Genomic DNA, 57,115 nt, shown 5'->3' with positions numbered 1-57,115 from the left:
CTCTTCGACGAGCACCACCAGCTGGTGCACGGCCGGCCGGACGCCGACCTGTTCCGGGTGCGCGGCTTCATCGAACAGGGCACCACCACGACCCCGTTCGACAGGACCGTGCGCAACAGGGCGTCGCGGTACCACCTGGTGATGGACGCGATCAACGCGCGGGGCCACCGAGCTCAAGGCCGGGTGCGCAGCCCAGCTCGCCCGGCACGCGGACTACGTGGTGGAGCCGGGATTGGTCGCTCACTTCTCGATGAGGCGCCCGTCCGTCTCGTGATACTCGGCTCCGGTCTCCGGGCACACCCAGAGGCCGGCGCCCGCGGCGCGTAATGGATGACCGGCGCGGCCGACCCAGCCGACGCGGCGGGCCGGGACGCCGACGACAAGGGCGAAATCGGGTACGTCCTTGGTGACCACCGCGCCGGCGGCGACCAGCGCCCACCGGCCGATCGTCACCGGGGCGACGCAGACCGCGCGGGCGCCGACCGACGCGCCCTCGTGCACGACCACCGCGACCGCGGTCCAGTCGGCGCCGGACTTGAGCCGCCCGTCCGCGGTGACCGCGCGCGGGAACTCGTCGTTGGTCAGCACCGCGGCCGGGCCGATGAAGACACCGTCGCCGAGCCGGGCCGGTTCGTAGACCAGCGCGTGGTTCTGCAGCTTGACGCGGTCACCGATGACGACACCGGGACCGACGTACGCACCGCGGCCCACGGTGCAGTCACGGCCGAGCGTGGCGTCCTCGCGGATCTGGGCGAGGTGCCAGACCCGGGAGCCCGCGCCGATCGTGGCACGCTCGTCGACATCCGCCGTCGCGGCGATGCCGACGGCCTCCTGAGGGGTTACGGCCTGGGGCATACCGGTCCTTCCGGGCGGGTGCGAAGACCCGGCAAGCGTAGTGCCATCGGGCGCCGATCTATGTCGGACAGCCGACCCAACGGTCCAATGTGACTGAAGGTCGGCGTGCGCGCTGACCGTGCGTCGGGACGGCGGCAACCGAACGTACTGGCTTGCCCTCCCGGCTCCGCCGGAATTCCGTCAGTCCCCTTCCGGTGAGCGCGACAGCATGGGTAGCTTGCCGTCGGGCCCAAGTCCACGGTCCTTCCTCCCGCCCGTTCTGTCCTCCGGCGGCGCTCTCCGATTTCTCCGACGAAACGGATACCTGTGACTACACCGTCCCCCGAACCGATCGGCGTCGCCGTTGTCGGCGCCGGTTACTGGGGCCCCAACCTGGTCCGTAACTTCCAGGCCTCGCCCGCGTTCCACCTCCGCCGGCTCTGCGACCTCGACGTCGACCGGGCGCGGAAGGTCCTCGGTGGATACTCGACCGTCCAGGTGTCGGCCGACCTCGACGAGGTGCTCGCCGACCCCGGGGTCACCGCGATCGCGATCGCCACCCCGGCCGGCACCCACCTGCCGGTCGCCATGGCCGCGCTGCGCGCCGGCAAGCACGTGCTCGTCGAGAAGCCGCTCGCCGCCACCTACGAAGAGGGCCTGCGCCTCGTCGAGGAGGCCGACGCGCGCGGCCTGACGCTGATGTGCGACCACACCTACTGCTACACCCCGGCCGTGCTGCGCATCCGTGAGCTGCTGCGCGACGGCGAGCTGGGCGAGCTGCACTTCCTCGACTCGGTACGGATCAACCTCGGCCTGGTGCAGCGCGACATCGACGTGCTCTGGGACCTGGCGCCGCACGATCTGTCGATCCTGGACTTCGTTCTCCCGCCCGGCGTCCGCCCGGTCGCGGTCGCCGCCTACGGTGCGGACGGGATCGGGGCCGGCCGGGCCTGCGTGGCATACCTGACATTGCGGCTCAACACCGGCGCGATCGCGCACATCCACGTGAACTGGCTGTCGCCGGTCAAGATCCGCACCACGATCTTCGGCGGCTCCAAGCGGACGCTGGTGTGGGACGACCTCAACCCCAGCCAGCGGGTCGCCATCTACGACCGCGGCGTCGACGTGGCCTCGCCGGACGAGCTCGGCGACGAGCAGCGCCGCGACATGCTGGTGTCGTACCGCTCCGGCGACATGGTCGCGCCCGCGCTGACCGAGCGGGAGGCGCTGCGCACCATGGTGGACGAATACGCGCGGGCCATCACCACGGGCACCCCCGCGCTCACCGACGGCCGTTCCGGCCTGCGCGTGCTCGGCATCCTGCAGGCCGCCTCACGCAGCCTCGCCGAGGGCGGCACCATGATCTCCATCGATGAAGGGCACACGGCGTGACGGGCGTACAGATCGAGGGCGCACGCGCCCTCGTCACCGGCGGGGCGGGCACCATCGGCTCGCACGTGGTCGACGAGCTCATCCGGGGCGGGGCCGCGGAGATCGTGGTCCTCGACAACTTCGTGCGGGGGCGCCGGGAGAACCTGGCCTGGGCCACCGCGAACGGGCCGGTGCGGCTGGTCGAGGGCGACATCCGCGACCGGGAGCTGGTCGGGGACGTGACCGCCGGCAAGGACCTGGTCTTCCACCTCGCCGCGATCCGCATCACCCAGTGCGCGGAGGAGCCCCGGCTGGCCAACGAGGTGCTGGTCGACGGCACGTTCAACGTCGTGGAGGCGGCCGCCGCACAGGGCGTCAAGAAGCTCGTCGCGTCGTCGTCGGCGTCGGTGTACGGGCTCGCCGAGGAGTTCCCCACCACGGAACGCCATCACCCGTACAACAACGACACGTTCTACGGCGCGGCGAAGGCGTTCAACGAGGCCACGCTACGCAGCTTCCACAGCATGTCCGGGCTGGACTACGTCGCCCTGCGCTACTTCAACGTGTACGGCCCCCGGATGGACATCTTCGGCCTGTACACCGAGGTGCTGATCCGCTGGATGGAACGCATCGAGAAGGGCGACCCGCCGCTGATCCTCGGCGACGGGCTGCAGACCATGGACTTCGTGCACGTCGCCGACATCGCCCGGGCCAACATCCTCGCGGCCCGCGCGGACGTCACCGACGACGTGTTCAACATCGCCAGCGGCACCGAGACCAGCCTCAAGGAACTCGCGCAGGCGCTGACCCACGTCATGAAGGCCGACCTCGCCCCGGAGCACGGCCCGGCCCGCGCGGTCAATGGCGTCACCCGGCGCCTGGCGAGCACCGGCGCCGCCGCGGACAAGCTCGGCTTCCGGGCCGAGATCGGGCTGCACGAGGGCCTGCAGGGCCTCGTCGAGTGGTGGAGGTCGTCGCGATGAGGAAGATCCCGGTGATGATCCCGATGCTGGGCGAGGAGGAGGCACAGGCCGCGGCCGAGGCGGTCCGCTCCGGCTGGGTCGCCCAGGGCCCCCGCGTGGCCCGGTTCGAGCAGGAGTTCGCGGCGACGGTCGGCGCCGGGCACGGGGTCGCGGTCAGCTCCTGCACCACCGCGCTGCACCTGGCGCTGGTGGTGCTGGGCGCCGGCCCCGGCGACGAGGTGATCGTGCCGTCGCTGTCGTTCATCGCGACCGCCAACGCCGTACGGTACGTCGGGGCGACCCCGGTCTTCGCCGACGTCGACCTCGCCACCGGCAACCTGACCGTCGAGACCGTCGACCAGGTCCGCACCGCCCGCACCCGGGCGGTCATCGCCGTGCACCAGGGTGGCGTGCCGTTCGACACCGCCGCGCTGCGCAAGGCGGCCGAGGGCTGGGACATCGCTCTCGTCGAGGACGCGGCCTGTGCGGCCGGGTCCACCGCGTACGGCCGGCCGGCCGGCGCCGGGGCCTCGATCGCCGCCTGGTCGTTCCACCCCCGGAAGGTCATCACGACCGGTGAGGGCGGCATGATCACCCTCGACGACGCGGACCGGGCCGCCCGCCTGCGCCGGCTGCGCGAGCACGGCATGAACGTCTCCGCCGCCGACCGGCACGCCAGCGCGCAGCCGGTGCTGGAGGCCTACCTGGAGACCGCCTACAACTACCGGATGACCGACATCCAGGCGGCGGTCGGTCTCGTGCAGCTCGGCCGGCTCGCCGGCCTGGTCGCGCAGCGCCGGGAGCTGGCCGCCCGCTACCAGGAGCTGCTCGCCGACATCGACGGCCTGGTCCCGGTCCGCGACCCGGCGTACGGCCAGAGCAACTTCCAGTCGTTCTGGGTGCTGCTGAACCCGGAGTTCGGCACCGGGCGCGACGACGCCCTGACCGAGCTGGCCGCCCAGGGGGTGTCCGCCCGGCGCGGCATCATGGCCTCGCACCTGGAACCCGCCTACGCCGGCGTCACCCACGGCCCGCTCCCGGTGACCGAGCGGCTGACCCACGACTCGCTGATCCTGCCGTTGCACCACGCCCTGACCCGGGACGACCAGGACCACATCGCGGACGTGCTGCGCGGTCTGGGCCGCCGGTGAACGACCTGATCATCGTCGGCGCCGGCGGTTTCGCCCGGGAGACGGCCGCCGCCGCGGTGGCGGCCGGCCGGCGGGTCCTGGGCTTCGCCGACGACGACCCGGCCCTGCACGGCACCGTCCGGTCCGGCCTGCCGATCCTGGGCGGCGTGGCCGAGGTGGTCGGCACGTACGACGCCGCCGTCGTGGTGTGCGTCGGCAACCCCCGTGACTACACCGCCCGCAAGAGGATCGTGGACCGGCTGGGCCTCACCCCGGACCGGTATGCCACGGTCATCCACCCGGCCGCCTCCCTCGGGTCCGGCAGCGTCGTGGGCCCGGGCAGCGTGCTGCTCGCGGGCACGGTGCTCACCGCCGACGTCGTCGTGGGCTCGCACGTCGCGGTCATGCCCCAGGCCGTGCTCACCCACGACGACCGGGTGCTGGACTACGCCACCATCGCCTCCGGGGTCCGCCTCGGCGGCGGTGCCGTCCTCGATACCGGCGCGTACGTCGGGTCCGGTGCCCTCATCCGTGAGGGCGTCACCGTCGGCGCCTGGTCGCTGGTCGGCATGGGCTCGGTGGTGCTGCGCGACATCCCGTCCGGTGAAGTCTGGGCCGGCAACCCGGCCCGTCTGTTGAGGAGTTCGAGCTCATGAACACCATCCCGCTCGTCGACCTGGCCGCCGCGCACGCGGAGGTGGCCGAGGAGGTCGAGACCGGTTTCAAGCGGATCATCGCCGGGACGGCCTTCATCGGCGGGGCCGAGGTGGCCGCGTTCGAGCAGGAGTACGCCGCGTTCTCCGGGCTGCCGCACTGCGTCGGCGTGGCCAACGGCACCGACGCCCTGGAGCTCGCGTTGCGGGCCGTCGGCGTGGGCCCCGGCACCGAGGTGATCCTGCCGGCCAACACGTTCATCGCCACGGCCGAGGCGGTCGCGCGTACCGGCGCCCGGGTGGTGCTGGTCGACTGCGATCCGCGTACCTATCTCATCGATGTCGACGCCGCGCTCGCCGCGATCACCCCCGCCACCCGGGCGATCGCGCCGGTGCACCTGTACGGCCAGATGGCGCCGGTCGAGCTGCTGCGCGCCGGCGCCGGACCCGGTGTGGCCATCGTCGAGGACGCCGCCCAGTGCCAGGGCGCCACCCGGCACGGTCACGGGGCCGGCGCCGGCGGGATCGCCGCCACCAGCTTCTATCCGGGCAAGAACCTGGGTGCCTACGGTGACGCCGGGGCGGTGGTCACCGCCTCGGCGGAGCTGGCCACCACGGTACGGACTCTGGGCAGCCACGGTGGCCTGCGGAAGTACACCCACGACCTGGTCGGCATGAACAGCCGCCTCGACGGGTTGCAGGCCGCGGTGCTCCGGGCGAAGCTGGCCCGCCTGGCCGACGGCAACGAGCGCCGGCGGGCCGCCGCCGCCCGTTACGACGAGCTGCTGGCCGGGCTCGACGTGGTCCGCCCGGTGACCCTCGACGGCAACGTGCACGTGTGGCACATCTACTGCGTCCGGGTGGACCGCCGCGACGAGGTGCTCGCCGAGCTGAACGCCGCGGGCATCGGCGCGGCCATCCACTATCCGGTGCCGGTGCACCGTACGGGGGCGTTCGCCGCTCTGGGCGGGTCGTTCCCGAACGCCGAGGCCGTCGCACCGCGGATCCTGTCCCTGCCGATCTATCCGCAGATCACCCCGGAGCAGCAGGCCCGGGTGGTGTCGACCCTGGCCGCGGCGCTGCGATGACCACGGACCCGGGTCAGCCGCGGACGGCGGTGACCGACTTGATCAGGCCGCCGAAGCGTTCATACCAGAGGCGCGAACCCGGGAAGTAGGCACGCATGTCGGTGATCGACAACAGCTCGACCGAGGCGGCGTTCGCGATCGCCTCGGGCAGGTTGCCGGCCCGGCCCGGGCTCAGCGGCCAGCGCCGGGTCACCTCGGCGCGGGCCCGCAGCGGCAGGAACTGCATGCCGGGGAACACCCAGTGCGGTTCCACCGGGAAGTAGCGGTACGGCGTCTGCACCCAGTGCCGGTCGGCCGAGCGGTGCACGACGTCGGCGAAGCGGCGGCGGGGCTCGTGGCCGCCGACGTGCTCGATCACCGAGTTCGACACGACCAGGTCGAACCGGCGTGACCGCAGGGCCGCCGGCGGGTCGCAGGCATCGCCGGTGAACGTCTCGAACCCCGGTTCGTCGAACGGCAGGAGGTTGAGGATCGTGACGGACGCCGGACGCACCGGGAAGCCGAGCCAGAACGGTGGCTCCCCACCGAGATCGAGCACGTGCATGGCGGCCAGGTCCGGGAACGCGGCGACGAGCTCCGCCGCCCGCCGGGACCGGAAACGGCGTGCTCCGGCCAGTCGTCCCCGCAGTTCGCGCCCGATAGCCATGATGCCTCCCGCACACGACGATAGCGCCCGGCGTTCGGATGACCAGATCGGACAGAACAGCTGTCCAGCCGGGACGGTCGCCGTCGGTAGCGTGGGATCCGCGACCGGACGATGGGGGACCACGTGTATGTGACGCTGCGCGACCGCCCGGGATCCGGCTCCCCGGGCCGGGACGTCGTCCGGCGGGTCTCCTCGACCGTCGTGCTGCTCGGCATCGTCAGCCTGCTCACCGACGTGTCGTCGGAGATGGTGGCGTCGGTGCTCCCGCTGTATCTGACCGCGGCCGTCGGGCTCAGCCCGATCGCGTACGGCTTCCTCGACGGGATCTACCAGGGGGTCAGCGCGTTCGTCCGGATCGCCGGCGGCTATGCCGGCGACCGCGGCGGGCAACCCAAATGGATCGCGGTCGTGGGGTACGCCGCGTCCGCGCTGAGCCGCGTCGCGATGCTCCCCGCCGCCGGGTTCGCCGCGATCACCGCCGTGGTGACCGCCGACCGGCTCGGCAAGGGCCTGCGCACCGCACCACGCGACGCGCTGATCGCCGAGGCGTCGGAGCCCAGCGCGCTGGGCCGCTCGTTCGGCGTGCACCGGGCGCTGGACACGTTCGGCGCCGCGATCGGCCCGCTGGTGGCGTTCGCGCTGCTGGCCTCGGTGCCGGGCAGCTACGACTCGATCTTCGTGGTGTCGTTCGCGTTCGCCCTCGTCGGCCTCGCCGTGCTGGTGCTGTTCGTGCCGAACCTGCGCACCGCCACCGGTGCCGCGCGGATCGGGCTGCGCCGGGCCATGCGCGCGGTGGCCGGCCGCCCGCTGCGCCGGCCGCTGGCCGCCGCCGGGCTGCTCGGCCTGCTGACCGTCGGCGACGGTTTCCTCTACCTGACGTTGCAGCAACGCGACGACATCGCGGCCGGTTACTTCCCGCTGCTGTACGTCGGGACCAACGTCGCGTACCTGGCCCTCGCGATCCCGCTGGGCCGCCTCGCCGACCGGGTGGGCCGCGCCCGGGTGCTGATCGCCGGGCACGGCGCGCTGTTCGCCTGCTACCTGCTCGCGGCGCTGCCGGTCGGCGGGATCGGGTTGACGATCGGTGTCCTGCTGCTGCTCGGGGTCTTCTACGCGGCCACCGACGGGGTGCTGCCCGCACTGATCAGCCGGCTCGTCCCGGCGCCGGCCCGGGGCAGCGGCATCGCGGCCGTCCAGACCGTGGTGGTGCTGGCCCGGTTCGCGTCCTCGGTGCTGTTCGGTGTGCTGTGGAGCGTGCAGGGGCCGGGACAGTCGCTGCTGCTGTTCGCGGCACTGCTGGTCGCGGCGGTGCCGGCGGCGGCCTGGCTGCTGAAGGGCGTGGGATGACGCCCCGGATCCGGCTCGCCTCGTTCGGCACGGTGGTGCTGCTCGCCGTGCTCGGCGCCGGTGGCTACGTCTGGCGGGTCCGGGCGGAACAGGCCCGGACGCTGCGCGACGCGCCGGTCGTCCCGACGCGCGACGACCTCGCCGCCGTCCGCGACGTGCCGCACCTGGTCTTCCGCAGCACCGCACTGGGTGAGGGCTACGGCAAGGTCGCGGCGGCACCGCTGAGCGACCCCGACGGCCCGCGGGCCTTCACCCCGGCGGCCTGCGAGCGGGTGTACGCGACCACGAGCGACGCGGTGTGCCTGACCGCCCAGCGCGGCCTGGTGACGACGTACCGGGCGCAGCTGCTCGACGCGTCGTGGGCGCGGGTCCGGGAGATGCCGCTGACCGGGATCCCGAGCCGCACCCGGCTGTCGCGCGACGGCGGGTACATCGCCACCACGACGTTCGTGTTCGGGGATTCGTACGCGAACCCGGGCCAGTTCTCGACGCGGACCGTCATCACCGGCACGGACGGCGCGGTCCTCGGCGACCTGGAGACGTTCCGGCTGATCGTCGACGGGCGCCCGGTGACCGCCGCCGACCGCAACTTCTGGGGCGTGACATTCGCCGGGGGAGACCGCTTCTACGCCACGGCGGCGTCCGGCGGGCGCACGTGGCTGGTCGAGGGCAGCCTCTCCCGGCGCACGGCCACCGCGCTGCACGGCGACGTCGAGTGCCCGTCGCTGTCGCCGGACGGGACCCGCGTCGCGTACAAGAAGCACGGCGACCTCCCGGCCGGGCAATGGCGCCTGGCCGTGCTCGACCTGCGGACCGGGACGCAGACCGTGCTGGCCGAGACCCGCAGCGTCGACGACCAGGCCGAATGGCTCGACGACCGGACCGTGCTCTACGGCCTCGCCCGGGACACCGCGGGCACCGCCACCAGCGACATCTGGCGGGTGCCGGCGGATGGTTCCGGCACCCCCCAGGTGCTCGTCCACGACGCGTGGTCACCCGCGGTCCTGCGCTGACGAAAGGAAGACCGATGACGCAACGACTCGACGGGTCGCGCGGCGACCTGCTCGTCTACGTCGCGAGCACCAGGTACGACGGCCCGGCCGGCACCGACCGGCACATCGCCGACGAGCTGTCCCGGATCACCCCGGTGCTGTACGTCGACCCGCCGGTGTCCGCGCTGACCCGGCTGCGCAACGCGGAACTCGCCCAGTCGTGGAACCTGCCACCGCTGGAGGTGCTGCGCCCCGGCCTGGCCCGGCTCGCCCCACGGGTCACCCCGGGCATGTACCGGCCCGGAACCCACCACCTGGTGCCGCCGCTCATGCGCCGGGCCATCCGCCGGGCCGTCGACCGCCTGCACAGCGAACCGGGTACGCCGGTGGCCGCGCTGGTCAGCACCCGGGTGGAGAACCTGCTCGGGGCGGTGCCGGCCCGGCGTACCCTCTTCTACGCCGCCGACGACCTCGTGGCCGGCGCCGACCTGCTCGGCATCCCCCGCGACCGGCTCGTCGCCCAGGAGGCGGCCGTGCTGCGCCGGGCCCAGGCGGTCGCGGCGGTGTCGTCGCCGCTGGGGGAGCGGTACACCGGGATGGGCTACCCGGCGACGGTGGTGCCCACCGGCTGCATGCCCCAGGCCTATGCCGGGGTCGAGACCGCGCCGGTCCCCGAGGACACCCCGCTGACCCGGCCGGTCGCCGGGTTCGTCGGCTACGTCAACGACCGCATCGACCTGGGCCTGCTGGAAGCGGTCGCGGACCGGGGCTGCACACTGCTGATCGTCGGCGCGGTGGCGGCCGGATACCAGTCGCAGCGGTTCACCGCGCTGGCCAGCCGGCCCAACGTGCACCACGTCGGCCCGAAGGCGTTCTCCGACCTGCCCGGATACCTGCGGGTCATCGACGTGGGGCTGACCCCGTACGCGGACACCGGGTTCAACCGGTCGAGCTTCCCGCTCAAGACCCTGGAATACCTCGCCGCCGGGCGGGACGTGGTGTCCACGCCGCTACCGGCCAACGAGTGGCTCGGCACCGATCTCATCACCGAGGCGGCCGGGCCCGTCGCGTACGCGGAAGCGGTCTGCCAGGCCCTGAACCGTCCCCGGACCGCCGAGATCGCCGCTCGCCGGCGGGCCTTCGCCGCCCGGCACAGCTGGGCGCACCGCGCCGGCGCCCTCGCCCGCCTGGCCTTCCTCCCTGGAGCGACCGCATGAGAGTCCTCGTCTTCCCGCACTCGCTGGAGATCGGCGGCAGCCAGATCAACGCCATCGAACTCGCCGGGGCGGTCCGCGACCTCGGCCACGAGGTGGCGGTGATCGGTGGCCCCGGCCCGCTGGTGGACCTGATCGCTCAGACCGGCCTCGAACACATCCCGCTGGCCCCCTACCACCGCAGGCCCGCCCCCTCGCTGGTCCGCCAGCTGCGGGCGCTCGTCCGGGAACGCTCCCTCGACGTCGTGCACGGCTACGAGTGGCCGCCGGCCATGGAAGCGGCCATGTCCGGTACGACCGCGGTCTGCACCATCATGTCGATGGCGGTGGCCCCGTTCCTGCCGGACTCCATGCCGCTGGTCGTCGGCACCGAGGCGCTGCGGCAGCACAGCGCGGCCCGCCGCCGGGGTGCCGTCCACCTCATCGAACCCCCGGTCGACGTGCACGCGAACGCCCCCGGTTTCCCGGTGGAGGAATTCCGCCGCACCCATGGCCTGGACGCTTCGATGGTGGACATCGCGGTGGTCAGCCGCCTGGTCCCGGAGCTGAAACTCGAGGGGGTCCTGGTCGCCATCGACGTGATCGGGGAGCTCGCCCGGACCCGGCCGGTCCGCCTGACCGTGGTCGGCGACGGCACCGCCCGGGCCGAGGTCGAACAGCGGGCCGCGGCGGCCAACGCCCGCGCCGGCCGTCGCGCGGTCGTGCTGACCGGCGAGCTCCGGGACCCCCGGGCCGCCTACGCGGCGGCGGACATCATGCTCGGCATGGGCAGTTCGGCGTTGCGCGCACTGTCGTTCGGGCGGCCGCTGGTGGTGCAGGGCGAGCGGGGATTCTGGGAACTGCTCACCCCGGACACCGTGGACCTGTTCCTGCAGCAGGGTTTTTACGGCCTCGGCGACGGCACGGGCGCGGCGGACCGGCTGACCGGGCACCTGGTCCGGTTGCTCGACGACGCTTCGCTGCGGGAGAAAATCGGCCGGTTCGGCCGGGACCTGGCGGTGGAACGCTTCAGCCTGGACCGGGCCGCGCGTACCCAGGTGGGCATCTACGAACAGGCCCTGGCCGGCCGGGGACTCCGCCCGGCGGAGGCGGCCCGATCGGCCGCCGGGCTGCTCGGTTACAAGGTCAACCGCAAGTGGGAAGCGGTCCGCGGCACCCAGCGCCGGGACGACTTCAATGCCGCCACCCTGGCCGGGCAGGCCCTGAAGCGCTGACACTTTGCTTCGAGTTCGAAGCGTGCTACGTTCTCCATGTGCTTCGAGATCGAAGCACATGGAGAACGGCCCGAAGCCAGGAGAAACCCGATGATTCCCGACGACGACCCGTCGCGCGCGCTGACCGTGGCGACGCCCGGCGATCCCGCGACACCGTTCGTGTCCCTGGTCGGCAACACGTACGCCATGCTGATCACCGGCGAGCAGACGAACGGGCAGTACTGCCTCATCGAGATGCGGGTGCCCGACGGTGGCGGCCCGCCCCCGCACCGGCACGACTTCGAGGAGATGTTCACCGTCCTCGAGGGAGAGCTCGAGTTCACGTTCCGCGGCGAGAAGCACCTCGTGCGGGCCGGCTCCACGGTCAACATCCCGGCCAACGCACCGCACAACTTCCGCAACGTCTCCGGGGCACCGGCCCGCATGCTGTGCATGTGCACCCCCGCCGGCCAGGACGAATACTTCCTGCGGATCGGCACCCCGGTCACCGGCTGGGACGCCCCGGCGCCCCGGTTGACGGCCGACGAGCAGGCCGCCCAGCGCGCCCGGGCCGCCGACCTGGCCGCGACGTACCGCAGCGAGTTCCTCTGACCTCAGCCGCTGTAGACCTTCTCGTAGCGCCCGCAGTACATGCCGACACCGTCCGGGTGGGCGCCGCCGAGGCCCTCGAAGGCGTGGCCGGACGGGCAGGAGTGCCGCCACAGCTCCCGCCCGAGGTGCAGGTCGACGGCGTAGATGCCGTCGGGTCCCGGGAACGCGAGGACACTGCCCCAGCGGACGGCCTTGAGCGTGCCCGCCGTGCCGTCGACCCGGTCGAGATCCTTGGTCCACAACCCGGTCCGGGGGCTGCCGACGGTGGTCGCGATCAGCCGCCATCGGCGGTCGGCGGGGATCCAGGCGGCCACGGTCAGCACGGCGGCGGTGTCCGGCGAGGTGACCCAGAACCGGCTGTCGAACGTCCATCGGGCGTCGCCCGGGAAGGTGATCTCGCCGGTGCGCCGGCCCTCGAGGTACACGGTCGCGGCGCGACAGCCGGTGCCGGTCTTCTTGACGAGTGCCAGCACCACGCGGTTGTCGTCGTTGCCGTGCCGCACCCCGCACTCCGCCGGGATGGGGCGGTCCCGATCGTCGAGCGTGACGCCGAGCGCCTCGGCATGACGAACGGCGCCGAGGTGCTGCTGCTCCCGCCATCGGTCGCGCACGACGGGGAAACCGAGCAGGGAGATCAGCGCGACGAGGACCGTGATCCCCGCAGCCCTGCGCCGCAGCCGTCCCGGGCGGCGGGGGACCGGTGACGCCGGCACCGCGATGACGGTCGCCGCCACCCGGCCGGCGCCCACCCGACCGGCGGCCGCCGGCCCGGTGGTGCGGCCCCGTTCCCGCTCGCGGAGGTGATCACGTTCGGCCCGGGCCGCGTCGTGGGTGAGGGCCGCCAGCGCCAGCCGCGCGGTCCGCGCGTGCTCGTGGTCCGGGATACCGGCCGTGACCCTGGTGGCGAGGATGAGGCGCAGCCACCAGGTCGGCATGTCACGCTGGGCACCGGCGTGCGCGTGCGGGACCTTCAGCGCGGCCGCGTCCAGAATCATCATGAGCAGCTGCGCGACGACCGCCGGCCGCCCGGGGTGCGCCCGCCTCGGCAGCTCGTCGACGGCGGCCATGGTGACCGGCACGAGGTCGTCCCAGCGCTCGGCGGCGGTGAGCAGGACCGCACACGCCTTCCCCGGACCGCAGGGGTGCGTGGCGTCCCGGCAGTTGTGCCGCGCCACCGTCCGGAGCACGTTGTGCTGGAACAGCTGCGTCACCGAGGCGAGGGCCGCGCTGTCACCCTCGGCCGCGCGCAGCGCCAGCTCGGTGAGGTGCCCGACCGAGACCTCCCGGCCCTGGAAGCACGCGGGCAGATGCGGTGCGAAGGTGGCGATGAACGTCCCCACCGCGGCCTCCGCCGAGGCGGTGTCGTCCGGGGCGCGGCGCAGGATCGTCCGCTCCAGGTTCCGGTCGTGGACGTCGTGACTGATCCACTCGTACAGGGCGGCCCGGGACTCGTCGGACCGGAACAGGGCGACCGCCTCGTCGCGGCGCCGGGCCATCGCCTCGGCCAGGTGGGTGGGCGTGGCCCGGTCCTCGCGGGCGAACTGGAACGGCGGGAACCGGGCGGCGAAGAATTTCGGGGTACGCGTCATCGCCGCCGCCGGGTGCTCCGGTACGGGACCGCCGGGCAGCGCCGCCGGCCGGTTCGCCGACCGGGCCACCAGCAGCGGCGTCTGCACCCCCGCGGCAAAATACGAGGGGGTCTGCCGGGTGGCCCGGCGGACCGCGTCGGAGGCGTACCGGTGCAGTTCGCCGGACTCGACCCAGCCGTCCCGGTCCAGGTCGGCCGCGCCGGTCCGCAGGCCCTCGATCACCACCTCGGTGAACACCGACGGGCGCGGCTCGTCGACGACCACGGATTCGCCCTCGTACGCCAGCTCGTACTCGTTGCAGGCGGTCAGGCACACGTACCCCCGGGAGATCTCACCGTCCAGCGGACGCGGTGACGTCTTCGCGAAGCCCCGGGCGAACGCGCCGCTGTAACAGCAGTCGAGCATGAGCAACCGGCCCCCGGCCGCGGTGCGCTCAAGGCATTCGGTGACGAAGGAGGCCGCGATCGCGGTGCCGGCCGGGCGCTGCGCCCACGTCGTCGTCGTGGCGAAGTACAACCGGCCGTGGATGTCCTGCAGGCCATGGCAGGAGAAGTAGACCAGCACCATGTCGTCCGGTGCGCGGTCGGCCGTCAGCTCGTCGAGCATCCGCCGCACCTCGTGATCGGCGGTGTTCTCCATCACGGTCACCTCGAACCCGCCGACCGCCGGGTCCCGGAGCACCGCGGCGAGGCCCCGGACGTCCTGCTCCGGGGAACGCAACTGCTCGAAGTACGGGTCCTCGTAGTCGCCGGCCGCCACCAGCAGGGCATAACGCCCCACCCTAGGCCTCGTCGACGGTCAGGACGGGCGCCCGGTCGTCGCGCCCGGCTCGGGCGAGGAACCCGTCGAGCGCCGCGGTGGTGTCGCGAGGTGAGGCGCCGTCGATGATCAGGGTGTCGTCGCCCAGCCGGAGCTCGATGCGGCGCCCACCCGCCCGGCGGACCGCGGCGACCAGGACCTGCGACATCGCCCGCAGGCCACCCGCGGAGACGAGCCCGGTGACCGCCACGGAGACCAGCGGCCCGGCGGCGCTCTTGGCGGACGGCTCGGTGCCGGCCCGCACCGGCACGCATGGCACCCCGGCCCGCGCCAGGTCAGCAAGGATCGAGCCGAGCAGCGCGGACTCACGGGTGGAGATAATCAGGTCACGCACAGTCATGAGGTCTCTCTGGTCAAGCGAGGTGAGGGCAGGTGCAACGATGGTCGGCTCCTACGCAGCGTCACAACGGTCTATCCAAGATCTGACAACCGACCCGCCACAATTGACACCATCGATCACCCACCGTGACCCCCACCTCTCCGTGGAGCCGAGCGAACTGACCATCGGCCGGGTCCGGCCGGCGGACGTCTTGGGCGCGGTGTGGGGAGGAACTCAGCCGACCGATCGCAGGCTGCGCAGGGAATCCCGGGAGCGGTATACCAGGGCGGCCATCACCGTGACGCCGATCAGGCCCATGACCGCGACCGCGAGCAGGTCGATGTGCAGGGCCCGGCCGGCGAGGTAGGCGAGGGCCGCCGCCAGTGCTCCGCCCAGGGCCGGGACCGCCAGGCGGCCGAGGAAGGCTGCCGCGGTGATGCCGGTACGGCGGAGTTCGTACAGGTAGATGGGCAGGACCACCAGCAGGCCGACGGCGAACTGGGCCGCCGCCGCCCCGGCCGAACCTCCCGAGTGGGCTCCCGCGTAGACCGCCGGGATCAGGACGAGCAGCCAGAGGACCTGGACGGTGAAGACCACGCGGGTGTCGGCGAGGACCACGAAATAGTCGTAGACCAGCTCGAAGACGATGCGCAGGGAGCCGAGCAGGGCCAGCCAGGGCAGGACCTGCGCGGCCGGGGCCCAGACCGTTCCGTACACGATGCGGATGAGGGGTTCGGCGGCGACCGCCAGCAGGACGCAGACCGGGACGGTGACCGACGCCAGCAGGCCCGCCGTGGACAGGAACGTGGTGCGCATGGCCGCCGGGTCGCCCTGGAGGCGGGCGAGGGCGGCCGGGGCGACCTGGCGGACCGGTTGGGAGAACATGGTGACCGGCCAGTTGGAGAGGTTGACCGCGAGGACGTAGAAGCCCAGCGGGACGGGTCCGAGCACCGCTCCGACGATGAGGCGGTCGAGGTTGGCGACCGCGAAGACCACGATGCTGGAGCCGGCCAGCGGCAGGCCGAAGCGGAGCAGGGCGCGGGCCGTGCCGTGGTCGAAGCCGGGGCGCAGGCCGGCCGGGGCGAACGCCGCGAGCAGGATGCCGCCGGCCACCGCGCCGGTGAGCTGGCCGACGGCCAGGCTCATGGCGCCGAGGCCGCCGAGGGCGCAGGTGATCGAGATGGCCGAGCCGAGCCAGGTGGTGACCTGGTCGGCGATCATTTTGCGGCCCTGCCGGAACTGCCGTTGCAACAGGGCCGCGGGGGCGGCCACGGCGCCGTTCACCAGGACACACAGGGCGAGGACGCGGACGACCGGAGTGGCCCCCGGGTCCCCCATCAGCTGGGCGAACGCGGGGGCGCCGAGGTAGCAGGCCGCGTACACGACGATGCTGGCGAGGATCGAGATGGTCGTGACCGTCGGCACGATCGCGCGGGGCTCGCCGGGCCAGCGCACGATGGCGAGGCTGACGCCGAGCTCGTTGAAGCTGAGCACGGCGAGCAGCGCGACCATCGCCACGGCGAAGGTGCCGAACTCGGCCGGCCCGAGGATCCGGGCCAGGGCGATGCCGATCGCCAGGGTCCCGAACCGGGCGAGTGCTGTGCTGGCGAAACTCCAGCCCAGCGCCCGCCCCGCGCGGGCGGCCAGCGGCTTGTCGTCGACCGTCGGTGACATCGCGTCCTGATTCTCTAGGCGGGCTGGAAGTACACGTCGACCCAGAAGTTGTGGTTGGTCGGCGATCCGGGGAAGTCGTTCGTGCCGTAGCCGTACATGCCGCCGCCCTGGGGCACCCGCAGCGGCGCCGCGACCACACCCGCGGCCGCGAAATCGTTGGTGGTGACCGCGTAGCGGCCGGCCGCCGTGTGATAGCTCACCACGTAGGTCTGCCCGGCGGTCACCGTCAGGGGTGTCGGGAAGCGGACCGTCTGCCAGCCGGACGCGGTCTCCTGGGTGAACGGCGCCGAGCCGAGCGGACTGCCGTCGGCCGTCCACAATGAACCGGTGTGGGTGCCGATGTTGCCGGAGTCCTTGTAGAAGCGCATTCCGGTGATGGTGCCGTCGACGTCCGGGATGAACTTCATGCCCACGTTGATCGGGGCGTCGTCGTCACTGCCGGCGGTGGCCGGGGTGGCGGACGGCCCGAACACGGTGGCGCCGGTCGGTGGGCCGCCCGGTGCCGGGTCCGGTGCCGGGGAGGGCAGGAACAGCGGATCCACCCAGTAGTTCGCCGCGCCGTACGAGGCGGTCGGGAACCCGCTCGAACCGTACCGGTAGACGCCGTTCTCGCCGCCCGGTGCCCGCAGCGGCCCGTTGGTCCAGGGGGCCGGGAAGAAGTTCGACGTGTACGCGTACCCGCCGTTGGGGGCGAAGTACGAGAGCACATAGCTCCCGCCGGCCTCGACGTCGACCGGGGTGTCGAACGCCGCGGTCTGCCAGCCGTTGCCGGAGCCGGGCCCGAACGTGACCTGCCGCATGACGTCGCCGCCCGCGGACCAGAGCGTGCCGGTGTGGGTGCCGGTGTTGCCGGGGCCCTGGTAGTACCGCAGGCCGATGATCTTGCCACCGGTGAGCGGGACGAACCGCACGCCCACCTCCACCGGCGAGGCGTCGTCACCGCTGGCCACCTCCGGCACCGCGTCGGTCGCGAAGAGCTTCTGCACCGACGCGTTCAGGTCGATGGTGAACGTCCACCCGATCGGTTCCTCGGTGGTGATGCCGTTGGTGTCGGTCGCGGTGACCGTGGCGTGGTACGTGGTCGCCGCGGTGAACGGCGCCGCCGGGGTGAACGTGGCGGTCTTGCCCGGCGCGCTGTATGCCACGGTCCCGGCGACCGGGTTGCCGGCCGCGTCCTCGACCTGGAACGAGATGGTCGACGCGACGATCGACTTGGTGAACACCACCGACGGGTGGACCGCCGGGGCCACCCCGCTCGCGTTGTCGAGCGGCGTGGTCACCACCGGGGACGGCGGCGCGTTCTCGCTGGAGATGAACTGCACGTCGACGTAGTAGTTGCTGCCGGCGTACGTACGGGTGGGGAAGCCGGCCCCGTACCCGAAGACGCTGTTGCCCCCGGCCGACGCGGAGCGCGGTGCCCTGAGCGGTGCCGCGTTCCAGTCGGTGAGGCTGAACGCCAGGGCGTCGGCCGCGTAGTGGCCGACCGGCGCGTAGTACGACGCGATGTACGTCGTGTCCGGCTGCACCTCGTAGGGCCGGGAGAACTTGAGCGTCTGCCAGCCCGCCGAGCTCTCGCCGGTGAACGTGCCGGTGATCAGGCGGTTGCCGTCGGCCGACCAGAGGCTGCCGGTGTGCGTGCCGGTGTTCCCGGCGCCCTTGTAGAAGCGCACCGCCGTGACGAAGCCCGGCACGTCGGGTACGAACTTGACGCCGAGTTCCAGCGCGGTGCCGTCGCTCGCCGAGGTGTTGGCCGGGATCCGCTCGCCGAACAACGTGTTCTTGCCGGTCAGCGTGAACTGCCGGGTGGCCGGGCTGCCCAGGTTGACGCTGTCGTCGATGGCCCGGGCCCGGATCACCTGCGCGCTGAGGCCGGAGGTGTGGAACGAGTAGGACCACGCGGTGGTGCCGGTTGCCGGGTGCCAGGTGGCGCCCGCGTCGGTGGAGACCTCGACGCCGGCGACCCGGCCACCGACGTCGGCCGCCGTGCCGGAGACGGTCACCTTGGCGCCGTTGGCCACGGTGGTGGTGGCGGCCGGGGACGTGATGGCGATCGTCGGGGCGGTCGTGTCGGCCGAGGGGACCGCCGCGTGCATCCCGGTCATCAGGGTGTCCGGTTGCACGTTCATGTCGGCGAACAGGTTGATGGTGGCCTGCTGCATGCGGACGTCGACGGGGGAGACCGCGCCGTCGTGGTACGTGTCCAGGCCCCACGCCCACTGGATGGTGCCGGCCGAGAACACCAGCGCGTTGCTGGGCGCCCGGTACAGCGTCATGGAGTGGGTGGTGGTGCCCGCCGCGACCTGCTTGCCGAAGTCGAGCAGGTACTCCGGGGTGGGCCCGGTGGTGGTGGACAGCCGGATCAGCCCGGCCGGCCGGAAACCGTTGTCGAGGTCCTCGTTCGACTCGTACCCGACGGTGTGCGGTGCGAGCGTCGCGATCCCGGACGTCAGGTCGGCGACCGTGGTGTCCCGCCACAGCCGGTACTTGCCCTGCGCCGCGGGCACGGTCATCGGCAGGTCGGTCGAGTTCGCCATGTACGCCGTACCGATGAGCGCGTTCTCGGGCTGCCCGCCACCGTTGGCCGGTGGGCTGAACCGGGGATCACGCCACGTCCCGGTCCACTCGTCGGTGGGGTCGAGCGTGTCGGTCTCCGCCCAGGTCTCCTTGTAACAGACCAGGGTCCGGTACGCCGTGCTGGTCCCGGCCGTGCTCGGCTCCCAGCGGGTCCGCCAGTAGACGTCGTTGCCGCTGAAGAACGCCAGGTGCACCCCGGCGTCGCGGGCGGCCTCGACGTTAGCGCGGTGCGGCGCCGACCAGTACTCGTCGTGACCGTTGGCGATGAAGACCTTGTGGTTCTTGATGAGCTGCCCGCGCCGGTCGCTGTCGACATCGGTCGTGTAACTGACGTCGTAGCCGTTGCGCTCCAGGAACCTCAGCATCGGGTACTCGGCGCTGAACAGGAAGTCGCGGCCCTCCATGGCGCCGCGGGTGGCGAACGGGCGGTTGTAGCTCAGTTTGTACGCCCGGCCGTTCTCGCCGCCCTCGTAGAAGTCGGCGCCGCCGTACAGGTTGTAGGCCTGCCAGGTGGCGTCCGAGGTCTGGAAGAACAGGTCCGAGGTGCCGGTGTCGTTGCGCACGACGAACGTGATGTGGCTGGCGCCGCCGGTGTCCGGGCGGGTCAGCTTGGCGATGTAGATGCCGGACACCTGGTTCGCCGGCACCGTCCACGATGCCGAGACGCCCCACGCGCCGCAGTCGTAGATGCTGGTGGTGGCGTTGGTGGCGCAGGGGCCCTGGTTGTTCGACACCGGCACGTTCGGGGTCAGCGTCGTGATGCTGCGCGCCCCGTCACCCCCGTACCAGCCGAGCCGGAACACCTGCACGGTGAACGCGGTGGCGTCAGTTCTGATCTTGAAGTTGATCGGCGACCCGGCGTTCACGCTGATGTCGTTCGCGAAGCCCTGGATCGTGTCGTCGCCGGCGCCCAGGATGTCCCAGTCCTCCGCCGGCGAGCCGTCCTTGCTGTTCTCGCAGACGATCGGGTTCAGCACCGGTGCGCACGGATCGGTCGTCACGGCCGCACCCGCCGCGGCCGGGATCGACGCCACGGCCGCGACCAGGCTGAGCAGGCACAGCCTGGAAAGTATTCTCCGGGTCAACAATTTCGGTATCCCCATGTCAGCTCCCCCACTCGGTCGATCCCCAAGTGAAGGTAAGCCCGGTGAACACCCGCGGTGCTCCGCCATTCGGGCCGTTCTCAGCGCGCTGCGGTCCATTGTCGGCAATTGGTCAGATCAACAGTGAGCGCCCTCGATATTTACCATTGTCATTCATTGCGAGAGGCGCGAGGACAATGTGGTACGCACCACGCGAGCCGGGTGGGTCAGCCGCCAGACCGTGCCGGTGAGACCGATCATCAGGCCCACGACCATGGTGTACGTGCTGAAACTGAGCGAATCGAAGAAGGCCGCCACCACCAGGGCGATGATCTGTGCGGCGATCAGAGCCGCGCACAAGTGACGATCTTCCGTGCTCGTGGAGCGGCGCAGTGAAATGAGCGCGAGAGAGATCGCGGTCAGGTGCAGCAGGGCGAGCACCGTCACCCCGACAATGCCGGTGCTCAGCGCCTGAGCCAGCCACTGATTGTCCAGGAATTGGTACTGCGGAGAGATCCAGGTGCCCGTGCCCCGGCCGAACCAGGGGCGTTGGGAGAAGTAGTAGCCCACCATTTCGTACCGTTTCGTGCGGGCGGTGATGCTCGAATCCTCACCGGCATTCGCGAAGAGATCGACCAGGGTGTTGGTGAGCGACGGCCGCACCACCATCAGGCCGGCCACGAGGGCCGCGCCGACCGCCGCCATGTTGTAGCGCATCCGCCAGCTCCACACCGGGACCATCACCAGCAGCGCCAGCCCGACCGCGACGAAACCGGTGCGCGAGACGGTCGCCGGGATCGCCCCCGCGATGAGCACCGCCGCCACGATGAACAGCTGCCGGGTGCGCGGGTGCGGGGCGAAGCGGGCGAAATGGATGGCGAACGGCAGGGTGATCGCCATGACGGTGCTGAACTCGATGTAGTGCGTCATGGTGCTCGCCACCCGGATCGCACCACCGCGCTGCTCGAAGCCGGGCACGACGCCGTTGGAGGACAGCCCGGGAATGGCGATGTACTGCGTGACGTCGAGCCAGAACACGAACTGTACGAGGCCGAGGAGCCCGGCGATCGCGGAGCACCAGACCAGCACCCGCAGGACGCCGCGCAGCCGGTCCCAGTTGGGGATGCCGTCAGCGGCGGTGAGGATGACGCCGGTGAACCCGATCGCGGCGAGCAGCGCCCGGTCGGCGCCGTTGGCCTCCATCGCGCTCAGGCCCCGCCAGTACCCCGCGGCGTACGAGATCAGCAGCGCGACCATGTAGAGCAGGACCATCCAGCGCATCGGCTGCGGCCCGCCCACCATGAGGCGGGGGTTGAACCGCACCAGGACCCACCAGCACCACAGCACGATACCGAGCAGCACCGCCGGGCGGCCCACCTCGCTGAGGCTCGGCAGGATCAGCCGGGCCGGGATCAGCAGCAGCAGGACGACCATGATGCTCAGCAGCCCGGCGGCGTCGATCCGGGTGAACCGGCGCCGGGTCGCGTACGTCCCGGCGTCGACGTGGGACGGCTCGAGGTCGGTCGGGTGCACGGACACGCTCAATGGCGTTTGCTGCCGTTCTTGACCTGCCAGCTCGCGGGCAGGACGACGGTGTCCTCACCGGGCTGCCGCGGGATCACCTGCGTCTCGTCGCCGGGACGTGGCTTCTCCTCGACCTTGACGGCCTTCGCCGCCGCGTCCTTGCCGGGCGGGGCGGACGGCGCGGCCGGGGCTGGGGCTTGGGCCGGGGCTGGGGCCGGTGGCCGTTTGATGGTCACGGCCGCCGCGACGGACGCCGGCGGCACCTTCTCCACGACGAAGTCCGGCTCGGGCTCCCTGCGGTTGCGGCGACGGCGGCGCAACACGGCGTCCGCCGCGACGGTCAGCGCGGTCGCCAGCAGCACGCCGACACCGGCCACCGCGATCAGCGCCCGCTTGATCTTGGAGGTGGATTCCTCGATGTTGTCGCCCATGTCGAGCCGGCGGGCCGTGATCATCTGGTCCTTGGGCGCGCCGTACTCCTTCTGCAGCGTCAGCACCGTGTCCGAGAAGTGCTTGACCAGCCGTTCGGTCGTCTGGATCGACTGGGTCTCGTCGTCGCCGATGACCTCGAACGTCACGATCGGCAGCTGCGGGTCCTGGACCGCGGTGAAGTCGTCGCTGAACCCGGCCTGCTCCAGCTGCTTGACCACCTTCTGATCCTGTACGGAGATCATGGCGGCCTTGGTCAGCGACGCGAGCCCGAGATCGAGCCACGGGTTGCGCGCGGACGCCTTCGTGTCGTCGGTGGCCTTCGGCGTGATCGCGGGTGGCACCAGCTGCACGTAGCTGGTCGCGACGTAGTCGGGCTCGACCCGCGACGCGACATAGAGAGTGGCTCCGACCGCCACGAGGAACAGGGGTACGGAGACATACCAGCGCCGGAACATCAGCTTGGTGAGGTCCCAAAAATCCACTTCAGCCCCGCTGTCGATGTCGTGTTTCGCAAGTGGACGAACGTCAAGTCTTGCCCCGTGGACCGCGGCGTGACAAGTCAGCCTGACGGGCGGATCCGGTAGACGTGATAGCTGAATTCCTCGGCGAACGTGTCGGTGAAAGCGCCCATGGTGATGGGCAGCTTCCGGTTCTCGAACAGCACCTCGGCCTCGGTCCCGGACAGTCCGAGCGGGAGGGTCAGCTTCTGCTCGCCGGTCCCGCCGGTGCGCCCCGGCATCGCGAACACGTAGTACGACCCGTCGTGCGCCTTGAGCATCGTGTCGAGGCCGTCGGCGAACCTCCACTCGTACGACGGGGAGTTGAGCACCGGGGCGAGGCTGGTGACGCGCCGGTTGAGCTCGGTCACCACCGGGCGTACCGCGTCGCCGCAGGCGTCCCTGAGCACGTGCTGGGAGACGCACGGGCCGCCGAAGTTGTGGTTGAAGTAGAGCACCCCCCGCGCCTCGTGGATCAGGGAGTTGACCACCGCCCCGGCGGTCTGTTCCGGCGTGATGGTCGGCGCGGTGCTCTGCTCGAACGGGTGCCCGACCTCGACGAACGCGTACACCGGCTGGCGTCTGCCGTCCATCGCGTCGATCTCGCGCATCCGGTCCATCGTCAGCCCGTAGTTGGCGGCCCGGCGGCAGGTGCTCGCCGTGATGCCCAGCCGCGGCCCCTCCGACGCCGAGTAGCAGACGTTCGGGTCGGTGTACCAGTAGATGTCGTTGGACACCACGGTCGTGTACCCGTTCACGAACTTGCTCGCGTCGGCGTCGGACTGCCAGAACATGACGCCCTTGCCGAAGTTGGCGTACCTCATCCGGCCGTCTCCGGACGGCAGACCGGCCGACAGTCTCGTCATCACGTCGAAGCCGCAGTCGGTCTTTCCCGAGGCGCAGACGTCGCCCTCGCCGGGATACTTGCCGGTCCACTTCCCGGCACCGGCGCCGGCCCACATGTCGACCTCGTCGTTGATGATCCAGGCGGTCGTCTCCGCGCCGCTGTCCGGGCGCCGGTCCGCGGTCATCGCGTGCATACCGGCGCGTTCGATGAGACCCATGTCGGAATCCGCGGTGAGCATCACGTACGTGTTGAGCCCGGCCGCCTTGTCCTTGTCGACGTCCTCCTGTGCCTGCACGCCCTCGTACCAGACGCCGATCGGGAAGAAGTCCGGGTCGGTCCAGCTCGCCGCCTTGCCGACGGGGAACGTGGCGTAGTACTCCGGGCCGCCCTCCCAGGGGATCGGCGGCAGGTCCAGGACATCGCGTACGGCCTGGGGCGGCACGCTCGGCGACATGAGCCCGGTGAAGACCACGTCGACCCAGTAGTTGCTCTCGCTCGCGGTCCGCGCCGGGAAGCCCCCGTCGCCGTACTCGAAGACCCCGGCACCGACGGTGCTCAGCGGGCCGGCCTCGGCGGCGCGGTCGGCGAAGTAGTTCTGCGAGACCCGGTAGCCGGTGGTGTGGTACGAGACGACGTACTCACGTCCCGGCTCCACGGCGAGCGGCTCGGTCAGCGGCACCTGCTGCCATCCGGAGCCGGCGGCCTCGGTCGCGGTGCCGGTGGCCAGTCTGTCCCCGTTGCCGCTCCACACGCTGACCGTGTGCGGGCCGCCGCCGTCGGTCAGGAACCGCACCGCGGTCAGCTGACCGGCGCTGCGCGAGGTGAACCGCAGGCCCAGCTCGACCGGGCGGGCGTCCGGGCCGGTGGTGGCGCCGGAGCCGTCCGTGGCGCCGAAGAACGAGTAGCTCGGCACCGCCGCCACCGGCGCGGGCCCCTCGCCACCCCGCCACCACGCCACGGCGACGCCGGTGACCAGCAGGAGCAGCACCGCGGCGGCGGTGAAGACGATCTTCCCCCGATGAGCGATGGTCATCCGCTCTGGTCGACCCTCGACTCGGCCGCCCGGCGCTGAGCCGGGACGACAGCGGCCGGCGGGACGACAGCGGGCGAGGCCGGGGCGGCCGGGGCGGCCGGGGCGGCGCGTCCCCAGCCGGAGCGGACGTCCCAGGACGCGGACCGGCGTTTGCGTTCGGCGAGCAGCACGACGGCGACGTACACGACCGCCGCGGGCGCGAGCCAGGGGGCCCGCAGCACCACGTTGCGCATCCAGGACGTGGTGCTCGATCCGGCGACCGGGCCGGGCAGCTCCCCGAAACCGTCCGGCGCCGACGCCACGAACCGCCAGAACTCGGCGTTGCCGTCGCGCGAGCGGGCCAGCCGGCGCACGAGCTCGCCGCCGGTGCGCGGGGCGAGCACGCTGATCGGGGCGTCGATCTCGGCCTTCTCGCCCGGGGCCACGACCGCGTCGACGAGCATGTCGTCGGCGGTGATGTCGGGGAAGCGCGGGAACCGGGCCCGGGCCGTCGCGGAGATCGCGATGACGCCGCGGCCGAACAGGCGCCCGCGGAAGATCGGCAGCCGGCTGTTGATGGCGTAGTACGCGCGCACCGGCAGCGTGCTCGACGACGTGTCGACCACCGGCCGGGGCACCGCGCCCTCGACGCCCGGCCGCTCGACCGCGTCGGCCAGCTTCCGGATGAGGGGTATGTCGGCGGGGGAGTCGGCGTCCATGTAGACGCGCACGGTGCCGGTGGCGATCCGGTCGGCGGCGTTGAGGGCCGCGGCCTTCGACGGCGTGGCGATCTCGACCACGTGGACGTCGAAGGTGCGGGCGATCTCGGCCGTCCGGTCGGTGCATCCGTTGGCGGCCACGACAATCTCCATGTCGGAGCCTTTTTCCACCGGATCGGTCAATGTGCGCAAGACGGTGCCGATCCCCGCTTCCTCATTGAAAGCGGGCACGATGACACTGATTCGCATGCCGTGAAGCATCCGTCCCGGATCAGACCGGAACAACCGGTCGAAAGGACGAGGGTGCTATCGCATAGATGACAGACTGTGCACCCATTCGTCTCTCTGTCCACATCGGCTTCGCCGGTACCTTGCACCTGTGAAGGTCTCTCAGGAAACCTCGGAAACCCTTGTCCGGCAACGGAAAACCGTACCTCTTGCAGGCATTGGATTTGATCCACTCCGCGAGGCAGATGTCATTGATCTTGTGCTGGCGGAGCAGTCCGCCGGCCGTGGCGGAACCATTATCACGCCCAATGTGGACATACTGCGGCGAATACTGCGTGATGCGGATTCACGTCATCATCTCGAAATGTCAGAGATCGTCGTCGCGGACGGCAAACCGCTCATTTGGGCCAGCCGGATCGCCGGGCACCCGCTGCCCGCCCGGGTGCCCGGCTCGGATCTGATCTGGAGCCTTTCCGCGGCGATGGCGGACGCCGGGCGCAGCGTCTACCTGCTCGGTGGTGAACCGGGCACGTCCGAACGCGCCGAGGAGGTGCTGCGGGAGCGGCTGCCGCACCTCAAGATCGCCGGCAACCTCAGCCCGGCGTTCGGTTTCGACACCCGTCCCGAGGAGTACGCGGAGGTCTGCGACGAGGTCGCCGGCGCCGCCCCGGACGTCGTCTTCGCCGGGTTCGGCTTCCCCAAGCAGGAGCGGGTGATCGAGCGCCTGCGCCCCCGCCTGCCCCGGACCTGGTTCATGGGCTGCGGCGCGGCCATCGGTTTCGTGGCCGGCGCGCACTCCCGCGCGCCCGGCTGGATGCAGGACACCGGCCTGGAGTGGGTCCACCGCCTCGCCATGGAACCCCGCCGCCTGATGCGCCGCTACCTCGTCGACGACGCGCCGTTCGCGGTGCGCCTGCTGGCCGGCAGCGCCCGCGAACGTCTCCGGGGCCGGTCCTGATGGGCCACCCGGACGTCTCGGTCGTCATCGTCTCCTACAACACCAAAGACCTGATCCAGCGCTGCCTGCGCACGCTGCTCGCGAGCCGGACCATGGACGTGCCGTTCGACGTCACGGTCGTCGACAACGCGTCGGCGGACGGGTCCGCCGACGCGATCGCCCGGGCCTTCCCCGAGGTACGCCTCATCCGGCTGGCCGAGAACGTGGGCTGGGGCCGGGCCGTCAACCGGGGTGCGGTGGCGAGCACGGGCGCGTACCTGCAACTGCTCAACCCCGACGCGGCCCCGGTCGGTCATCCGGTCGCCGAGCTCGCCCGGTTCGCCCGGCGGCACCCGGAACACCGCATCTACACCGCGCGGACCCTGCACGCGGACGGCACCGACGACATGTACTGCTGCTGGGGCCTGCCCAGTCTGCGCGGGTACGCGGCGTACGCGACCGGCCTGTCCGCGGCGTTCCCGGGCCGCGCCTGGGCCAACCCGGAGGGCCTGCCCGGCTACGACCGCCGCAGCGTCCGCGAGGTCCCGGCGGTGTCCGGCTGCTGCATGCTGGTCGACCGCGAGCTGTTCAACGAGCTCGGTGGCTTCGACCCGCGGTATTTCCTCTACAGCGACGACATCGACCTGTGCACCCGGGCCGCGGCTCTCGGCGCCCGTCCGGTCGTCGTCCCGGAGGCGGCCGTGGAGCACGTCGGCGGCGCCTCGTCGAGTTCCGAGGGGCAACGGATCAAGATCCTCAGGGGCAAGGCCACCTATGTACGGGGACACTGGTCGCGTCCGCGCGCCCGGCTCGCGCTCGGCCTGCTCAAGACCGGTGTGGGCCTGCGCGCGGCCGGGCGTGCCGTGCTGCGCCGCGGTGGTGTCGACTGGCCGGCGATCTGGCGCGAGCGGCATGTCTGGGCGGCCGGCTGGCCCGAGGTCGACGAGCCCCGCCCGCCCCGCACCGCGGTCCTGGACGCCACGTCCGCCTGAGCACGAGCCGCCCCGCCGGATCCGTCCGGCGGGGCGCTGTGCTGTCAGTAGGCGCCGGAGCTGCGGACCACCGCGCTGGCGGTGCGGGCCAGGATCGCGATGTCCATGGAGAGCGTCCAGTTCTCCACGTACGTCAGGTCGAGCCGGATCGACTCCTCCCAGGAGAGATCCGAGCGGCCGGACACCTGCCACAACCCGGTCAGGCCGGGTTTGACCACGAGGCGCCGCCGCATGTCGGCCGGGTACCCGGCCACCTCCTTGGCCAGTGGGGGCCGCGGGCCGACCAGCGACATGTCGCCCTTGAGCACGTTGACCAGCTGGGGCAGCTCGTCGAGCGAGAAGCGGCGCAACCAGCGGCCCACCGGGGTGACCCGGGGGTCCTTGCGCATCTTGAACAGCTCGCCGTCGGTGTCGTTGAGGTTGCGCAGCTCCTGCAGCCGGGCCTCGGCGTTCACCACCATGGTGCGGAACTTGTAGAGCACGAACAGCCGGCCGTCCTTGCCGACCCGTTCCTGCCGGAAGACGCTCGGGCCGCGCCCGCCCGGACCGAACATCACCGCCAGGGCCACGGCGGCCAGCACCGGCGCCGCCAGGGTCAGCAGCAGCAGCGCCCCGACCCGGTCGAAAGCGGCTTTGACCAGCCGGGAACTGCCCTTGAGCCGGGGGTGCTCGACATGCAGCATCGGCAGGCCCTCGACCGGGCGGATGGTGGTCCGGTCGCCGGCCACGTCGACCAGCGTGCTGGCCACGATCAGGTCGATGTCGTCACGTTCGAGCTGCCAGGCGAGCCGGCGCAGCGCCGCGCCGTCGATCTCCGGGCAGGACAGGACCACGACGGTGTCCGCGCCGGAGCGGCTCACCGCGGCGGCGACCCCGTCGAACGTGCCGTAGATGGGTGGCAGGGCCGCGCTGAGGCCGTCGGTGGTGGCGCTCGGCAGGCAGGCGCCGACGATGCCGAGGCCGTGGTGGCTCTCGTGGCGCAGCTGGCGGGTGGTGTCGGCCACCGCCCGGGCGTGCCCGACCAGGATGACCCGGTGCAGGCGGTCCCCGCGGGCCCAGGAGCGGTGCAGCATCCGCCGGAACAGGTACCGGGCGGTGACGTCGACGACGGTGGCCAGCGGAATCGCGATAATGACGTATCCACGGGCCAGCCGCAGATCGAACGCGAATGAGAAAATGGCCAGCGTCGCGGTCAGGCCGAGCCCGGAACGGAACACCCGGGCGTATTCGTCGGTGCCGACGAACAGGTGCCGCTGCTCGTACGCGCGGTTAATCGCCAGGGTGCCGGTCCAGGCCAGCGGGAATAGCAAGGTCAACAATAGGTATTCCTGCGGGAACAGCGGGATGTCGGACGAGCCGAATCGCAGGAAGAGGGCCGAGGCGGCGGCCACCAGACCGACCACCCAGTCGAGGAGGACCAGCCGCCTCGCGTACCTGCCGCGCCAGCCCGGATGGGGTGCGACGGCGCGGATCTGTTGTCCCCGTAGGGCGTTCACCTCCGGTTTGTCGTCGCTTAACCCGACGTCCCAACCCGGATCGATCGTCTGCACGCTCAGCCTCCGTCTTCGACTACGACCACCGGCGGCCCGCTCGCCCGGCGTTCGCCGGGCATGCCTATCGGTGCCGTGCTCAAGGGAATTCGGCCACCCGCGGGACCTCCTTGAAAGCATGGGTAATCGTTTGCCTTCCGCGCTACCCCCTTACGTTCCGCATGATTGGTGAATCGGAGGAGGCCGTTTACTGCAACGGGGCAAGGGTGGTCAGAACGGACTTATGTAATTCTCGGTGTACTGTGGACGGTAACGTGCCAGAAATGTTGCTCCGGAGGCAGTTCCATACGCCACCGCAGGGGTGTGGTCAATCGGCCGAACGGGAAGCGTGAATGTATTACATCCGACGGCTCGCGGCGGCGTACGCCGAGCACGCCGCGTGGTCGGGCAGCAGACCGGTCTCCCGTGCCCGGGCCAGCGACGGCGCCTGCTCGTCCTTCGTGGACAGCAGCGGGGTGTCGGTGGGCCACGCGATGCCGAGCTCCGGATCGAGCGGGTCGATGCCGTGCTCGTGCCCCGGGCGGTACGTGCTCGAGCACAGATAGGTCACCACGGCACCCTCGGTCAGCGCGCAGAACCCGTGCCCCAGCCCCTCGGCGAGGTACACGGCCCGCCGGTCGGTGTCGTCGAGCCGCACGCTGTCCCAGGTCCCGAACGTCGGCGAGCCGAGCCGCAGGTCCACCACCACGTCGAGGACCGCCCCCGACACGCAGGTGACGTACTTGGCCTGTCCCGGTGGCACGTCGGCGAAGTGGATGCCCCGGACGGCGCCGCGGGCCGAGACGGAGAGGTTGGCCTGGGCCAGGTCCAGCGGATGCCCCACGGCGGCGGCCAGCGCGTCGAAGCGGTACCACTCCAGGAACGTCCCCCGGGCGTCGCCGTGCTGGACCGGGGTGACCTCGAACGCGCCCTCGACGCTCAATGGACGGATCCTCATCGCGCACCGCCGAACCGGCCGGTCTCCAGCAGGCGTACGAGATAGTCGCCGTAACCGCTCTTCAGCAGCGGCCCGGCCAGCTCGCGCAGCTCGGTGTCGGAGACGAAGCCGAGCCGCCAGGCCGCCTCCTCGACGCAGCCGATCTTCAGGCCCTGGCGTTCCTCGATGACCCGGACGTACTCCGAGGCCTGGACCATCGACTGGAACGTGCCGGTGTCCAGCCACACGGTGCCCCGGTCCAGGACCGTCACGTCGAGGCGGCCGCGCCGGCGGTACTCCTCGTTCACCGCGGTGATCTCGAGCTCGCCGCGCGCGCTGGGCTCCAGCTTCTCGGCGATCCGGACCACGTCGGCGTCGTAGAAGTAGAGCCCGGGTACCACGTACGTCGACCGGGGGTGATCGGGTTTCTCCTCGATCGAGGTCACCTTGCCGTTCTCGTCGAAGTCCACCACGCCGTAGCGTTCGGGATCGGCGACCGGGTAGGCGAAGACACGACCGCCGGCCGGTTCCCGGAACCGGGCGAGCTGCCGGCCCAGGCCCACGCCGTGGAAGATGTTGTCGCCGAGGATCAGCGCGACCGGGTCGTCCCCGATGAAATCGGCGCCGATGGTGAACGCCTGCGCGATTCCCTCCGGTTTCGGCTGTTGCGCATACGTCAGGGCGAGACCGAAACGGCTGCCGTCGCCCAGCAGGCGCTGGAAATGGGGTTGATCATCGGGTGTCGTGATCACCAGGATCTCGCGGATCCCGGCGGACACCAATGTGGTCAGAGGGTAGTAGATCATCGGTTTGTCGAAGATCGGCATGAGCTGTTTGGACATGGCCATCGTGATCGGCCAGAGCCGGGAGCCGGTACCACCGGCGAGCAGGATTCCGCGCACCCGGAAAGACTATGGAGATCAGGTGGTGCGGGTACACTCGCCAGCCGTGCAGATTTTAGTGACCGGCGGTGCCGGTTTTATCGGATCGGCCTATGTCAGAGCGGTGCTGAACGGCGATTATGCAGGAGCGGCCGGTTCCTCGGTGACGGTCCTCGACTCGTTGTCCTATTCGGGCAATCGAGCCAATCTGCCACTGACGGATACCCGACTGCGTTTTGTTCACGGTGATATAACGGATTCCGGGCTGCTCCGTGATCTGTTGCCCGGGCATGACGCCATTGTCCACTTTGCCGCCGAGTCGCATGTGGACCGGTCGATCGAGGGTGCGCTCCCGTTCGTCACCACCAACGTGCTCGGCACCCAGCTGTTGCTGGACGCGGCCCGGGACGCGGGCGTCGGGCGCTTCGTGCACGTCTCCACCGACGAGGTCTACGGCTCGATCGCCGAGGGTTCGTGGACCGAGACCTGGCCGCTGTCGCCGAACTCGCCGTACGCCGCCTCCAAGGCCGGTTCCGACCTGCTGGCCCTGGCCGCCCACCGCACCCACGGTATGGACGTCGTCGTCACCCGCTGTTCCAATAACTACGGCCCGCACCAGTTCCCGGAGAAGCTGATCCCGCTGTTCGTCACCAACCTGCTCGACGGTGAGCCGGTGCCGCTGTACGGCGACGGCGGGAACATCCGCGACTGGCTGCACGTCGCCGACCACTGCCGCGGCATCCAGCTCGCCCTGGAGAAGGGCCGGCCCGGCGAGGTCTACCACATCGGTGGCGGCACCGAGCTCACCAACCACGACCTGACCGGCCGGCTGCTCGAGGCCTGCGGCGCGGACTGGGACATGGTGGTCCCGGTCGCCGACCGCAAGGGCCACGACCGCCGCTACTCGCTCGACATCACCAAGATCAGCGAGGAACTCGGGTACGCGCCACGGATCGGCCTGGCCGACGGCCTCGCGTCCACCGTCGCCTGGTACCGCGACCACCGGGACTGGTGGGAGCCGCTCAAGGCCCGGGGCGGCGCCTGATGCGCTGGCTGGTCACCGGCGCCGGCGGCATGCTCGGCCGGGACCTGTGCGCGGTCCTGGCCGAGGTGGGGGAGGCCGACGTGGTCGCCGCGACCCGGGCCGATCTCGACATCACCGACCCCGCGGCGGTCCGGGCCGCGGTCACCGGTGCCGACGTCGTGCTCAACACCGCCGGGTGGACCGACGTGGACGGAGCCGAGAGTGACGAGCGGGCCGCGACCGCGATCAACGGTGACGCTGTGCGAACCCTCGCCGCCGCGGCCGGGCCCCGCCTGATCCATTTCTCCACGGACTACGTCTTCGACGGTGCCGCCACCACCCCCTACCGCGAGGACGCGGTGCCGGCGCCGCTCAACGCGTACGGTCGCGGTAAAGCCCTGGGCGAACGCGCCGTGCTCGCGTCCGGGGGATCGGTCGTGCGCACGGCCTGGCTGTACGGCGCCCACGGCCCCAACTTCGTGCGCACCATGCTGCGGCTGGCCGGCGAACGTCCCACCCTCGATGTCGTCGACGACCAGGTGGGCCCGCCCACCTGGTCCTACGCGCTCGCCAGACAGGTGGTCGCGATGGCCGGGGCGCGACCCGCACCCGGCGTCTACCACGGCACCGCGGCGGGCTCCACCACCTGGCACGGCCTGGCCCGGGCGGTCTTCACCGAGGCGGGCCTCGACCCGGCCCGGATCCGCCCCACCACCAGCGACCGGTTCCCGAGGCCGGCCCGGCGCCCGGCCTACAGCGTCCTGGGCCACGACGCCTGGTCCGGCACCGGCGTGGACCCCCTCCCGCACTGGCGCACGATGCTCACCGACGCGCTGCCGGTGCTGCGCTGAGCACACGGGAACGCCGCCCGGGTGCAGGTACCCGGGCGGCGTTCGGCGAGCGGTGAACGATCAGGCGAGACCGTTCTCGGTCAGGAAGGCCTTGGCCACCGACGCGGTGTCCTGCTTGTCGACCTGCACCTTGGCGAGGTACGTCGTGAGGTTCTCGGTCGTCAGCTTCGCCGACACCGCGTTGAGCGCACCGGAGACGGTCGGGTTGTTCGCCTCGGAACGGATCAGCGGGATGATGTTCTCCGCGAGGTACAGGTTCTTCGGGTCCTCGAGGACGACCAGCTTGTTGGTGGTGATCCCGGAGTCGGTGGAGAAGATGTTGCCGACCTGGATGTTGCCGTCCACGAGGGCCTTCATCGTCAGCGGGCCACCGGCGTCCAGCGGCTTGAACTCCTTGAACTTCACGCCGTACACCGCTTCGAGGCCCTTCAGGCCCTGGTAGCGCTCGGCCCATTCCGGGCCGGCGCCGATGACGAGCTGGCCGGCGACCGGCTTGAGGTCGTCGATGGTCTTCAGGTTGTGCTTGGTGGCCGTCTCCTGGGTGACGGTCAGCGTGTCCTTGTCCTCGGCCGCGGCCTGCTCCAGCACCTCGGTGCCGGTCGGCAGGACCTTCTTCAGCGCCGCGAGCACGTCCTCCGGGCTGCTGACGCCCTCCGGCGCCCCGCCGGTCTGCAGCGCGGAGAGCAGCGCGCCGTTGTACTCCGGCAGCAGGTCGATCGAGCCGTCCTGCAGCGCCTTCAGGTATAGCTCACGGGCGCCGATGTTGAACGTCCGCTTGACCGTGACCTTCTTGGCCTCGAGGGCCTGGGCGTAGATCTCGGCGAGCAGCTCGCTCTCGGCGAAGTTCGCCGAGCCGATGGTGACCGTCGAGCTGGACGAACCGCTGTCGTCGTCGGCCAGCGGGTCGCTGTCGGCGCCGCACGCGGTCAGGGCCAAGGTGAGAGCGAGACCGGCGACAGCTGCGCCGGCCATACGGATGCGTGACATGAGTGGGACCTTTCAGTTGGCGGACTGGCGCGGCCGGGACGTCCGGCCGCTCAGCCCAGGGGAGACGATCCAGCGCTGAGCGAGCGCGAGGACCAGGTCGAGGGTGACGGCCAGCAGCGCGACGACGATGGCGCCGGCCAGCACCCGGGAGTAGTCGTTGACGGCCAGACCGTCGATCAGCAACCGGCCGAGCCCGCCGAGACCGACCGCGGCCGCCACCGTCGCGGTCGCGACCACCTGCAGCATCGCGCTGCGGAAGCCGCTCATCAGCACCGGCAGGGCCATCGGGAACTCGACGCGGGTCAGCACCTGCCAGGGACGCATGCCCATGCCCTCGGCGGCGTCGACCACCCGGCGGTCCAGGCTGCGCATCCCGGCGTACGCCGAGGTCAGGATCGGCGGGACGACCAGGACGGTCAGCGCGATGAGCACCGGCAGCAGGCCCAGGCCGAGCAGCGTGACCATCAGCATCAGCAGGCCCAGCGTGGGCAGCGACCGCCCGGCGTTGCCGGCGTTGATGGCGATGAACGAACCGCGCCCGGTGTGCCCGATGTACAACCCGACCGGCAGCGCGATCGCGGTGCCGATGAGCAGCGCCAGCACCGAGTAACCCAGGTGCGAGAGCAGCAACTGGGGGAACCCGCCCGGCGTGGACAGACCCCAGTGCTCCGGGTCGAACAGATAGGAGAGGTTCACACGCGGCTCCATGGGGTGAGAACGCGCTGGACCAGCACGATCACGAGGTCGGCCACGGCCGCGAGCAGGACGGACAGGATGATGCCGACGATGATGGGCTCGAGGTAGAACAGCTGGAACCCACGGGTGAACAGCTGGCCGAGCCCGCCGACGCCGATCAGCGCGCCGACGCTCACCAGGCTGATGTTGGCGACCGTCGCGGCCCGCAGCCCGGCGAGGATCACCGGCAGGGCGACGGGCAGCTCGACGTCGGTGAGCCGCTTGAACCGGCGGTAGCCCATCGCGGTGGCCGCCTGGGCGATCAACGGGTCGACCGAGCGCAGCCCGTCGGCGACGGTGCGGGCGAGCAGCGCGACCGTGTAGATGGACAGCGCCACCACGATGTTGATCGGTGACAGGACCTTCGTGCCGAGGACCACCGGCAGGAACACGAACAGCGCGAGCGACGGGATCGAGTACAGCACGCCGCACACGTTGACCAGCGGATGGTAGAACCGCGGGAACCGTACGCCGAGGTAGCCGATCGGCAGCGCCGCGGCGAAGCCGATGACCACCGGGAGCAGCGCCAGGAACATGTGCTGGCGCAGTGCGGCCAGGATGGTGTCGGTGTTGTTGTTCAGATAATTGATCATCGCGAGCGCCGGGCCGCCAGGTGGTCGACGAGGTCGTGGTGGCGCACCAGACCGTCGGCGGCACCGTCGGGGCCGACCCGCACCGCGATCCCGACCGGCGAGGTGATCGCCAGGTCGGTGACCACCCGCAGCGAGTCCGCCCGGGTGAACGTGCCCGCGGTGTCCTCGGTGCCGTCCGCGGTCTTCCAGCCCACCGGGCGCCCGGCCGCGTCCAGCACCAGCTCGGGGCCGCCCGCGTCGGTCACCGGGCGCACCGGCAGGTCGTCGGCGGTGTCGAACGAGAGGCTGCGCAGACCGCGGTCACGGCCCACGAACTCGGCGACGAACTCGTCGGCGGGGTGCTCCAGGAGCTCCCGGGGGGTGCCGATCTGGGCCAGCCGGCCGCCCTGGCGCAGGATCACGACCACGTCACCGAGCTTGATCGCCTCGTCGATGTCATGGGTCACCATCACGATAGTCTTGCCCAGCTCCTGCTGCAGGCGCAGGAACTCGCGGTGCAGCCCCTCGCGCACCACCGGGTCGACGGCGCTGAACGGCTCGTCCATCAGCATGACCGGCGGGTCCGCGGCCAGTGCCCGGGCCACGCCGACCCGCTGCTGCTGGCCACCGGAGAGCTGGGCGGGGTATCGCCCGGCGAACTCGGCGGACAGCCCGACCCGCTCCAGCAGCCCGGCGGCGGCCGCCCGGGCCTGCTTCTTCGACTGCCCGAGCAGCATCGGCACGGTCGCGACGTTGTCCAGCACGGTCCGGTGCGGGAACAGCCCGGCGCTCTGGATGACGTAGCCGATACTGCGCCTGAGCAGGGCCTCGTCCTGTTGCGCCACGTCCTTCCCGTCGATCAGCACCCGCCCCGACGAGGGGCTCACCATGCGATTGATCATGCGCAGCGACGTGGTCTTACCGCACCCGGAGGGCCCCACGAGGACCGTCGTCTTGCCGGTGGGCAGTTCCAGGGAAAGATGATCCACTGCCGTACTGCCGCCGGGATAGATCTTGACGACGTCCTCAAAAGTGATCATGGTGCTCCTGGCATCAGCTGGCGGCCTCCTGAATATCGCTATTCATACTTCAGGTGTAGTGAATAAGGTGTCAACGGCCTGCTCCAGCCCGTTATCAGATCTTCGTGAGTGTCCGTGGTCACCCCCGGACGGGAGGTGTGGTGAAGTGAGCGTGCCGGTACCGTTTCTACCCCACCGGCGGGCAGGCCGCTGACTCGACACGGACAATCGGCCGCGTCCACGAGGTCCGCGACCCGGCCCCGGCAGCCCGTTCCTGGAGGCGACATGGTGGTCCGGCTCGACGGGCGCTCCCTCACGATCAACGATCTCATCGGCGTGGCCTCGGGGCGCGCGGACCTCTCGGTGGACCCGGCCGCGCTCGACCTGATCGGGGAGCGGCACGGGCTGCTCCAGGCGGCCCGGGCCCGGGGCGCCGTCTACGGGGCCAACACCGGTGTCGGGGCGAACCGGCACGAGCAGTCCGGCTCGGACGGCGACCACGGGCTGCGGTTGCTGCGCAGCCACTGCGCCGCCGCCGGCCCGGTCGAGGACGACGTGACCGCGCGGGCCGCGATGACGGTCCGCCTCAACCAGATCCTCGCGGGCGGATCCGGCATCTCCCGCCGGGTCGCGGAGGCGCTGGCCGAGGCCCTGCGGGTCGGCGCGGTGCCCACACTGCACTCCTGGGGCGCCATCGGTACGGCCGATCTGGCCCCCCTGGCCGAGCTGGGCCTGACCCTGGCGGGGGAGCGGCCGTGGCGCTCCGGGCACGGCCCGGTCACCACGATCGACGCCACCGACGCGCTCCCGATGATCAGCTCCAGCGCGCTGACCGTGGCCACCGCCTCCCTCGCGTTCGACCGGGTCCAGACCCAGCTGCGGGCGTCCGCGGTGGTGGCGGCGCTCACGTTCCTCGCGCTGCGCGGCAACCCCGGTGCCTATGACGCCGCCGTGCACCAGGCCCGGGCCCATCCCGGTCAGGTCGAGGTGGCGGCGCTGCTGCGCGGGCTGGTGGCCGGGTGCGGGTCACCGGCCCGGATCCAGGACCCGTTCGGCCTGCGGGTGCTGCCGCAGGTGACCGCGCCGGCGGTGCAGGCGGCGGTGGCACTGCACGACGTGCTGGTCGCCGAGCTGAACGCGGCCGTCGAGAATCCCCTGGTCACCGACGGTGGCATCCGTCATCACGGGCAGTTCCACACCGCGACGCTGGCGTCCGGCCTCGACGCGGTCCGTGGCACGTTCCTGCCGGTCCTGTCGCTGTCGGTGGCGCGTCTCGGCCTGCTCATGCGCCCGGACCTGACCGGGCTGCGGGCGTTCCTGGCCGACGGGCCGGCGGGCAGCTCCGGCCTGATGATCGTCGAGTACGTGGTCCAGGACGTGCTGACCGAGATCCGGGTCGGCATGCAGCCCACCGCGGCCGGCACGCTGAGCATCTCGCTGGGCCTGGAGGAGCACGCCAGCTTCGCCACCCAGGGCGCCCGCGCGCTGCGGACGATGGCCGACTACGCGCCGACCCTGCTCGGCGCCGAGCTGGTGGCGGCCGTCCGGGCGCTGCGGATGGCCCCGGGCCGGCTCCCGGACGGCCCGGCCAAGCGGGCGTTCGACGTCGCCGACGAGGCACTGGACCCGATCTCCGACGACCGGCCGCTGGGCGAGGACCTCGCCCGGGCCGCGGAGCTGCTGCCGGTGCTGGCCCTTATCCGCTGATCGGCCTCAGCTCGTCGGCGTAGCTCACCGACCGGCGGCGCAGCACCCCGGCGTCGCTGATCGAATACTGGCCCATCCGCCACAACGGCGGCGAGTACGCGTGCAGCGAGACCGATCCGTCGACGGCCCCGCCCATCCGGTGGATGTGGTCCGGGCCGAACCCGAACTCCCGCCCGGCCGGCACGATCCGGGTCGCCGGTTCACCACCCATCCGCGGGGTGGCCTCGGTGACCGCGCCCCGGGTCACCGCCACCGCCCCGGAGGAGGTGTCGTGGTCGTGCCAGCCGGTGTCGTCCTGCACGTTCCAGCACAGCACCCAGACGTCGATGTCGCTGTCGCGGTACAGCGAGGCGTAGTGCCGCCCGCCGGTGTCGTGCCGGACCAGCCGCTCCCACAGCTCGGGCCGGGCGGCCAGCGCGGCGACCCAGCGCCGCAGCTCCTGCGGATCGAGAACCCGGCCGGGCAGCTCGGGCAGCGACGCGGGGTCGGTGACCGCCACGGTGTCGCTCGTCATCGGGGCTCTCCAGTCAGCATGTGGCGGGGGTTGGCGGTGAACAGGGCGTGCGAGAACGCCGCGCCGAGCCCGGGATCGAACGGTTCCGCGTACGGCCGGTCGGACCCGTGCACGATCGGGTCGACACCGACGACCCGGACCAGCGCGTCGATCGCCCGCGCGCCGTACGACGAGGTCTCGTAGTAGACGTACGGGTCGAGCGGGCCGAGCGCGCCCCCGCGGGCGGCCAGGCGCTCGTGGTGCAGCGGGGCCAGGCCGGCCAGCGCCACGAACGCGATCCGCAACCGGGGGTGCTGCCGCCGTCCGGCGATGTGCCAGGCCAGCCACGCCTGGTGCAGCTGGGCGACGTAGGGCACCATCGCCGGCCACCACCCGGGCAGGTCCGGGGCGCATTCCGGCGCGGGCCCGGGGTGCACCAGCACCGGCTTCCCGGCGCGTTCGGCCTCGTCGAGCAGGGGTGCCACGCATTCGAGACCGGCCGGGTCGAGCATGGCGGTCGCGGGCATCTGCAGCCCCACGACGCGCTCCTCGGCCAGCAGTTCGGCCAGGCCGTCGGCGTCGTGCCCGCTCACCGACGCGGCGGCCCACACCCGGAACGGGTCACCCAGCTCCAGGGCGCTCTCGTGCCAGATCCCCAGCAGATCCCGACCCTCGTACGCGGGCAGGTGCTCGATCCCCAGCGGGCTCGACAGTGACACGAGGACCTGCTCACGCCCCTCGGCAAGCTCGCGGGCCCGGCGGGTCCCGACGTCATGGGCGCCCGGATCCACCGCGTAGGGCGCTTCCCCGGGCAGGTAGAGCGTCCATTCCCGCAGGTAGGGATAGGTTTTCCGGCGGCGCAGGGCCTCGACGAACGGGGCCGGCCACAGGTGCTGGTGGCAGTCGAACAGCACGTCTCCCCTTCCGTCGTCTGCGTAGAGTGAAGCGCTTCCCCCCTCGCAAGCGCAAGCTGATCTCAAGTACCGGACGGGTGACTGCGGTGTTACCCTCGGCCGGTGCCACGCCAGCAACGCCGGACACTGCAGGATCTGGCCTCCGCCGCCGGGCTCTCCCTGGCCGCCACGTCCTACGCCTTACGTGGCAAACGCGGCTCGCCCGCCACCATCGACAAGGTCCGCCGGCTCGCCGACGAGCTCGGCTACACCGTCGACCCGATCGCCCGGGCGCTGGCCAGTGGTCGTACCGGAACCGTCGGGGTGAGCGGCTCCCTGCGCGACCTCTGGCAGCAGGACCTCTCGGTGCTGATCACCCGCGCCCTGCGGGAGCAGGGCCGGTACGCGACGATCGCGGACGCGGACGCCGACCCGGCCCAGGAACACCTCATCGTGGAACAGTTCGCCGCGATGCGCGTCGACGCCGCGCTGGTCTCCCCGGTCGACCCGTCCGCGAACTACTGGCGGCTGCTCGGCCCGGAGACCGCGGTCGTGTCCATCGGTGACGCGCTGACCTCCCGCCCGGCCTCCGGCAGCGTCCTTTTCGACAACCGGCACGGCGTGGCGACCGCGCTCGGTCACCTCGCCGGTCTGGGACACCGCCGCATCGGCCTGCTCGCCCCCGCGCTGCCCTCGACCCCCGGCCGGCCCGCCCAGCTGCTGGCCGCGCAGATCGCCGCCGGACTCGGTGTCGACCTCGTCGTGGTCTCCGCGCCGGCGGCCACCGCGGACGCGGTCGAGGTGGCCACGGCCATGCTCACCGGCACCGACCGGCCGACCGGCATCTTCTGCCTGAGCGACTCGCTGGCGTTCGCCGTGTACCGCGCGGCCCGCACCGAGGGCCTGCGCATCCCGGACGACCTGTCGGTGGTCGGCTACGACGATCACCAGCTGGCCGTGCTGGTCGACCCCGGCCTGACCACGCTCGCCTGGGACGAGGACGCGATCGTCGAGGCCGCCGTCGGTCAGCTCGCCGGCCTCCCGGACGGCCCGGCCCCCACCCCGCCGCTGTTCCGCCCGGAGCTGGTCATCCGCGGGTCGACGAGCGCGGCCATCCACCGCTGAGCAGCTCGATGATCCGGTCCAGGTCGCGGCCGAACGGCCGGTCGCCGGTGCCGGCGGGCAGCACCGCGGCAACCTCGGCGACCGCGTCCAGCGCGTCGGTGGCCAGGCTCCCCGGCGTGCCGCCCAGCCGCAGCGCCTGGTGCAGGGCCAGCAGCTCGCAGGCCAGGACGTCGCGCAGCCCGGCCACCGCCTCACCGGCGCACTCGGCCGCCTCGAACCCGAAACTCTGCACGTCCTCCTGACCCAGCGACGTCTCCATCGCGCCGACCAGCGCCGGCAGCGCGAACCGCCGCAGCCGGTGCGTCACACCGACCGCCCGTTTGTGCACCGCCACCATGCCGGCGTGCACCCCCGGCGAGTCGGACAGCTGCCGGGTCAGCCCGGTCACCGCCGGGTCCAGCAACCGGTGCAGCCGAGCGGTCCCCACCTCGGCCAGGTGGATCAGCGCGGTGGTCAGCGCGCCGAGCGCCGCGGTCAGGTCGGTGCCGGCGAACCCCGAGGTGCCGACGAACCGGCCCCCCAGGTACGCCGGCGAGTCGGTCACCGCCCCGAGCGCCCGGTCCACCGCGTCGTCGAGCGCGCCGGCCGCCCGCAGCACCACGGCCAGCGCCGGAGCCGTCACCCGGAACGAGACCGGCGCCTGCAACGCGTGGGTGGTGTCGTCCCCGATCAGTTCGTGGGTGGTGGCCAGCACCGACCGCAGCTCGTCGCTGTCGGCAAGATCCGGGTGCAGCGGATCGCGGCTCGCCCGCACCACGGCATGCGCCACCGCCGACGTGAGCAGAACCTGCTCCACCAGCACCCGGGCGTCGGCACCGGCGAGGATCGCAAGACCGGTCAGGCCGGGCACCCCCTCCAGGAACGCGACCCCCTCCTTGGCCCCGAACGTACGAGGCCCGATCCCCGCCGCAGCCAGCACCACCCCAGCGTCGAGCACACCACCCGCCGTCCCGGCGCCGAGCACACCACCCGCCTGCCTGGCGTCGAGCACGCCACCCGCCTGCCTGGCGTCGAGCACGCCACCCGCCGGCTTGCCGTCGTGCGCTTCACCCGTCGGTCCGGCATCGAGCGCGTTGCCCGTCGGCCTGGCGTCGCTCGCCGGGCCGAGCACCTGCCCGGTGCCGAGCAGGACCGCACCCGTGTGCGCCAGCGGGATGATCTCCCCGGCCGCACCCCCGCCCCGGGCCGGGACCGCCGGGACGACATCGGCGTCCAGCAGGTCGATCAGCCGCTGACACAGCCCGGGGGAGACCCCGGCCGCCGGATCCAGCAACGTCCGCAACCGCACCGCGAGCAGCGCCCGCGCCTCGTCGCGCCGCAGCCACGGCGCCGACCCCACCGCCCGCCCGGTCATCAGGGTGTCCTGGTGGCGGGCCCGGGCCGCGGCATCCAGGCGGACCCCGGCGAGCGCCCCCATCCCGGTGTTCACCCCGTAGACCGGCTGGTCCCCGTCCAGCGCTGCGAGCACCGCCTGCCGGTTCGCGGCCAGTTCCGCCACGAGCTCCGGATCGAGCGTGACCCGGATGTCGCCGCGGGCCAGCCTCAGGATCACGGCCCGGTCGAGCTGCCCGGCGCGGCCGATCACCACCGGCCCGCCGTTCCTGGCCGCTGGGTCGCTCATCGGTATCGCAGCATGGTGCCCACCTCGGCGGCCTCGGCCCGGGTGAGGATCAGATGCGCCAGCGCCACGTCCAGGATCGACAGCCCGCGATGCCAGAACAGGATCCGCTCGTCCGGACTCTCGCGCCCGGGCTTCGCCCCGCTGACGATCTCACCGATCTGCGCGTACACCGTGTCCTCACTCAGCCGCCCGCTGTCGACATGCGCCCGCAACGCCCCGAAGCGCCCGGACCGCGACTCCCGCCAGTCGTCGACGACCACCTTGTCCATGACATCGAGCAGATCAAGTTCAACGGCACTGATCGTCCCGTACGGGACCACGAACGCACCGGCCTTGACCGCGGCCGTCTTCAGCAGCGGGAACGGCTCCTCCAACCGGGAAGCCTCCACGAGGATGTCGGCATCCGCGTAAGCCTCGTCAGCGGTGGCAACCGCCCGGACCGGCGTGTCGGTGACCTTGCGCAGCCGCTCCGCGAACGCCTCCCGCGACTCCGGCCGCCGGCTGGTCACCCGGATCTCCTCCAGGGGGAACAGACTGTCCAGCATCGTGACGTTGGAGAACGCGGTGCCCCGGGCCCCGACATGCCCCAGCACCCGCGAGTCGGCCCGGGCCAGGTACTTGGCCCCGACCGCGGTCATCGCCCCGGTCCGCACCTCGGTGATCAACGTGGCATCCATGATCGCCAGCGGCACCCCGGTCTGCGGGTCATAAACGGTCATCAGGGCAAGCTCACTGGGCAACCCGACCTGATAGTTGCCGACAAAGTCGCCGACCACCTTGACCCCGCTGAGCCCCCGTTCCCCCAGTGTCCCCACATGCCCCCGAAGGACATTGAAGTGCCCGGCCCCACCGTTGTCCGGCACCAGATGAGTCCGAGGCTCAAAAACAGTCCGCCCCATCCCATGAGCCCCAACAACATCCTCAACCGCCGAGATCACCTCCCCGGCCCCGATCCCCAGCCCATCAACGTCACCCCCGGAAAGAAACCGAAGCCAGATCGCCCGCTCACCAGGACCGCCGCCAACACTCATGCCCAGAACGATATAACCGGCTCACCCCACCCCCGCCCCCGTCACCCAACACCCCACCCACCCACCCACCCACCCACCCAAGCCCGAGCCCACCCACCGGGTCATCGCACCCCAAACCCAAACCCCGACCCGCCGCACCCGCACAGCCCGCAAACTCCCGGCCCGGCCCGGCCCGGCCCGGCTCGGCTTGGCCCGGCTCGGCTCGGCTTGGCCCGGCTCGGCTTGGCCCGGCTTGGCGGAGCGGGCCCGCGTTCCCGAGAGCCCGGAGCGGCGGTGCAAACCCATCCAGATCGGATACGCAGAGGAAGCGGCAGCCGCGTCTCCCGGGCCTCCGCCTGGCGAGTCACCAGAAACCGCGGCCGAAGCGCCGAGACCGGTGGCGGTCTACGTCGCGACGCAGCTCGAAGTCGAGGCACATCCCCGCGCCGCGCCGGTGCGTACGCTCCGTGCGACAAGTCCAGCCGGCTCAGGCAAGTCCGGCCCGGCGCTTGACGCCGAACCTGGCCAAGACCGGACTTCGTCCCCCGAATCGCAGCCAGCGACGTGCTGGTCAGAGGCGCCACCAATGCAACTGGTGACGCCGCCATCGATGCTGCGATCGGTAGTGCTGTCGTCGCTGCCGCCGGTATCGCTGCTGTCACCGCCACCGGTGCTGCACTCGCTGCCGCCGGTTTCGTCGCCATCTCTCGGCTTTTCGGTTCAACCGCCGTTGCTGTCACCGCAGGCCTCGGCTCCGCAGCTGTCACCGCCCGGGTTGCCGGCAGGTTGGACCTCTCTGCCGGCACTGGGGCCGAGGATGCGGATCGGGACCAGGTTCGAGGCGCGGCCGGGCGTTGCGGGACGGACCGTGCTGGAAGGGGCTGTGGCGGGGAGATCGACTCGAGGGCCTTCACCAAGGCCTCCCGCAGGGCCTCGATCGCTCCGTCCACGTAGGCATCGCCACGCACGGGGCGCAACTCGTTCATGCGTGCGACGTGGAGGCGGAACTTCCCCCAGGCGCGTAGTTCGGCGTGTGTCCGGCGGAATTCTTCGCGCTCGGCTGAATATTTGCGCGACCTGGTCCGGTCGCGCATTTGCGCGACCTTTTCCTTGGTGAACATCTGCAACTGCCCCACGGGGAAATTGTCCCTCGTCTAACTCGTATCGCCCAGTCGGATCGGCGACCGTTTTTCATACTGTGAAAATGACCGATTCCCGCTATGGTGGGCAGGATCACTGACGCATTTCCGACAATGATCGGCACTAATCAGCAGGTCGAGCGGGGTAGCGTTGGATGCAGGATCCGGTGGCGCCATCGAGATTCGAGTCATTGCCAGTGCTTATGAAATCGCGGGATAATGCTGATGCAGTGCCAGATTTGTGAATGGCGATAAATGCGTGGCCTTTAGGATGACAGCTCCGCGGGGTTCTGTTGAGGTTTTTGGTCAGGCTGCAAAACGTGTGCGGCACCAGCGGGCAATGCGGAACGCGGCGCCGCCGGTGAACAGCAGGTCTGTTTCAGCTCCGGCCTTGGCGCCGGTCACCGGGGGCCAGTGGGTGATGGTGCCTCCAGCAGCCGAGATGTTGACCGGGTATATCTCGTAGGCTGCCGGGTCGATTTCGGTGAGTGCCGCCATGGGCGGGTCATCCGCCGCCATCGCCGCAGAGGGCGAGGGGGGCAGGATCGGTGCGCTTACTCCACGAAACGGACTTCCATCTGTGGATGTGCGTGTGTGATCACCGTCCACTTGCGATGGCTCATTTCCGGCCACCTGGTCCACCTTCCTCAGCCCTCAGTGTGTCCAGGGGGTGCGTTTGGTTGCCCGGGCCGCCGAATTAAGATTGATTTCAGGTTGTTTTGCCTGCTCAGGGTGTAGGTGGTTAGAGTCGCCGCGACGTGGAAGCGCTTCCACGCCGCCGCCCCACCCCCATTCGACGGAGCTCCCTGATGCGCAGAGTGAAACTCAAACTCCTCGTGGCCGGCGTGGTCGTCGCCGCGGCCTCGGCGGTGGCGTTGATCGCCATGCCGGCTTCCGCGGAGACCGCCGCGTTCACCGTGACGAACTCGTGGAACACCGGATACCAGGCGAGCGTGGTCGTCAAGAACGACACGTCCTCGAAGATCGACACGTGGAAGGTGGAGCTCACGCTGCCCGCCGGTACCTCGGTGGTCAACTCCTGGAACGCGACGCAGACGACGTCCGGCAGCACGTACACGTTCACCCCGGCCGGCTGGAACGCCGTGGTCGCCTCCGGTGCCTCGGCCGAGTTCGGCATGATCGTCACCGGTACCGGGCGGCCCACCAGCTGTAAGGTGAACGGGTCCGCGTGCGGTGTCGCCACCGCGCCGACCTCGGCCGCGACCACGACGCCGCCCACCACGGTGCCGACGACGGCCCCCACCACCAAGCCCGCCGCATCGGTCACCCCGACCACCGCGAAGCCCTCCTCGGCGTCGCCGTCACCGTCGCGGACGACCGCGCCGACGACCGCGCCCACCAGCAAGCCCGCCACCACGGGCACGCCTGTCGGCATCAACGGTCAGCTGCGGGTCTGTGGCGTCAACCTCTGCAATCAGTACGACAAACCGATCCAGTTGCGTGGCATGAGCACGCACGGTCTGCAGTGGTTCGCCAACTGCTACACCAACGCCTCGCTGGACGCGCTGGCCACCGACTGGCAGGCGGACCTGTTCCGGATCGCCATGTACGTGCAGGAGGGCGGCTACGAGACGAACCCGTCCGGCTTCACGACCCAGGTCAACAACCTGGTCGACATGGCCGAGGCCCGCGGGATGTACGCGCTGATCGACTTCCACACCCTGACGCCCGGCGACCCGAACTACAACCTGGACCGGGCCAAGACGTTCTTCGCCGCTGTCTCCGCCCGTAACGCCGCCAAGAAGAACGTGATCTACGAGATCGCCAACGAGCCCAACGGGGTGAGCTGGAGCGGGATCAAGAGCTACGCCGAGCAGGTCATCCCGATCATCCGGGCCAACGACCCGGACGCGGTGGTCATCGTCGGCACGCGCGGCTGGTCGTCGCTGGGCGTCTCGGACGGCTCCGGTTCCAGCGAGGTCATCGCCAACCCGGTCAAGGCCACCAACATCATGTACGCGTTCCACTTCTACGCGGCGTCCCACAAGGACAACTACCGTTCCGAGCTGGAGAAGGCGTCCGCTTCGCTGCCGATGTTCGTGTCCGAGTTCGGCACGGTGGACGCGAGTGGCGGCGGATCGGTCGACACCGCCAGCAGCACGGCCTGGCTGGACCTGCTCGACCGGAAGAAGATCTCGTACGCGAACTGGACCTTCTCGGACGCCGGCGAGGGCAGTGCCGCGTTCAAGTCCGGGACATGTGCGAGCGGGACGTTCACCGGCTCCGGTGTGCTTTCCGAGTCCGGCACGCTGCTGCGTAACCGGATCCGGACCGCGGACAACTTCCCGACCAACTGATCCCGTCCCGGGGGTGCCGGTGGACCGCGAGGTTTCACCGGCACCGCCCATGGAGAGAGAGGGTGCCGTGATCATCGCCCTGCTGCTGGATCTCGCCAACATCGTCGGCGGTTTCCTGCTCGCCATCAGCCTCCTGCAACGCCTGCCCAGGGTCGGCGACGACCTCGCCCGCGGCGCCGGGAAGATCGCGGCGTTCGGCTGGATCGTCGGCATCGTCGCCCTGGTCGCGGGCGGCTACTACCTGCTGGTCCACTTGACCGAGGGCCCCCGGGTCTTCCACTTCGAGATCGTCGGCATCCTGGTCGGTGTGGCCCTGCTCTGGGACCGCTTGACCGGGCGCCAGAAGAAGGAGCCCGGAGGAACCGGTGTAGCTCTGCTGCTCGCCGTCTTCGGCCTGATCGCCATCATCGTGGGCCTCCAGGGCCTCGTAACCCCGGACTGACCGCGCCGCCGCACGGTCCGTCCTCCAGACCGGCCGCACCGCACCGCCGTTCCCCTCACGGCCCCGCGGTGCGGCCGGTCGCCGTTTGCCCGGCGGACCTGCGGCCAGCCCCGGCCCGCCCGAGTCGATAGTGGATCACCCCAGGGAGCGCGCGGGTCCGGGCCGGCCGGGCGCGACCATGCAGCAGCCCGGCATCGCCGATGTCCCGGCGTTCGTAGCCGGGCAGACCCTTCCGGTTCGCCCAGGCGGCGCGGCGTGGGAAGGCCGCTGACCGGCCGGTCGGGGGGAACTCACCGCATGCCGGGCAACATGCCCGAAAAGCCGCTCGAAGGCGTTCCAGGCTCGGCCCAGCCGTGACGTCGCTGGTCCAGACCTGTCCGTTCGAGACAGCCGTCCGGGGCGCTGCCACAAGCGGCGTGGCCGGTCCGATCAGCCCGGTCCCATCAGCCCGGTCCGTCCGAGGCCACGCCGGTCCAGCCCGGGCTGGACCGGTCCAGCCCGGTCCAGCCCGGTCCAGCCCGGTCCAGCCCGGTCCAGCCCGGTCCAGCCCGGTCCAGCCCAGCCCAGCCCAGCCCAGCCCAGCCCAGCCCAGCCCAGCCCGGTCCGGTCCGGTCCGGTCCAGCCGAGACGTCGCTGGGTCGACCAGGTTGTCGTCAGACCCGTCAGACCCGTCAGACCCGCCCAGCCAGCCCAGCCAGCCAGCCAGCCCAGCCAGCCCAGCCAGCCAGCCAGCCCAGCCAGCCAGCCCAGCCAGCCCGGCCAGCCCAGCCAGCCAGCCCGGCCAGCCCGGCCAGCCCGGCCAGCCCGGCCAGCCCAGCCAGCCCGGCCAGCCCGGCCGGACCAGTCTGGCGGGCTGGACCAGTCGGACTAACCAGACCAGTCGGGCGGGCCGGGGGCGGCGCGGGTGGGTAGGCGGGCTGGGGCGTTACCAGGTCAGGCGGGTTGCCGTCAGGCCTCCGTCTACGTCCAGGGTGGCGCCGTTGATTCCGGCGGCTGCGTCGGAGGCGACGAAGGCTACGAGAGCTGCCACTTCCTCGGGCTTGACCGGAACTCCGGCCGGGGTGGATTTGGCCTGTGCCTCGACCATGTCCTGGGCGAACTCGTTTCCCGGGGTCAGGGTGATGCCCGGCGCCACCGTGTTGACGCGGACCCCGCTCGGTCCGTATTCCGCTGCCCAGGTTCGGGTGTACTGCTCGATCGCGGCCTTCGTCGCTGTGTAGCCGGCTCCGGTGGGCACGCCGACCCGGGACATCCAGGATCCGATGTTAATGATGATGCCGTAGCCGCGCCGGGCCATGGCCGGGGCGAGGTCGGCGACCAGGACGTGCGGGGCGCGGACGTTGATGGCCAGCATGCGGTCCAGGTCGGCGTCGGGCAGGTCGGCGGTCGGCATGACCGGGTAGATGCCGGCGTTGTTGACCAGGATGTCCACCCGGCCGCTGAGTGCTTCGCGGGCGGCGGCGGTGAAGGATCGCAGGTCGGCGAAGGTGCCGGCGAGGTCGGCCGGGATGAAGATGCCACCGATCTCCTCGGCCAGGGCGGTGCCGCGGGGCACGTCACGGCCGGTGACGACGACGGTGGTGCCGGTGGCGGCCAGGGCGCGGGCGGTGGCCGCGCCGATGCCGCTGGTGGAACCGGTGACCACGGCGGTGCGAGGTGTGTTTGTCATGGGCTCAGCTTGCGTCCGGTGGCGGCCGGCAGCCTGGTCCTGTTCTGCCTGGGCACGACAGGACCAGGCTGCCGGCGGATCCTCGTGCCAACCTTGATGCAGGGCGGCGGGATCAGTCGGTGGAGGGGGTGATGGGCTGCCATGGAAGAGGGCTGGAAAGGACCATCGTGCTGGAGGGAGTGCCATATCCACCCAGGCGGTCGACGACCTTCTCGAAGGACTCTATGGAGGCTGCGGCCACCTTGAGCATGCTGCAGGCGTCGCCGGTGACTCGGTTGATCTCGAGGACCTCGGGCCAGGTGGCGACGTCCTTGTCGCGTAGCACGCAGGCCGGGCCGTAGCAGGACATCCTGATCAGGGCGACCACCGTGCGGCCGGCTTTGGCCAGGTCCACGTGGGCGTGGTATCCGGTCACCACTCCGGTCTCCTCGAGACGGCGGACCCGCTCGGCGACCGCGGGCGGGGACAGGTGCACCCGTCGGGACAGTTCGCTGTAGGAGAGGCGCGCGTCGGCCTGCAGCTCCCGCAGCAGGGCCCAATCCATCGCATCCATGACGCCAACCTCTCCGACTCGACGACCCCCGGTCGGCGACTTTCCGAATGGAAACCGATGTGGCGAATCTAGCTCTCGATCAACTGAACCCGGTGCCGAGGACCGTCGGATCGGCATTCCGGGTACGGGTCTCCCAGCGGGATCATGGGGACATGCAGACGAGCGACACCGTTGTCATCCGGTCGACGACCGCCGGGGAACGCGACGAGCGGGCGGCGGGCAACAGCGGGAGCCCGACGCTGGAGTTCGGGCGGCACGTTCCGTACGAGGCGTATGTGCGTACCGATGTCCTGCACTCGCTGCAGCGAACGCTGAGTGACGATCCCGGGGAGATGTCGTTCCTGGTCGTGAGCCAGATCATGGAGTTGTACTTCAAACTGGTCCGGCACGAGTTGTTGCAAGCCCGCGACCATGTCCGGGCTGACCGGGTATGGCCCGCGTTGGCCCCGCTGCGCCGGGCTGTGCTTCATCTGGAGGGGCTGAACGCCGCGTGGCAGACGCTGAGCTGGATGACGCCGGCCGACTTCAACCGGTTCCGGGACCTGCTCGGTGAGGGGTCCGGGTTCCAGTCGGCGATGTACCGGCACCTGGAGTTCCTGCTCGGGCTGAAGAACCCGGCGCTGATCCGGCCGTTCCGGGGTGGTCCGGCGTTCGACGAGCTGACCGCGCTGCTGCACGAGCCGAGCCTGTGGGACGAAGTGATCGCGCTGCTCGACCGGGAGGGACACGACATCGCGGCGGAGGTGCTCAAGCGGGATGTCTCCGGGGAGTACGAGCCGGACTCGTCGGTGGCCGGGGCGTGGGTGCTGGTCTACCGGGATGCCGGGCCGGACAATCACCTGCGGTTGCTCGGTGAGGCGTTGACCGAGGTCTCCGACCGTTTCGGTGACTGGCGCTACCTGCATCTCAAAGCGGTGCACCGGACCATGGGCGCCAAGACCGGGTCCGGTGGGTCGAACGGGCTGGCCTGGTTGCAGCGCAGCATGAGCCGCACGGTGTTCCCGGAGCTCTGGACCGCGCGGACCGAGATGTAGGGGAAGCTCTCAGCCGGCCGACGACGAGGTGCGGGGCTCCACGGGCGTGGTCGGCTCGGTCGGCGGGGTGGTGGTTTCCTCGGGATCGGGGTCCGTCGTCGGCTCTTCGGTGTGGGTCGGCGTCGGGCTGGAGTCGGGGGTCTGCGACGGCGGCTCGGCCGGCGGTGACGAGGTGTGCGTGACCGGCGGCGTGCTCGGGGTGCGGCTGGGCGTCGGCGACGTCGGTGACGTCGTGGTTGGTGGGGACGTCGACGGGCGCCGGGTCGGTGGTGTTGTCGTGGGTGACGTGGTGGGTCTGCGGCCGGCCACGGGTGGCCGGGTGTCGGCGATCCGGTGGACCGTGCCCGGGTCGTCGTCCCACCACGGCTCGGTGGTCGTCGTCGAGGGGGACGGTGACGCCGGCGGGGAGACGGTGGGCCCGGGGGTCCGCTGGACCTGCGGGGGTGGGATCACCCCGTCGACGGCGGCGTCCGCCTGCCGGCCGCTGGGCGTCGCGGCGCCATTGGCCAGCTGGACCCCGAGGATGCTCGCGATCGCGGTGACAACCGCCACCGAGGCCATCGCGGCCGCGCGGCGACGAGAGCGGACCGGCCCATGGAGGGAACCAGTCGGTCCGCCGATCGAGCTGGTCTGGCCGCCGATCGAGCTGGTCTGGCCGCCGAGGGGGCTGGTCGGGCCGCTGACGGAACCCGCCGTGCCGCCGTGGGAGCTAACCGTGCCGCGGAGCGAACGGACCGGGCTGCGAAGGGAGAAGCCCGGGCTGCGAGGAGAAGAGGTCGGGCCGCCGAGGGAAGCGGTCGGGCTGCTGAGGGAAGAGCCCTGCCCGCCGAGGGAAGCGGCCGGGCTGCCGAGGGTGGAGGCCGGGCTGCCGAGGGTGGAGGCCGGGCTGCCGAGGGTGGAGGCCGGGCCGCGGGGAGAAGAGGCCGGGCTGCGGCGGGAGAAGGCCGGGCTGCCGAGGGTGGAGGCCGGGCTGCGGCGGGAAGAGGTGAGGCCGCGGAGGGAGAAGGCCGGGGTGGGGGAGGGCTGGGCCGCGAGGGACACCGTGCGGGCGACCTGGGGGCGCACCGTCGGGGTGCGGCCGGCTGCTCGCCGGAGTACCTCGGCCGCTGCGGACGCGGTGGGGCGGCGTGTGGGGTCCTCGGCGATGCAGGAGTCGTAGAGCCGGATGACCTCGCGGGGGAGCCCGGCGATGCGGGGCAGGCGGGGGGCCTGGCGCTGGTGGCGGGTGGCGAGGATCTCCCCGACGCTCTGGCCGGGCCAGGCGGGGCGGCCGGTGAGGCATTCGAACAGCAGCAGGCCGAGGGAGTAGACGTCGGCGGCGGGGAACGTGGGTTCGCCGCGGAGCTGTTCCGGTGCGAGGCTGGCCGGGGTGCCCCAGAGCTGGCCCTGGGTGTCGAGACTGTTCTGGCCCGCGGCGGCGGCGATGCCGAAATCGAGGACCTTCACGCCGGCCGGGGTGAGCATCACGTTGCGGGGCTTCACGTCGCGGTGCACGAAGTTGCGTTCGTGGGCGGCGGCCAGGGCGGCGGCGGTGTCCGCGCAGATGGCGGCGGCCCGTGGCCAGGCGAAGGCGCCTTCGCGGGCGACGTGGTCGGCGAGGGTGTCGCCGTCGAGGAACTCCATGACGAGGAACGGCACCCGTTCGTTGCCCTCGGTGGCCTCGCCGTAGTCGTAGACCCGGGCGACGTTCGGGTGGTTGAGGCCGGCGGCGGTCTGGGCCTCGCGCAGCACCTCCCGCGCGGGCTCGGTGTCCGCCGACCGGTACGGCGAGAAGAGCTTGATGGCCACCCGGCGCTTCAGGGTCCGGTCGTAGCCCCGGTGCACGACGGCACTGCCACCACGCCCGACGGCTTCTTCCACCCGGTAGCGCCCCGCGAGCAGTCGCACCCGTGACTCTCCTGACCGTCGTCATCCCGGGGCGGTGCCGATATCACGTCCCGCGGATGAGTCGGATCCTACCGGACCGGCACCGGTATTGAGAACCCCGGAACATTACTCTGCGTGATCGGCGCGCGCCGTGGTGACCACCTTTCCCCGGTTGGAATCGGGGAAACGGTCCAGCATGGCGCGTACCTCGGTGGCGGTGGTGTTCGCTCCGAAGAGTTCGGTGCCGGGTTCCATCCGCACACCCTCCGCGAGCGGGCCCGCGACGACCGGGTCGAAGCCGAGGGCGTCGACGAGTGCGGAGACCGCGGCGATGTCGGCGGGGTCGTCCCCGGCGATGGCGATCGCCTTGCGGTCGGGTGTGCCGGTGGGCCGGGCGCCGCCCTCGAGGTCGTGGTAACCCATGTGGTTGAACGCCTTGACGATGCGTGACTCCGGCAGGAAGGCCTGCACGATCTCACTGGACGAGGTCAGCGGGTCGGTGAGGTCGGCCCGGATCCCGTCGACCTCCCACCAGTAGTTCATCGCGTCGACGACGAGTTTGCCGCGCAGTGCCGCCTCGGGGACGGTGGTGTGCTTGCCGAGCGGGAGTGCGAGCACGACGATGTCGGCCCGCTCGGCGGCCTCGGCGCCGGTGACCGCGCTCGCGCCGGGGGTGACCACCTCGATGATGAGCGCGATCCGGGACGGGTCCCCGGAGCCGGCGACGAGGACTTCGTAGCCCGCGGCGACCGCGAGCCGGGCGAGGGCGGTGCCGACTTTGCCGGCGCCGAGGATGCCGATGGTGGTCATCCGGCAAGCCTATGACGCTTACCGTGCGTGACGATACTGACCGGCTTCGGACAGCGGTCGCCCGGACGTTCATAGGCCATTCATAGATAGACATGTTTCAATCTGTGCTCGCTCTCACGAGGAGGAGTAATCGCATGTCAGAGGCCATCAACGACAATGACGCGTACGTCCGTGAGGTTCATGACAAGGGTTTACAGTTCGATCTGCGGACGATGTCGCGCCGGCGCATGCTGACCGCCCTCGGCACCGCCGGCGTCCTGACCGCGGTCGGCGGCCGGATCCTCACCGACGCCGATCCGGCGGTGGCGGCCTGCGCGGCCGAGGTCGAGTCCGAGACCGCCGGGCCGTACCCCGCGGACGGCAGCAACGGACCTCAGATCCGTACGGTGGCCGGGGTGGTCCGCAGTGACATCCGATCGTCCTTCGGCGGGCCGACCGGGGTCGCGGGAGGCATCGGCCTGAATTTCTCGCTGACCGTGCTCAAGCTGAACTGCGCGCCGCTCGTCGGCGCCGCGGTCTACGCCTGGCACTGTGACCGCGAGGGCCGGTACTCGATGTATTCCAGCGGTGTCACCGGCCAGAACTACCTGCGCGGCATCCAAGCCACCGACGCCACCGGCCGGGTGAGCTTCACCAGCATCTATCCCGGCTGTTACGCGGGCCGGTGGCCGCACATCCACTTCGAGGTCTTCTCCTCGCTGGCGGCCGCGACCGGCGGCAGCGGCCCGATCGTCAAGACGTCGCAGATCGCGCTGCCCAAGGACGTCTCGTCGGCGGTCTACGCCACCACCGGGTACAGCCGGAGCGTCACCAACCTGAGCCGGATCACGCTGGCCGGTGACATGGTGTTCGGCGACGACCTGGCCGCCCGCGAGATGGCCACGGTCACCGGCAGCGTGAGTTCCGGGTACTCCGCGGCGCTGACCATCACGGTCAACGGCTGATCCGACCGGGGCACGCGCTACGGCAGGGTGGTGAGCATCTGCCGTAGCGCGCTGCCGCGGTTGTGCGCCGGCAGCCGGTACGTCTCAGGCGCCGGCGAGGTCAGCATGATGTCGGCGGCGTCTCCACGGGCATGGCGTCGAGCGGCGCGGCCGCCCGCAGGTGGAAGCCGGCCGCGCCGGCGTCGTGCAGGCGGATCTGGTCGGCGGGGTCCGGTGCGGCGAGGGCGTCGCGCGCCCACCGGCGCTCGAGTGCCACCGAGCGGGCCGTGGTCACCGCCACCCTCGACCGCGTGGTGGCCGGTGACGACGAACCGGTCCCGACAGGGCTGGGTGACGGGCAGGGTCGGGTGGCGGGCAGGGTCGGGTGACGGGCAGGGCCGGGTGACGGGCGGTTCGCGGCCCGGCTGCTGCTCCGCCTCCCCGGCCTGCCGCCGGCGTACGACACGTCGAGGAGGTCGGCGACGGTTTCGCGCCGGACGTCAGCTGAAGGCCTTCACCTCCAGCAGCCCGACCGAGCCGGCTCCGCTGGTCAGCGCCACCCGCAACCGGGTGGTGCTCACCGGGCCGAACGTCACCGCGTTGAACTGGTTGGCGGCGACCGGGTAGCCACTGGGCGACGGTACGTCCACGTAGGCGTTGCCGTTCCAGTACTGCAGGGTCCACGATGCCGGGACGCGGACGCCGCCGTTGTCGTCGAAGAAGTAGACCTGGGCCGAGGTCAGCGTCTGGGCCGTGGGCCAGGTGAGGTCCGCCCACTGGGTGCCCTGCTCGGGCCAGGTCCCCCAGCGCGGGTTGACCGTGTCGTTGGACGACGGTGGGTCGATGCCGTCGTTGAGCGCGGCGACACTTTCCCAGGCCGACGTGTACGAAGCCGTCGGCGTGGCACCGGCCGCGAGGTTGGTGACCGTCGTGGTGCCGCGGCGGTACAGCTTGAGTTCCGTCAGCCCGGTCTTGGCCGCGCCGGTGGGCTGGGTGAACTGGATCCGTAGCCGGGTCGTGCTGACCGGGCTGAACGACACCTTGTTGTAGTTGGACTGTGGCGTCCCCGGCGTCTTGACCTGGCTCGCCGCCGCCACCCACGCGGTGCCGTTCCAGTACTGCACGGTGTACGCCGTGGGCGGCCGGTACCGGTTGGTGGCCCGGTCGTTGCGGAAGTGGACGCGGGCCTCGTCGACGGTCTGGACCGGGCCGAGGTTCACCTCGTACCAGTCGGTGGTGTTCGGGGTGCCGTAGCTGCCCCAGATCGGTGCGTTGGTGGGCAGGCCGTCGACCGCGGCGGCCGTGGTGGTGCCCGCGGCGGTGTAGGACGCGGTCGTCGTGGCGCCCTGGGCGAGGTTCGGGGTGGTGGAGGTCAGGTCGACGCCGGCCTTGGCGAAGATGTCGACCATCCGGTCGCTGGTCTGGGTGACGTTCTGCGGGGCCTGCAGGCCGGTGAACGCCGCGGTGTACGTGGCCGTGCCGGTGCCGGACGGGAACGTGACCGCGCCGGTCGCCGGGTTGTAGACGAAGCGGGCCAACCGGTCCACGGTGGCCACCCGGGTGCCGTTGAGGTAGATGGAGTATCCCTGCGGCACCCCGGCGTACTTCGTGACGCCGTCGGCCGGGTCGTCCCAGACGACGGAGAGGTTCGTGTTGCGGTATCGCAGGTTGTTGACCGCGAAGCTGGGCCAGCCGATGTCGATGGGGGAGAGCTCGATCTGCGCGTCGGTGCGCGGCCGGAGCCCGGCGACGTCCTCGATGACGGTCCAGTTGCTGCTGCCGAGGATGTTGTGGTGGATCCAGGAGCGGTATTCGATGCCGGTGCCGTTGTAGTCGGCCCAGAACTCGTTGGCGTCGGGCCAGCGGGTGTCGCCGCCGACGTACTGCGCCCAGGTGTTCCAGTAGAGCAGCTTCTTGTAGTCCTCGGCGTTCATCCACTGGTTGGGGTAGTTGCGCAGCACCGACGAGTACAGCCGGAACTGCACGGTCGAGTTGATGGTGGAGAAGTTGTTGCTGCCCGGGAACCCGGCCGCCGCGGCGGCGGCCTTGTCACGCTGGTTCGCCGTGTAGAACGGGAAGATCGGGTATTCGGCCGGGTCGGCGAACAGGCGCAGGGCCTGCCGGTACTCCGCGGTGTCCGGCATCAGGCCCACGGCGTACGGGTAGTAGTTGTTGATCTCCTTCCACGGCACATGGGTGTTCGTGGCGACGTGCTTGTGTTCGAGCAGTTGCCGGTCCGGGTTCCACAGCGTGTTCACGACCCCGGTGCGGATGCGGTCGGCGAGTGTCTGCATCTCGGTGGCCTTGGCCGTGTTGCCGAGCAGGGTGTACGCGTCGCGGGCGGCGTTGGTGCCGGACCACACGTAGGCCGTCTCCGCCCGGTCGAGTTTGCCGGCCCGCCAGTCGAACGACACCGCGTCGGCGTCGTTGCCGGTCAGCGCGCCCCAGTCGTACTCGATGACGCCGTTGTTGTTGGAATCGTAGGTGGCGAGCTGTCCCTTGGCGTCACCCTCGGCGTAGCGGGCGAAGTTCTGCAGCATCGCCGGCTGCCCACCGTGGATCTGATAGGCGCGCCAGGCCGCCTCGGCGATGTACTGCGTGTACGAGTTGGACCAGTTCTCCGGGTCGCCGGGGTTGTCCATGAAGCGGCCGCCGCCGGAGGACTGCCCGACCGCGAGATACGGCCCGTACGAGTATTCCGGGTTGCGCAGGTATTTCAGGTCGTCGATGTGCATCGGCTGGGTCAGCGCGATCGCGTTGTTGTACCCGGTGGCACCCTCGACCGACTGCGGGAACTGGAAGTCCTGCCCGGGGATGTCGACGTCGAGATAGTTGAAGCGCATCAGCCACCAGCGGTAGTAGATGTTCTTCTTGATCGCCGCGTCGGGCACGTCGATGTACGGCACGTTCTGCGCCCACCACCGGTTGTACTCCCGCACGTGGGTGGCGAACGCGGCGGCCGGGGCGTACCCCCGGTAGGCGGTGTACTCGGTCAGCGACTGCGGGATCTCCGTCGTCACGAAACCGAGCTGCACCTTCGTCGTCACCGAGGCGCCCGCCGCGACCGTGACCGACCGGGTCAACGCTCCACCGGCGGCGGCGAAACCGTCACCGGAGAAGCGCGGATAGATCGTGGTGAGGTTGTTCTTGACGGCCCGGGTTCCGGTGAGCTCGGTGCCACTGCCGGTCGCGGCGTACGGCGACACCGCCCGCAACTGCACGGTGGCCGCCGCCGTGCCGGTGTTGACGACCGCGAGGTTCGTGACGAGCACGTTGTTGTGGGTGATGAACTTGGTGACCTCGAGCCGGATCGCGCCGCTGGTGTGCACGCTGCGCCAGTTGCTGGGCGACTGCACGCGCTGCGCCGGCTGTTCGGTGAACGTGCCGGGGGAGGCGGTCACCGCGTACGCGTTCTCGCTGCTGAGGTTGTCCCAGTAGGCCGCGTTGCCGCCGAAGCCGATGACCGCGGGGTTGTGGGTGTACATGAACGCGCCCCGGCCGCGGGTCATGAGCAGGGTGCCGGCCGGGTCGTTGCCCGTACGCGAGAGCAGCCGGTCCATCCAGAAGTCGGTGCCGGAACTCTCCGCGTCGTAGATGGCCTGCATGGTGTCGCCGGTGGAGTAGCCGACCGGCGGTGCCGCGATGGTGCCACCGGTGAACGTGGGATAACCGATGGGCTGGGCGGCGTGC

General features: G+C 71.2%; 49 protein-coding genes and 1 pseudogene (2 of these 50 only partly in view). 22 read left to right on the top strand and 28 right to left on the bottom strand.

Annotated elements, in window-relative coordinates; genetic code table 11:
* Together ACIA6A_RS35320 and ACIA6A_RS35315 are read left to right on the top strand one after the other, a co-directional pair.
* Positions 1-51: pseudogene (locus ACIA6A_RS35320) on the top strand (phosphoketolase) (its annotated part extends 607 nt beyond the left edge of the window); the annotation flags it as partial.
* A complete protein-coding gene (locus ACIA6A_RS35315; RefSeq protein ID WP_396102400.1) occupies positions 25-327 on the top strand; it encodes a hypothetical protein in 303 nt (100 codons plus the stop codon). The pseudogene ACIA6A_RS35320 and the gene ACIA6A_RS35315, both read left to right, overlap by 27 nt.
* Here ACIA6A_RS35315 and ACIA6A_RS35310 read toward each other — a convergent pair.
* Positions 241-855, bottom strand: a complete 615-nt coding sequence (locus tag ACIA6A_RS35310; RefSeq protein ID WP_396102347.1) for an acyltransferase — start codon at positions 853-855, stop codon at positions 241-243. The two genes, ACIA6A_RS35315 and ACIA6A_RS35310, sit on opposite strands and share 87 nt — an antisense overlap.
* 306 nt (positions 856-1,161) lie before the next feature.
* Between ACIA6A_RS35310 and ACIA6A_RS35305 the strand changes: the two genes are divergently transcribed.
* The 5 genes from ACIA6A_RS35305 to ACIA6A_RS35285 are packed head-to-tail and all read left to right on the top strand — an operon-like array spanning position 1,162 to position 6,038.
* The gene (locus tag ACIA6A_RS35305) at positions 1,162-2,226 is read left to right on the top strand and encodes a Gfo/Idh/MocA family protein (protein ID WP_396102346.1); all 1,065 of its coding nucleotides are present in this window, start codon (positions 1,162-1,164) and stop codon (positions 2,224-2,226) included.
* A complete protein-coding gene (locus tag ACIA6A_RS35300; RefSeq protein WP_396102345.1) occupies positions 2,223-3,188 on the top strand; it encodes an NAD-dependent epimerase/dehydratase family protein in 966 nt (321 codons plus the stop codon). The genes ACIA6A_RS35305 and ACIA6A_RS35300 overlap by 4 nt, the downstream gene beginning before the upstream one ends.
* The gene (locus ACIA6A_RS35295) at positions 3,185-4,318 is read left to right on the top strand and encodes a DegT/DnrJ/EryC1/StrS family aminotransferase (protein ID WP_396102344.1); all 1,134 of its coding nucleotides are present in this window, start codon (positions 3,185-3,187) and stop codon (positions 4,316-4,318) included. The genes ACIA6A_RS35300 and ACIA6A_RS35295 overlap by 4 nt, the downstream gene beginning before the upstream one ends.
* Positions 4,315-4,953: a NeuD/PglB/VioB family sugar acetyltransferase gene (locus ACIA6A_RS35290; protein WP_396102343.1), complete on the top strand. Its 639-nt coding sequence runs from the start codon at positions 4,315-4,317 to the stop codon at positions 4,951-4,953. Before ACIA6A_RS35295 ends, ACIA6A_RS35290 begins: the two co-directional genes overlap by 4 nt.
* Positions 4,950-6,038 carry a DegT/DnrJ/EryC1/StrS family aminotransferase gene (locus ACIA6A_RS35285; protein WP_396102342.1) on the top strand — a complete coding sequence of 363 codons (1,089 nt, stop codon included), beginning with the start codon at positions 4,950-4,952 and terminating at the stop codon, positions 6,036-6,038. Before ACIA6A_RS35290 ends, ACIA6A_RS35285 begins: the two co-directional genes overlap by 4 nt.
* A 13-nt stretch (positions 6,039-6,051) precedes the next feature.
* Here the strand turns inward: ACIA6A_RS35285 and ACIA6A_RS35280 are convergent, their stop codons facing one another.
* On the bottom strand, positions 6,052-6,684 hold the full coding sequence (locus ACIA6A_RS35280) for a class I SAM-dependent methyltransferase (RefSeq protein WP_396102341.1): 633 nt from the start codon (positions 6,682-6,684) through the stop codon (positions 6,052-6,054).
* Positions 6,685-6,795: 111 nt separating this feature from the next.
* Here ACIA6A_RS35280 and ACIA6A_RS35275 point away from each other — a divergent pair, with 111 nt between their 5' ends.
* The 5 genes from ACIA6A_RS35275 (at position 6,796) to ACIA6A_RS35255 (ending at position 12,042) form a co-directional block, all read left to right on the top strand.
* A complete protein-coding gene (locus tag ACIA6A_RS35275; RefSeq protein WP_396102340.1) occupies positions 6,796-8,031 on the top strand; it encodes an MFS transporter in 1,236 nt (411 codons plus the stop codon).
* Entirely contained in the window at positions 8,028-9,044 is a 1,017-nt protein-coding gene (locus ACIA6A_RS35270; RefSeq protein WP_396102339.1) for a TolB family protein, read from the top strand. The genes ACIA6A_RS35275 and ACIA6A_RS35270 overlap by 4 nt, the downstream gene beginning before the upstream one ends.
* A 14-nt stretch (positions 9,045-9,058) precedes the next feature.
* Positions 9,059-10,240 (top strand): glycosyltransferase, encoded by a 1,182-nt coding sequence (locus ACIA6A_RS35265; protein ID WP_396102337.1) that lies wholly within the window; start codon positions 9,059-9,061, stop codon positions 10,238-10,240.
* Positions 10,237-11,451, top strand: a complete 1,215-nt coding sequence (locus ACIA6A_RS35260) for a glycosyltransferase family 4 protein (protein ID WP_396102336.1) — start codon at positions 10,237-10,239, stop codon at positions 11,449-11,451. Before ACIA6A_RS35265 ends, ACIA6A_RS35260 begins: the two co-directional genes overlap by 4 nt.
* A gap of 90 nt (positions 11,452-11,541) precedes the next feature.
* Entirely contained in the window at positions 11,542-12,042 is a 501-nt protein-coding gene (locus tag ACIA6A_RS35255; protein WP_396102335.1) for a cupin domain-containing protein, read from the top strand.
* 2 nt (positions 12,043-12,044) lie between these two features.
* On the opposite strand, the gene ACIA6A_RS35250 is transcribed toward ACIA6A_RS35255, so the two are convergent.
* The 8 genes from ACIA6A_RS35250 to ACIA6A_RS35215 form a co-directional block, all read right to left on the bottom strand.
* Entirely contained in the window at positions 12,045-14,411 is a 2,367-nt protein-coding gene (locus tag ACIA6A_RS35250) for a caspase domain-containing protein (RefSeq protein WP_396102334.1), read from the bottom strand.
* A 1-nt stretch (position 14,412) separates the two neighbouring features.
* Positions 14,413-14,790, bottom strand: a complete 378-nt coding sequence (locus ACIA6A_RS35245) for a hypothetical protein (RefSeq protein WP_396102333.1) — start codon at positions 14,788-14,790, stop codon at positions 14,413-14,415.
* Positions 14,791-15,003: 213 nt separating this feature from the next.
* On the bottom strand, positions 15,004-16,443 hold the full coding sequence (locus tag ACIA6A_RS35240) for a lipopolysaccharide biosynthesis protein (RefSeq protein WP_396102332.1): 1,440 nt from the start codon (positions 16,441-16,443) through the stop codon (positions 15,004-15,006).
* Positions 16,444-16,457: 14 nt separating this feature from the next.
* Positions 16,458-20,120 (bottom strand): DUF4082 domain-containing protein, encoded by a 3,663-nt coding sequence (locus tag ACIA6A_RS35235; RefSeq protein ID WP_396102331.1) that lies wholly within the window; start codon positions 20,118-20,120, stop codon positions 16,458-16,460.
* A gap of 153 nt (positions 20,121-20,273) precedes the next feature.
* Positions 20,274-21,638: an O-antigen ligase family protein gene (locus tag ACIA6A_RS35230; protein WP_396102330.1), complete on the bottom strand. Its 1,365-nt coding sequence runs from the start codon at positions 21,636-21,638 to the stop codon at positions 20,274-20,276.
* Between the two features lie 2 nt (positions 21,639-21,640).
* On the bottom strand, positions 21,641-22,537 hold the full coding sequence (locus tag ACIA6A_RS35225) for a hypothetical protein (protein ID WP_396102329.1): 897 nt from the start codon (positions 22,535-22,537) through the stop codon (positions 21,641-21,643).
* 77 nt (positions 22,538-22,614) lie between these two features.
* Positions 22,615-24,432: a DUF4082 domain-containing protein gene (locus tag ACIA6A_RS35220; protein ID WP_396102328.1), complete on the bottom strand. Its 1,818-nt coding sequence runs from the start codon at positions 24,430-24,432 to the stop codon at positions 22,615-22,617.
* Positions 24,429-25,379 (bottom strand): glycosyltransferase, encoded by a 951-nt coding sequence (locus ACIA6A_RS35215; protein ID WP_396102327.1) that lies wholly within the window; start codon positions 25,377-25,379, stop codon positions 24,429-24,431. The genes ACIA6A_RS35220 and ACIA6A_RS35215 overlap by 4 nt, the downstream gene beginning before the upstream one ends.
* Positions 25,380-25,722: 343 nt before the next feature.
* Between ACIA6A_RS35215 and ACIA6A_RS35210 the strand changes: the two genes are divergently transcribed.
* Both ACIA6A_RS35210 and ACIA6A_RS35205 read left to right on the top strand, forming a co-directional pair.
* On the top strand, positions 25,723-26,316 hold the full coding sequence (locus ACIA6A_RS35210) for a WecB/TagA/CpsF family glycosyltransferase (RefSeq protein ID WP_396102326.1): 594 nt from the start codon (positions 25,723-25,725) through the stop codon (positions 26,314-26,316).
* Positions 26,316-27,287 (top strand): glycosyltransferase family 2 protein, encoded by a 972-nt coding sequence (locus ACIA6A_RS35205; protein WP_396102325.1) that lies wholly within the window; start codon positions 26,316-26,318, stop codon positions 27,285-27,287. Before ACIA6A_RS35210 ends, ACIA6A_RS35205 begins: the two co-directional genes overlap by 1 nt.
* 44 nt (positions 27,288-27,331) lie before the next feature.
* Here the strand turns inward: ACIA6A_RS35205 and ACIA6A_RS35200 are convergent, their stop codons facing one another.
* From ACIA6A_RS35200 to rfbA, 3 genes are all read right to left on the bottom strand, one after another.
* Positions 27,332-28,837, bottom strand: a complete 1,506-nt coding sequence (locus ACIA6A_RS35200) for a sugar transferase (protein ID WP_396102323.1) — start codon at positions 28,835-28,837, stop codon at positions 27,332-27,334.
* 337 nt (positions 28,838-29,174) lie between these two features.
* The gene (locus ACIA6A_RS35195) at positions 29,175-29,774 is read right to left on the bottom strand and encodes a dTDP-4-dehydrorhamnose 3,5-epimerase family protein (protein ID WP_396102322.1); all 600 of its coding nucleotides are present in this window, start codon (positions 29,772-29,774) and stop codon (positions 29,175-29,177) included.
* On the bottom strand, positions 29,771-30,655 hold the full coding sequence (gene rfbA, locus ACIA6A_RS35190; protein WP_396102320.1) for a glucose-1-phosphate thymidylyltransferase RfbA: 885 nt from the start codon (positions 30,653-30,655) through the stop codon (positions 29,771-29,773). The genes ACIA6A_RS35195 and rfbA overlap by 4 nt, the downstream gene beginning before the upstream one ends.
* A gap of 46 nt (positions 30,656-30,701) precedes the next feature.
* Here rfbA and rfbB point away from each other — a divergent pair, with 46 nt between their 5' ends.
* A complete protein-coding gene (gene rfbB, locus ACIA6A_RS35185; RefSeq protein ID WP_396102319.1) occupies positions 30,702-31,679 on the top strand; it encodes a dTDP-glucose 4,6-dehydratase in 978 nt (325 codons plus the stop codon).
* A complete protein-coding gene (gene rfbD / locus ACIA6A_RS35180; protein ID WP_396102318.1) occupies positions 31,679-32,509 on the top strand; it encodes a dTDP-4-dehydrorhamnose reductase in 831 nt (276 codons plus the stop codon). The genes rfbB and rfbD overlap by 1 nt, the downstream gene beginning before the upstream one ends.
* Positions 32,510-32,569: 60 nt before the next feature.
* Here the strand turns inward: rfbD and ACIA6A_RS35175 are convergent, their stop codons facing one another.
* From ACIA6A_RS35175 to ACIA6A_RS35160, 4 genes are read right to left on the bottom strand one after another with little or no spacing between them, the layout of a single operon-like run.
* Positions 32,570-33,496: an ABC transporter substrate-binding protein gene (locus ACIA6A_RS35175; RefSeq protein ID WP_396102317.1), complete on the bottom strand. Its 927-nt coding sequence runs from the start codon at positions 33,494-33,496 to the stop codon at positions 32,570-32,572.
* 12 nt (positions 33,497-33,508) lie between these two features.
* Positions 33,509-34,192 (bottom strand): ABC transporter permease, encoded by a 684-nt coding sequence (locus ACIA6A_RS35170; RefSeq protein WP_396102316.1) that lies wholly within the window; start codon positions 34,190-34,192, stop codon positions 33,509-33,511.
* Complete coding sequence (locus tag ACIA6A_RS35165; protein ID WP_396102315.1) at positions 34,189-34,824, bottom strand: ABC transporter permease; 636 nt, start codon at positions 34,822-34,824, stop codon at positions 34,189-34,191. The genes ACIA6A_RS35170 and ACIA6A_RS35165 overlap by 4 nt, the downstream gene beginning before the upstream one ends.
* A complete protein-coding gene (locus ACIA6A_RS35160) occupies positions 34,821-35,843 on the bottom strand; it encodes an ABC transporter ATP-binding protein (RefSeq protein ID WP_396102314.1) in 1,023 nt (340 codons plus the stop codon). Before ACIA6A_RS35160 ends, ACIA6A_RS35165 begins: the two co-directional genes overlap by 4 nt.
* 264 nt (positions 35,844-36,107) lie before the next feature.
* Here ACIA6A_RS35160 and ACIA6A_RS35155 point away from each other — a divergent pair, with 264 nt between their 5' ends.
* Entirely contained in the window at positions 36,108-37,529 is a 1,422-nt protein-coding gene (locus ACIA6A_RS35155) for an aromatic amino acid lyase (protein ID WP_396102313.1), read from the top strand.
* On the opposite strand, the gene ACIA6A_RS35150 is transcribed toward ACIA6A_RS35155, so the two are convergent.
* A complete protein-coding gene (locus ACIA6A_RS35150) occupies positions 37,519-38,043 on the bottom strand; it encodes a cysteine dioxygenase (RefSeq protein WP_396102312.1) in 525 nt (174 codons plus the stop codon). The genes ACIA6A_RS35155 and ACIA6A_RS35150 overlap by 11 nt on opposite strands.
* Positions 38,040-38,936, bottom strand: a complete 897-nt coding sequence (locus tag ACIA6A_RS35145; RefSeq protein ID WP_396102311.1) for an amidohydrolase family protein — start codon at positions 38,934-38,936, stop codon at positions 38,040-38,042. Before ACIA6A_RS35145 ends, ACIA6A_RS35150 begins: the two co-directional genes overlap by 4 nt.
* Before the next feature lie 102 nt (positions 38,937-39,038).
* Here ACIA6A_RS35145 and ACIA6A_RS35140 point away from each other — a divergent pair, with 102 nt between their 5' ends.
* A complete protein-coding gene (locus ACIA6A_RS35140; RefSeq protein ID WP_396102310.1) occupies positions 39,039-40,040 on the top strand; it encodes a LacI family DNA-binding transcriptional regulator in 1,002 nt (333 codons plus the stop codon).
* Here the strand turns inward: ACIA6A_RS35140 and ACIA6A_RS35135 are convergent.
* From ACIA6A_RS35135 to ACIA6A_RS35125, 3 genes are all read right to left on the bottom strand, one after another.
* Positions 40,003-41,661 (bottom strand): aromatic amino acid lyase, encoded by a 1,659-nt coding sequence (locus tag ACIA6A_RS35135; protein WP_396102309.1) that lies wholly within the window; start codon positions 41,659-41,661, stop codon positions 40,003-40,005. The genes ACIA6A_RS35140 and ACIA6A_RS35135 overlap by 38 nt on opposite strands.
* Positions 41,658-42,692, bottom strand: a complete 1,035-nt coding sequence (locus tag ACIA6A_RS35130; protein ID WP_396102308.1) for an ornithine cyclodeaminase family protein — start codon at positions 42,690-42,692, stop codon at positions 41,658-41,660. Before ACIA6A_RS35130 ends, ACIA6A_RS35135 begins: the two co-directional genes overlap by 4 nt.
* A gap of 1,424 nt (positions 42,693-44,116) precedes the next feature.
* Entirely contained in the window at positions 44,117-44,308 is a 192-nt protein-coding gene (locus tag ACIA6A_RS35125; RefSeq protein ID WP_396102307.1) for a hypothetical protein, read from the bottom strand.
* Positions 44,309-44,619: 311 nt separating this feature from the next.
* Here ACIA6A_RS35125 and ACIA6A_RS35120 point away from each other — a divergent pair, with 311 nt between their 5' ends.
* On the top strand, positions 44,620-46,128 hold the full coding sequence (locus ACIA6A_RS35120; protein ID WP_396102306.1) for a cellulase family glycosylhydrolase: 1,509 nt from the start codon (positions 44,620-44,622) through the stop codon (positions 46,126-46,128).
* A 67-nt stretch (positions 46,129-46,195) separates the two neighbouring features.
* A complete protein-coding gene (locus ACIA6A_RS35115) occupies positions 46,196-46,570 on the top strand; it encodes a hypothetical protein (protein WP_396102305.1) in 375 nt (124 codons plus the stop codon).
* A 925-nt stretch (positions 46,571-47,495) separates the two neighbouring features.
* Here the strand turns inward: ACIA6A_RS35115 and ACIA6A_RS35110 are convergent.
* Both ACIA6A_RS35110 and ACIA6A_RS35105 read right to left on the bottom strand, forming a co-directional pair.
* Complete coding sequence (locus ACIA6A_RS35110; RefSeq protein ID WP_396102304.1) at positions 47,496-48,239, bottom strand: SDR family NAD(P)-dependent oxidoreductase; 744 nt, start codon at positions 48,237-48,239, stop codon at positions 47,496-47,498.
* 112 nt (positions 48,240-48,351) lie between these two features.
* A complete protein-coding gene (locus tag ACIA6A_RS35105; protein WP_396102303.1) occupies positions 48,352-48,792 on the bottom strand; it encodes an Lrp/AsnC family transcriptional regulator in 441 nt (146 codons plus the stop codon).
* Positions 48,793-48,944: 152 nt separating this feature from the next.
* Between ACIA6A_RS35105 and ACIA6A_RS35100 the strand changes: the two genes are divergently transcribed.
* Positions 48,945-49,826 carry a tryptophan 2,3-dioxygenase gene (locus ACIA6A_RS35100; RefSeq protein WP_396102302.1) on the top strand — a complete coding sequence of 294 codons (882 nt, stop codon included), beginning with the start codon at positions 48,945-48,947 and terminating at the stop codon, positions 49,824-49,826.
* A gap of 9 nt (positions 49,827-49,835) precedes the next feature.
* On the opposite strand, the gene ACIA6A_RS35095 is transcribed toward ACIA6A_RS35100, so the two are convergent.
* Together ACIA6A_RS35095 and ACIA6A_RS35090 are read right to left on the bottom strand one after the other, a co-directional pair.
* Positions 49,836-51,713, bottom strand: a complete 1,878-nt coding sequence (locus ACIA6A_RS35095; protein WP_396102301.1) for a protein kinase — start codon at positions 51,711-51,713, stop codon at positions 49,836-49,838.
* Between the two features lie 105 nt (positions 51,714-51,818).
* On the bottom strand, positions 51,819-52,502 hold the full coding sequence (locus tag ACIA6A_RS35090) for an NADPH-dependent F420 reductase (protein ID WP_396102300.1): 684 nt from the start codon (positions 52,500-52,502) through the stop codon (positions 51,819-51,821).
* A 134-nt stretch (positions 52,503-52,636) separates the two neighbouring features.
* Here ACIA6A_RS35090 and ACIA6A_RS35085 point away from each other — a divergent pair, with 134 nt between their 5' ends.
* The gene (locus ACIA6A_RS35085; protein ID WP_396102299.1) at positions 52,637-53,446 is read left to right on the top strand and encodes an intradiol ring-cleavage dioxygenase; all 810 of its coding nucleotides are present in this window, start codon (positions 52,637-52,639) and stop codon (positions 53,444-53,446) included.
* 100 nt (positions 53,447-53,546) lie between these two features.
* Here the strand turns inward: ACIA6A_RS35085 and ACIA6A_RS35080 are convergent, their stop codons facing one another.
* Entirely contained in the window at positions 53,547-53,720 is a 174-nt protein-coding gene (locus ACIA6A_RS35080) for a hypothetical protein (RefSeq protein WP_396102298.1), read from the bottom strand.
* Positions 53,721-53,925: 205 nt separating this feature from the next.
* Positions 53,926-57,115, bottom strand: the 3' portion of a protein-coding gene (locus tag ACIA6A_RS35075; protein ID WP_396102297.1) for a discoidin domain-containing protein. 65 nt of this gene lie beyond the right edge of the window; only the last 3,190 of its 3,255 coding nucleotides appear in the window; its start codon lies off the right edge, out of view; the stop codon is at positions 53,926-53,928.

The organism is Actinoplanes sp. NPDC051494 (assembly GCF_044454705.1).
GTDB lineage: Bacteria > Actinomycetota > Actinomycetes > Mycobacteriales > Micromonosporaceae > Actinoplanes.
The sequence above is the reverse complement of the archived record's forward strand: the minus strand, read 5'-3'. Positions and strand labels throughout refer to the sequence as shown.

Coding starts and splice junctions, on each gene's coding strand:
- ACIA6A_RS35310 (WP_396102347.1), bottom strand. CDS start 855: ATGCCCCAGGCCGTAACCCCTCAGGAGGCCGTCGGCATCGCCGCGACG.
- ACIA6A_RS35295 (WP_396102344.1), top strand. CDS start 3,185: ATGAGGAAGATCCCGGTGATGATCCCGATGCTGGGCGAGGAGGAGGCA.
- ACIA6A_RS35285 (WP_396102342.1), top strand. CDS start 4,950: ATGAACACCATCCCGCTCGTCGACCTGGCCGCCGCGCACGCGGAGGTG.
- ACIA6A_RS35280 (WP_396102341.1), bottom strand. CDS start 6,684: ATGGCTATCGGGCGCGAACTGCGGGGACGACTGGCCGGAGCACGCCGT.
- ACIA6A_RS35275 (WP_396102340.1), top strand. CDS start 6,796: ATGGGGGACCACGTGTATGTGACGCTGCGCGACCGCCCGGGATCCGGC.
- ACIA6A_RS35270 (WP_396102339.1), top strand. CDS start 8,028: ATGACGCCCCGGATCCGGCTCGCCTCGTTCGGCACGGTGGTGCTGCTC.
- ACIA6A_RS35265 (WP_396102337.1), top strand. CDS start 9,059: ATGACGCAACGACTCGACGGGTCGCGCGGCGACCTGCTCGTCTACGTC.
- ACIA6A_RS35260 (WP_396102336.1), top strand. CDS start 10,237: ATGAGAGTCCTCGTCTTCCCGCACTCGCTGGAGATCGGCGGCAGCCAG.
- ACIA6A_RS35255 (WP_396102335.1), top strand. CDS start 11,542: ATGATTCCCGACGACGACCCGTCGCGCGCGCTGACCGTGGCGACGCCC.
- ACIA6A_RS35245 (WP_396102333.1), bottom strand. CDS start 14,790: ATGACTGTGCGTGACCTGATTATCTCCACCCGTGAGTCCGCGCTGCTC.
- ACIA6A_RS35240 (WP_396102332.1), bottom strand. CDS start 16,443: ATGTCACCGACGGTCGACGACAAGCCGCTGGCCGCCCGCGCGGGGCGG.
- ACIA6A_RS35235 (WP_396102331.1), bottom strand. CDS start 20,120: ATGGGGATACCGAAATTGTTGACCCGGAGAATACTTTCCAGGCTGTGC.
- ACIA6A_RS35220 (WP_396102328.1), bottom strand. CDS start 24,432: ATGACCATCGCTCATCGGGGGAAGATCGTCTTCACCGCCGCCGCGGTG.
- ACIA6A_RS35215 (WP_396102327.1), bottom strand. CDS start 25,379: ATGCGAATCAGTGTCATCGTGCCCGCTTTCAATGAGGAAGCGGGGATC.
- ACIA6A_RS35210 (WP_396102326.1), top strand. CDS start 25,723: ATGTCAGAGATCGTCGTCGCGGACGGCAAACCGCTCATTTGGGCCAGC.
- ACIA6A_RS35205 (WP_396102325.1), top strand. CDS start 26,316: ATGGGCCACCCGGACGTCTCGGTCGTCATCGTCTCCTACAACACCAAA.
- ACIA6A_RS35195 (WP_396102322.1), bottom strand. CDS start 29,774: ATGAGGATCCGTCCATTGAGCGTCGAGGGCGCGTTCGAGGTCACCCCG.
- rfbD (WP_396102318.1), top strand. CDS start 31,679: ATGCGCTGGCTGGTCACCGGCGCCGGCGGCATGCTCGGCCGGGACCTG.
- ACIA6A_RS35175 (WP_396102317.1), bottom strand. CDS start 33,496: ATGTCACGCATCCGTATGGCCGGCGCAGCTGTCGCCGGTCTCGCTCTC.
- ACIA6A_RS35165 (WP_396102315.1), bottom strand. CDS start 34,824: ATGATCAATTATCTGAACAACAACACCGACACCATCCTGGCCGCACTG.
- ACIA6A_RS35160 (WP_396102314.1), bottom strand. CDS start 35,843: ATGATCACTTTTGAGGACGTCGTCAAGATCTATCCCGGCGGCAGTACG.
- ACIA6A_RS35155 (WP_396102313.1), top strand. CDS start 36,108: ATGGTGGTCCGGCTCGACGGGCGCTCCCTCACGATCAACGATCTCATC.
- ACIA6A_RS35150 (WP_396102312.1), bottom strand. CDS start 38,043: ATGACGAGCGACACCGTGGCGGTCACCGACCCCGCGTCGCTGCCCGAG.
- ACIA6A_RS35135 (WP_396102309.1), bottom strand. CDS start 41,661: ATGAGCGACCCAGCGGCCAGGAACGGCGGGCCGGTGGTGATCGGCCGC.
- ACIA6A_RS35130 (WP_396102308.1), bottom strand. CDS start 42,692: ATGAGTGTTGGCGGCGGTCCTGGTGAGCGGGCGATCTGGCTTCGGTTT.
- ACIA6A_RS35125 (WP_396102307.1), bottom strand. CDS start 44,308: ATGGCGGCACTCACCGAAATCGACCCGGCAGCCTACGAGATATACCCG.
- ACIA6A_RS35120 (WP_396102306.1), top strand. CDS start 44,620: ATGCGCAGAGTGAAACTCAAACTCCTCGTGGCCGGCGTGGTCGTCGCC.
- ACIA6A_RS35110 (WP_396102304.1), bottom strand. CDS start 48,239: ATGACAAACACACCTCGCACCGCCGTGGTCACCGGTTCCACCAGCGGC.
- ACIA6A_RS35105 (WP_396102303.1), bottom strand. CDS start 48,792: ATGGATGCGATGGATTGGGCCCTGCTGCGGGAGCTGCAGGCCGACGCG.
- ACIA6A_RS35100 (WP_396102302.1), top strand. CDS start 48,945: ATGCAGACGAGCGACACCGTTGTCATCCGGTCGACGACCGCCGGGGAA.
- ACIA6A_RS35090 (WP_396102300.1), bottom strand. CDS start 52,502: ATGACCACCATCGGCATCCTCGGCGCCGGCAAAGTCGGCACCGCCCTC.
- ACIA6A_RS35085 (WP_396102299.1), top strand. CDS start 52,637: ATGTCAGAGGCCATCAACGACAATGACGCGTACGTCCGTGAGGTTCAT.